Origin of the sequence: Roseixanthobacter psychrophilus, assembly GCF_043195195.1 — a bacterium.
Classification (GTDB): domain Bacteria; phylum Pseudomonadota; class Alphaproteobacteria; order Rhizobiales; family Xanthobacteraceae; genus NCEH01.
Window position 1 is genome coordinate 1 of the sequence record NZ_JBAFWT010000006.1, and the last position, 57,168, is coordinate 57,168.

Consider the following 57,168-nt stretch of genomic DNA (forward strand, 5'->3'; position numbering starts at 1 on the left):
GTATAAGGCCCACTATAATTTGCGGTCGGTGTGAAAATGATATTACCGGCCAAGTTTAAGGTGATGACCCCGCTTGCAATGACAACGCTAGATCCATCGATGCTTACGTCTGTGCTATTTATCTTTGTTATTGTGAGAACATCATTGTCAACGTCCCGGTGTGGAACGGAAATTATTTGCGACTGATCTTCAGAGAAGCTGAATGATAGCGAACTCGATGACGGGGCATCGTTGACCGCGGTCATCGTGCCGTTCACCGAAGCGATGGCGATGTGACCTTGTCCGTCGCTGACCGTGTAAGTGAAACTCGGTGCCGTGACCGAATTCACCGTTGGCTGGAATATCAGAACGCCGCTCGGATCGAGCGTGATCCTTCCACCTGCGATATTCACGAAATTGTTCGGCTGGATTGCGATCCCATTAATCGCGGTGATTGTCAGCGTGTCGCCATCGGCATCCGTGTCGTTCTTCAACACGTCGATCAGCAGCAGGGTGTCCTCAATGCCCGCATAGGTGTCGTCAACAAGTAGGAGGTTCGGGGCGACCGAAAGCGCGGTCTTGGCGACATTTCCTTCAATTCCGTTCTGCGCTACCGACACCTCGAAGGCGCGTATCCCTTCGCCCCCGCTCGCGCTGCCGTTGGAGAATGTGATGGCCTGAAGCGCTGTCTGATAGTCTGCGGCGCTTGCGGTCCCGGTCAGCTGCACCGTTACCTTGGCAGGATCGCTTGCATCGACCGTGCCGGTTATCCCGGTCGGCAGAACACCGATGGCAAGATCGTCGCCGGCTTGGCGGTTGGTAAGCACCACGGTGGCGCCGGTGAGATTGCCGGTCGATGTAATGGTGACGTCGGTATCGACGATTGCGGCGCGGGCCAGCCCTTGAACGAAGCGCGCTGCGAAGTCAGCGCCTGTGGGGCCGCTGGAATTGTCCCCGTCGAGGTCGATGCGGGGCGTGGAAGTGATCACGGCTCCGGAAATGGAGATATCAAAATCGCCGTCGTGCGTGAACAAGGCCTGCTCGGTGACACTGTTCGCGGCCAACGTGTAAGTGACGATAAATGAAGATGTGTCCGAGAAGGTAAACCCGACATACGAATTCGAGGGGGCGGGCGAAATTGTATTGTTTTCCGTCCCCGATGCGGAAACGAGATTATTTGCGGCACTAATTAAAATAGACGTACTCGATGACGTGGTAAAAGACGAGAGACTATCTTGAGATGCTGTGACTGTTTCCCGTGTACTGGCGACACCGTCGATGCCGTCGATATCACCGATCTGAACATTTACATTTCCAGATATCGGAGTCTTAGTATCAGCATCTAACACGTCCCACTTAATAACAGCGGTTGCCGCGGTGCGATTTTCCGCGGATCCATTGGTCGTCAGGAAGACTATGAAGTCGTCCCCGAGCGTATCAAATCCAACGCAATCATTCGCATCGCCGACTGACAAGATCGTCGCGCGCAGACTGATGGGTTGACCATTATATGTGCCAGAGTTCAACCAGGTTGCGGTAACGCCGACATTATCTCCGGTTGTTCCGATTGCCCCCGATCCGGTGTCCAGCCTCGTGGTGATCAGGCTTCCGTGTGCATCGTGTACGATGGGTTCGCCGGACACGGATAGATTGATGACAGCCATGGGTGCCCCCTTGAGACATCAGACGCATGACGTGGCGCAGCCGCGCCCTAAGCGCCGGATGATGAGCGGTGGGGGAGGTGCGAACGCGCGATGGGGCGAGTCCACTTTGCTCATCGCTGCACGTTTTGCGTGTCATGCCCCGAGCCCTCCTGCATCTATACTGATTGCAGTGCAGCAAGGAGGTATCAATGGCCATAAATGAGGCAAAAAAGGTATTTTACAACCGGTAATCGCACTATTTCCAGGCTAAGGAGGTAATAACGTATGTCATTTAAGTGTCCGGGAGGTGCAAGGCACACCTCCCGATCGGAATATGCGCTCTAAACGCGTAAGTTGTTCCGCCTCATATTTGATTGTCATCATAACTTCATGTCTCGGAAACCCGATGTGATGCCGTAACAATTTCTGGTTGTACACATTGGGGTGACAGTTTCCTTAGGGAAATTAATTCCTTCTACGTGTAATATTCAAACATGCATCCTCTGCTTGCGTCACCCGTCGCCCGTGGTTGCTCGAGCCTGATTGAAGGCAAAATTTATTTCTCAGTCGCGGATGAAAAGGTCATGGCGGGTGCCGACGCGAGCGATGATGTGGTGCCGCTCCTGACCCGCGGGCCTCACACGGTTCGGTTCGGCATCGCAGAAAGGGAGATGAAGCGCTTCCGAGTCATTTCGTGCGCTTTGGCCTGGGGGCGCACAGGGTATGGAGCCGGACAGCACCGAAGTGCGACTTGACCACAGCGGCTCAAAAAATGGCAGGGCCTTTGCCGTATGACCCGAGGGAAGCTTGTTCTTTCAAACCCTTGGCAGATAACGCTTCATTACAGAACATTAACCATGGCCGCAGCTGCGCCGCATTTTCGCCGTGTTCCCCAGTCCATTTCTGTCATATCGAAGCCTGCCGTGACATAGTGACGGCTACCCATGGGGCGTACGGCGAGTCGGCTTGGTCGATGGCCGGTAGGACAGGGCGCACATGAAGACAGAGCACACGATCGCATCGCGGCTCCGCATCTGGCGCGGCACCTTGAGCCTCGGCGCGGTTTGCCTTCTTCTCGCGGGTTGCAGCAGTGCGAACAAGCTCGGCTCCAACATCGACCCCAAATACGGCGTATCGGCCAGTCCACGTGTGGTCGCGGACGGCCAGCCGGTGCCCAAGGGTGGCGGCGCCTATCGCGTCGGCAAGCCTTATGTGATCGGTGGGCGCACCTATGTCCCGGCCGATAATCCCAATTATAAGGCGGAAGGCATCGCCTCTTGGTATGGCGACGATTTCCACGGTCGCCTCACCGCCAATGGCGAAGTGTTCGATCGCGAATCCATTTCCGCCGCCCATCCCACTCTTCCCATGCCGTGCTATGTGCGCGTCACCAATCTCAACAACAATCATTCGATCATCGTGCGTGTGAATGACCGCGGACCGTTCCATCGCGACCGGGTGATCGACGTTTCGCATCGCACCGCCGATCTGCTGGGCTTCAGCAGCAAGGGCGTCGCGAAGGTGAAGGTGGAATATGTGGCGCGCGCGCCGATCGACGGCTCCGACGACCGGCGTCTGTCGGCCTCGCTGAGCATCAACGAGCCCGCCCAGGTGCCCACCGGTTCCGCCGTCATGGTGGCCTCCGCCGCACCGTTCGTGCCGAACCTGCCACGGGCCGTGCCGCTGGAGACGGCGAGCGAGATTCCGACACCGCCCCAGCGACCCTTCGATCTCGGACACGAGGAAGGCGAAGACGCGCCGGCGCAGCCACACCAAGCGGCGGCTCAGCCCGCGCCTTCCGTCGTGCCGGTGCGGACCGCTTCGGCGGCCTTTGCTGCACCGGCACCCGCTCCCGTTTCGGCACAGCAACGCGTCGCCTTCCAGGCTCAGCCTGCGGCGCACAGCGTGCCATCTCCCTCTGGCTGGGCCGTGGGCGCGGCCCCTGTGAGTGGTCTTAGCTATGCAGGCGTGGGGTATGATGGATCAGGGCGTTAAATCCAGCGGCCATTGCCGCGGATCGGTTACGCGCACACGCGGCCTTCTCGCTCAGTTGAACCGCTTCCTCAAACCTGCCGCCATCGCGGCAGGTTTTGCAGTTCTGGGCGCGGCCTTGCCGGTCCAGGCGCAGTCCACGTTCCAGACCTCGGTCCCGAGCGCAATCCTTGTGGACTTCTCAACCGGGGCGATCCTGTTCGACAAGGACTCGGAAAAGTCCATGCCGCCGGGCGGCATCACCAAGATCATGACGGCTGCTGTGGTGTTCGAGGATATCCATTCCGGTCGGATCACCCAGGACACCATGTTCACCGTCAGCGAAAATGCCTGGCGGCGCGGCGGTGGCCCTTCAGGTGGCGCAGCCATGTTCGCGGCGGTGAAAAGCAGCGTACGGGTCGGCGACCTGCTGACGGGTGCCCTGGTCGTCTCCGGCAACGACGCGGCGATCGCGCTCGCGGAGGGCGTCGCGGGCACCGAAGGCGAGTTCGCGGTCAAGATGAACGCCAAGGCCGAGGAACTCGGCATGACCGGCTCATCGTTCCGCAATTCCACCGGCTTTGCCGACCCGGGCCAGGTGACCACGGCGCGCGACATGGCGCAGCTCTCGCGTTATATCATTCGCACCTTTCCCGACCTGTATCCGATCTTTGCCGTGCCCGGCATCGACTGGAACAAGATTAAGCAGCGCAACCGCAATCCGCTCCTGGAGGCGGGGGTTGGGGCAGACGGACTGCATGCGTCCTGGGTGAAGGATGCCGGCTACCATCTTGTCGGCTCGGCGGTACAAAACAACCAGCGCCTGATCGCGGTGGTCATGGGTGCGCCTTCCGAGAAAGTCCGCCTGGAAGAAATGCGCCGGCTCCTTGACTGGGGCTTCCACTCCTTTGAGCACCGCGCACTTTTCGCCGCCGACGCGGAGCTTGCGCGCGCCTCGGTCTTTGGCGGCGATGTCGGGTCGGTCGGGCTGGCGGCACGCGAGCCCATTTCCCTCCTCATGCCGCGCAACAGCCAGGACAAGCTGATGGCCCGCATCACCTATCATGGCCCGTTGCGCGCGCCGGTCATGAAGGGCACCGAGGTCGCCCAGCTCGAAATCACTCGTGGCCAGCTCAAGGTGATGCAGGTGCCTTTGGTCACCATGGCCGACGTGCCGGTGGGGACCATGTGGCAGCGCGCCGTCGACGGCGCCGGCGTGCTTGTCGGCGACACCGCACGCGACCTCGGCACGAAGCTCCTGGCCAAGATCCAGAAATGACTGCCGCCCGCGGTCGCTTCATCACGCTGGAAGGCGGGGAAGGCACCGGAAAATCGACGCAGGCTCGGCTTCTGGCCGCAGCGCTGGAAAAACGCGGCATTGCGGTCCGCATTACGCGCGAGCCCGGCGGCTCGCCGCTGGCGGAACAGGTGCGCGAAGTGCTGCTTTCGGGCGCCGCGCAGCCGCTCGGGCCGCAAGGCGAAGCCGCGTTGTTTGCCGCCGCAAGGGCCGACCATGTCCGCGGGGTGATCCAGCCGGCCCTGGATGCAGGCACCTGGGTGATCTGCGACCGCTTCACCGATTCCACCCGTGTCTATCAAGGTGCCGTGGGAAAGGCAGACCCCCGCCTCTTGCGCGCTCTCGACCGGGTCAGCGTCGGGACCACCGTCCCCGACCTCACTCTGGTCCTTGATGTGCCTCCGCAGATTGGGCTTGCCCGTGCCGCTGCACGGGGGAAGGGTGCGGCGGCCGACCGCTTCGAGCGCGAGGGTGCCGACTATCATGCAGCGGTGCGCGATGCCTTCCTCGCCTTGGCGCGCGCCGAGCCGGAGCGGTGCGTGATCATCGACGCGCAAGGTGACGTGGAGCGTGTGGCAGCGCTGGTTCTGGACGCCGTGAGCGCACGCCTGAAGCTGCCCGCCGAAAGCACGGCGGCATGACCGGCCCGGTCGAGGGCGACCGCCTCGCTGGCGCGCTGCACCCCCGCGAGCAGCCGCTCCTCTTCGGCCATGAGGCTGTGGAGGCAGACCTGCTCGGCGACTGGCGCTCGGGGCGCTTTCCCCATGCGTTGCTGATCGGTGGCGCGGAGGGCATCGGCAAGGCGACGCTCGCCTACCGTATCGCCCGCTTCGTGCTTTCCGGTGCGCCCGCAGGGCCGGACCGCCATGATTTCGCGATGGATGCCCGCGCGCCCGTCGCCAGACAGGTCGCGGCACTGACACATCCGGACCTGCTCGCGATCCGCCGTGTTCCGGAAGCAGGCGAAGACAAGATCCCCACCATGATCCCCGCCGAGATGGTACGGCGGGTGCGCGCCTTCTTCGGCGCGACGGCCTCCTCCGGCGGCTGGCGAGTATGCATCGTAGATGCGGTGGACGATCTCAACGCCGCCGGTGCGAACGCGTTACTGAAGACGCTTGAAGAGCCCCCGCCGCGCTCCCTGTTCCTCTTGGTGTCCCACGCCCCTGGCCGGGTGCTGCCGACAATCCGCTCGCGCACGCGCCTGGTGCGGCTGCGTGAACTTGCGGTCCCGGACGTGCTTGCGGCCCTCGACCATCTGCGGGCGGAAATTCCCGATCTCGATCCGGCCCGCCTGCCTCAGGCTGCGGAGGCGAGTGGCGGCAGCGTTCGACGGGCACTGATCCTGGCTCGGGGAGAGGGCATGGAGGTGCGGGCCGCCACCTTGCGCCTCCTGGATCAATTGCCGAAAGCACGGCCGGACGAGATGCACGCACTCGGCGCGCGCCTGCAAGGCGATCGCGGCGACGGGTTCGACCTGTTCGTCGAGGCGGTGAGCGACTGGATCGCGCAAACCGCGACCGAAGGCCAATGGGAGCGCGGGCGCCTTGTCCGCCTGGGTGAGGTGTGGGAGAAGGTTCGGCGCGCGGCGGGCGAGGCGGACACGTTCAATCTCGACCGCAAGGCGTTGGTCTTTCGCATTTTCACCGAGCTGGCCGAGGCCGCGCGCGCCTGAGCGCGAACCAAGGCGAGCCTCCTCGCGCATCCAAGCGGGCCGCCATGTCGTCGAAGCCGAAGTTCTACATCACCACCGCCATCGCCTATCCCAACGGCGTGCCCCACATGGGTCATGCCTATGAGGCGATCGCTACCGATTGCATCGCCCGATTCAAGCGGCTCGACGGCTATGACGTGCGCTTCCTCACCGGGACCGACGAGCACGGCATCAAGATGTTGCAGACCGCCCAGAAGGCGGGCCTCACGCCACAGGAACTCCTGGCGCGCAATGTGCCGCGCTTCGAGGCCATGGTGGAGGCGTTCGGCCTCTCCGTGGACGACTTCATCCGCACCACGGAAGAGCGCCACAAGAAGTCCTGCCAGGCGATCTGGGAAAAAATGGCGGCGAATGGGGACATCTATAAGTCCACCTATGCCGGCTGGTATTCAGTGCGCGACGAGGCCTATTACGCCGAGGATGAAACCCAGGTGAATACCGATGGCGTACGCCTCGGACCCCAGGGCACGCCGGTGGAATGGGTGGAAGAGGAAAGCTATTTCTTCCGTCTCTCGGCCTACCAACAGAAGCTGCTGGACCATTACGCCGCAAATCCCGATTTCATCGCGCCCGACGCGCGCCGCAACGAGGTGGTGAGCTTCGTTTCGGGCGGTCTCCAGGATCTCTCGATCTCGCGGACCACGTTCGACTGGGGCATTCCCGTGCCGGGAGACCCCAAGCACATCATGTATGTGTGGGTGGATGCGCTGACCAACTATATCACCGCGCTCGGCTATCCCGATACGCAGGGCGAATTGTTCGCCAAATATTGGCCGGCGGACGTGCATGTGATCGGCAAGGACATCACGCGCTTCCATGCGGTCTATTGGCCGGCCTTCCTCTGGTCGGCGGGGCTGGCGGCGCCCAGGCGGGTGTTCGGCCACGGCTTCCTGTTCAATCGCGGGGAGAAGATGTCCAAGTCGGTGGGCAACGTGGTCGATCCGTTCGACCTCGTGAAAGCCTATGGCGTGGACGCGGTGCGCTATTTCTTCCTGCGCGAAGTCTCGTTCGGCCAGGACGGCTCCTATAGCCATGAGTCCATCGTCACGCGCATGAATGCGGACCTCGCCAACGACCTCGGCAATCTGGCACAGCGCTCGCTGTCCATGATCTCCAAGAATCTTGACGGGGTCGTGCCCGAGCCTGGCCCGCTCTCGGCCGAGGATGAGGCCATTCTCGCGGAGGCCGATGGGATGATCGCCAAGGCCCGCGAGGCCATGGACGTCCAGGCGATCCACCATTATCTGGCGGCGGTGTGGGCGGTTGTGGCGGACGCCAACCGCTATTTTGCCGCCGCGGCCCCCTGGGCGCTGCGCAAGACCGATCCCGAGCGCATGAAGACTGTGCTCTGGACCACAGCGGAAGTGATCCGCCAGGTGGCGATCCTCGCCCAACCGGTGATGCCGGAAAGCGCGGGCCGCATGCTCGATCTGCTGGTCCTGCCGGCGGGCGAGCGGGATTTCTCCCGTCTCGGCGGCGCGCATCGGTTGGCTGGAGGCGTGGTGATCCCAGCCCCCGTGGGGATTTTTCCCCGTTATGTCGAGCCGGAAGGCGAGGCGGCTCCACCGGCCTGAAGGCGGCGGACCCGTCTCCCGATTGTATGCGGCGACTGCGCGGAAACGGCTCGCCTTCCGGCTCCATGCGATGAACACTGGCCGAAGGCACCGCAAGCGCGATTGCCCGAGATCCAAGCAAGGCGACCCTCCGGGATGAATATCTCGCTGACCCTCCTGAACCTCGCCGGTGCCATCGCCCTGCTGCTGTGGGGCACGCACATGGTGCAGTCTGGCATCCAGCGCACCTTCGGGCCGAAGCTGCGGACCGTGCTCGGCAATGCGTTGAAGAGCCAGCCGCGGGCTTTCATTGCCGGCCTCGGCGTGACGGCGGTGCTCCAATCCAGCACCGCTACCGGGCTCATGGTCTCCGGCTTTGCCGCCGCCGGGCTTGTGGACCTTGTACCGGCGCTCGCAGTGATGCTCGGCGCGAATGTCGGGACGACGCTGATCGTCCAGGTGCTCTCGTTCGACGGTGCGGCGTTTTCTCCGGCGCTGATCCTGGTGGGCGTGATGATGTTTCGGCGCGGCGGCGTCGAGCGCACGCGGGATATCGGCCGCGTGTTCATCGGGCTTGGGCTGATGCTGCTGGCGCTTCATCAATTGCTGGAATTGATGACGCCTTATGAAGATGCGCCGAGCCTGCGCCTGTTCCTCGGCGCAATCGCCACTATGCCGCTGATCGACGTGCTGCTGGCGGCGGTAGTGACCTGGGCGGCGCATTCCAGCGTCGCGGTGATCCTGCTGATCATGTCCTTCGCCAGCAAGGGCGTGGTGCCACCCGAAGCGGCGTTCGCCCTGGTGCTGGGCGCCAATATCGGCTCCGCCATCAATCCGGTGCTGGAGGGCGCTTCCGGTGGCGGCCCGGCCGCGCGGCGCCTGCCGGTGGGCAATCTCATCAACCGCATTCTCGGCACCGTCATCGTCCTGGCATTCCTCGGTCCCATCGGCGAGCTGATGGTGACGCTGCAGCCGGATAACGGCCGAGCCGTGGCCGACTTCCACACCTTGTTCAACCTCGTGCTAGCGCTGCTGTTCTTTCCGCTTCTCGGTCCGTTCGCCAAGCTGCTGGAAAAGCTCATGCCGGCCCATGTGGACCTCGCCGATCCCTCGCGCCCGCTCTATCTCGATCCCGCCGCGCGGGAGGTGCCTGTCGTGGCGCTGGGTGCCGCGTCGCGCGAGGCCATGCGGCTGGCCGATCTATTGGAGGCGATGCTGAAGGATTCCTTGGCGGCGGTAGTCGGCGGGGACCTCAGCCATGTCGCTCAGATCAAGCGCAACGAAGACATCATCGACAGCCTGAACAGCGCCATCCGAGGCTATCTCACCGGGCTCGACCCGAACGACCTGTCCGAGGCGGATCAGGCTCGGCTTCAGCGCATCCTCACCTTCTCTACGCAGATGGAGCAGGCGGGCGACATGGTAGAGAGCAATCTGCTGATCCATGCCGACAAGCGGGTGAAGCGCGGCCTCGCCTTCTCGCCCCAGAGCGAGACGGAGGTGCGCGCGCTGATGGAGCGGCTGGTCGCGAACCTGCGGCTTGCCAGCTCCCTGTTCATGACCGAGGATCCGCGGGCCGCGCGCCTCCTGGCCGAGGAAAAATCCGTGTTCCGGACTGCGGAGGCCGAGGGGACCAAATCCCATCTGGAGCGCATGCGCAGCGGGCAGACCGATTCCATCGAGACGTCCTCGCTGCATCTCGATCTGCTCAGCGACATGAAGCAGATAAACAGCCACATCGTGGCCGCCGCCGCCTATCCCGTGCTGGAACAGAGCGGCGACCTGCTGCCGAGCCGGATCGCCTCCGACCCGATCTGACCCGGCCTCAGACGAGGCCGGTGAGGTAATAGAAGGCGATTACGAAGAACACGGCGGCGGTCTTGGTGAGGGTGATGGCGAAGATGTCGCCATAGGACTGCTTGTGCGAGAGGCCGCACACCGCCAGCAGCGTGATGACCGCGCCGTTATGGGGCAAGGTATCCATGCCGCCCGAAGCCATGGCGGCAACGCGGTGCATCACCTCCATGGGGATGCCGGCGGCATTGGCGGCGCTGATGAATTGTTCGGACATGGCCGCGAGCGCGATCGAAAGCCCGCCCGAGGCCGATCCGGTGATGCCGGCAAGTGCCGTGATCGAGATGGCTTCGTTGATCAGTGGGTTCGGAATGGCAGCAAGCGCATTTTTGATCACCATGAAGCCGGGCAGGGCCGCGATGACAGCGCCGAAGCCGTATTCGGATGCGGTGTTGAGGCCGGCCAGAAGCGCACCGGCCACTGCCGCTTTCGAGCCGTCGGCGAACTGCAGGGCCACCGGGCGGAAGGCAAACAGAAAGACCGTCAGGATGCCGAGCAGCAAGGCCCCCTGTACCGCCCAGATGGCGACCACCGACGCGGTCGGCATGGAGATCGCATGCTCGCCGGGGGTCAGCAGGGCGGTAGCCGTGTCACCATAGGCGAGCGGGATGAGGTGGCCGAGGGCGAGATTGGCGATCCCGACCACCACCAGCGGCAGGATAGCGAGCAGCGGGCTGACGCCGGGGCCCGCGGCGGCCTGCGGGGTGGGCTCCTGCGTGTGCCCCTCGCCATAGCCTTCCCCTTTGGCTAAGGCCTGCTTGCGGCGAAAATTCAGATAGGAGAGCCCCACCAGCAGGATAAACGCGCTGCCGACAAGGCCGAGGATCGGCGCGGCATAGGCGGTGGTCTTGAAGAACGTGGTGGGGATGATGTTCTGGATCTGCGGCGTGCCGGGCATCGCGTCCATTGTGAAGGAGAAGGCGCCGAGCGCAATGGTGGCCGGGAGCAGGCGCTTGGGAATCCCCACCTGGCGGAACAGTTCCGCGCCGAAGGGATAAACCGCAAACACCACCACGAACAGCGAAACGCCGCCATAGGTGAGGATGGCGCCCACCAGCACGATCGCGAGCATCGCGCGGGACTGGCCGAGAATGCCTATTGCGGCCGAGACGATGGACCGCGAGAAGCCCGAGAGTTCGATTACTTTGCCGAACACCGCGCCGAGCAGGAAGACCGGGAAGTAGAGTTTGATGAATCCGACCATCTTGTCCATGAACAGGCCGGAATAGATGACCGGCACGGCGGCCGGATCGGTCAGCAGCACCGCGCCGAGGGCTGCAACCGGTGCAAACAGGATCACGCTGAAGCCGCGATACGCGACGAACATCAAAAACGCGAGCGCGCCCAAACAGATGAGGAAACTCATCGTCCATCCCTTCGCCCTGAGGACATCGCCGGCAAGCCGGTCCACCGGCATGCCGCGGCGAGGTGCAGATGCGAACGTTCGCACCTGCACCCGCTCTGTAGGGATGGAAACTGACGGGCATGCGACATTCGCGCAAGCCCGTGCCCGAGGCGGACGGAACATGCGTCCCGCAATCCCCAAATGGTTTGGCCAGCGGCTCTTATCGCGGGCAAGCCTTTGAGGCGGAGGGCAGCTTTGAGAGGGCGTTCTGCGTGATTGCCCGCTTCTGGTCCGGCTCGCTCCCCGCCGCGCTGCATCTGAGCTCGCCGCGAACCTGCTGCCCTGTCGCGCGACCGTTGCAATAGACCGGGAACGTCCAGGTGACGTAGGTTTGGCTTGCGCCAATGGCCCTTACGCAGTTGTGGCAATACTGAATAGTGTCTCTGGAGTTGCCTGGGTTGCGGCAGAAATAGCTGAGCCGTTCGCCGATCCTCCAGGTGTCGGCCTCCGCGAGGCCTGAACCGGCAAGAAGCAGGGCTCCGGCGCCCAGGATGGCGAGCATGCGCTTACGTCCCATAGGAAGGGTCATTTTTGGTCTCCGCAGATGAGGAAGGAGAGGAGGAAAGAAGGCGGGGTCAGCCCTCGAGCAACTCGGCCTTGAGGGTCACGGGGAAGCCTTTCGGGTCGTTCCAATAGTCGAAGGCGTGGAACAAGGATAAGGCGAGCCCGCTGAGGGGCGTCTTCGGCTCGACCGGATAGATCTCCACCTCGCGGTCGCCGACGCGCACCGCCCCGCTCACCTCTCCCGCACTCAGCATCCGCCAACCGGAAACCAAAGGATTGAACCCGGTGGTCAGGAACTCGGTTTTGCCGATGGTGTTGGACCAGACAGATCCACCATATTTGGCGGCTTCGGTATCCACTTCGCGCACGCAGCGGAAATCATCCAGCGGCGGGCGCTTCCACGATGGCGATACGATGTGTCCGAGGGCGACATAGCCATCGGGTGGGACCATCCTCCAGATGCTGAATTCGCGGAATCCGCTGCCCGCAGACGACCAGACCTGGATGCAATCGACCGGAGGCATGAGCAGCGTCCTGGTGGGGCTTGGGTCCTTCACAAGATAGGTGCGCCCCCGGGCTTGGCCGTAATGGTTCTCCACCACATGGCCCAGCAAGAAGAAATCCTTCTGTTGCGCGCTCCGCACAGGCACATAGACGGTCATGTCATTCGCCGTTCCCATGCCCTTGTCGGAAAGCAAGGTGGTGAAGGTGTCGCACTTGGCGAGCTTCAGTTTGCTTTCGATGGCATAGATGATGCCGGCATTGCGCTGTTTCAGGAACTGGCGCGCGAGCGCTTCCACCTTACGGGCGCGTTCCGGTTTGCTGCAGAGCGTCCAGATCGGCATCAGGGCGCCCTTGGTTTCGAAACCGCAAAGGGTGGGTGCCTCGTCGATTGTCGCGGCCCAGTCTGGAATTTGCTCCTGATTCAGTACCGCGCTCTTGCCCCCGACCGAGAGCCAGGAAACGGATTCGGTATTCTTCTTGAACGTTTCGCTCAGTTCCTTGTTGCGCTCGGCGCGAGCTGTGACCGATCCGGTCGGGGCCTTGGGCGCATCCTCTCCGCCGGAAGTGAGGCCGGCGCTGCTATCGAAGGATGCCTTGATGGAGGCCTCCACCTTCTCGATCCGCGACGATTCGGCAGACTTGAGAACGGTGGTGCAGTCGCAATAGCCGCCGTAGAGGCTCTCGCGGACGAAGTGCGTTCCGAATTGCTCGAAAAAGTCCGCCAGCTCTTCATCCGTGCCGTCGAGGATGGCGGCAACCTCAGGCCGGACGAAGGTCTTGTAATTGGTCGGCAGCGACACCCGCGCGATGGTCCGCATGAAGCGCAGGGTCAGGAGGCTGGAGGTGGTCTTCAGCGTGCGGGAGTCGGTCACCGCGGTGGAAATCGCGCCCGAGAAGCCGCCGTATGAGGCGTCGAGGCCCAGCTTGTCCGTAACCTCCGAAGCGTATTGATCGGCCGTGGAGCCGAAAATGCGACTATATCCCTGGGTCGGCAGAGCCATCCATTCCAACTGCGCGCGTGCCGTCACCGTGCCGTCCGCGCTGCGCTTGACGATGACGAATTCGAAATCGTCATCGCCCGTGGCTTCGACCTGCAGGTCGAACAGCAGGCCACGGAGGGCTTGGCGGATGTTGAGGCCCCGGCTGACGTCATATCCATGACCAACGCCGGCATCGTTCTTCTTGTTGGCAATCACGGACAACCGGCTTGGGCCGCTTCCACCTCCGCTGCCGCCCTTCGGCTTGGCTTTTTTGATGTCGTCCTTCTTCTCCGCCCCGATGGGTTCCAGTTCGCCATCCGACATTGTGGTCTCTCCCTGAGTGACGGCGCGGCGAGCTCCGGTCTGACATCAACGGCATGCGCCGGCCGCACCCGACGAAGGGATGCGTGGCAACAAGGCGTCGTAGGGCAAACAGCCCGTTTCCTGATGTGGCACGGGCCTGCAGCATCCGTGGAGGGACTATGAGATGCACACCAAAAACGTGCAATAAATATTTGTTACAATCAGAAGGATTTCCAGGGCCAAAAAAAAGCACGCGGTGGGCACAACACCGCGTGCACTGCAATGGCTCAGATGGCGCTCAGGTCATGAGCGTTCGCGCACGTATCGCCCGGGGGCATCCTCAATAGGGTGCAATACCCCGCCGCCGGGCTCGCGGGCCGGAGCCTCGTCTCCATGCAAGGCGGAAAACCACTGCATCCAGTCCGGCCACCAGGAACCGGCCTCCTCTTTCGCAGCAGAAAGCCAGTCCTCATAGGCGCCGCCCACCGAACCACCGATCCAATGCTGGTACTTCACCTTGGCGGGCGGATTTACAACCCCCGCGATATGTCCCGACCCGGCCAAAACGAATCGCACCGGACCGCCAAGTAGCCCGGCGCCGATGAAGGCGGACTTGGGCGGGGCGATGTGATCCTCGCGAGTGGCAAGCGAATAGACCGGGATATTCACCTTGTGCATGTCGATGGGTACGCCGGCGATGCGTGCGAGGCCCTTGGCGATGTTGTTCTCCAGGTAGCAATTGCGCAGGTAATAAGAATGGTTCGCCGCCGGCATGCGGGTCGAATCGGCATTCCAATACAACAGGTCGAACGGGAAGGGCTGCTGGCCCTTCATGTAATTGTTCACAACGTATGGCCAAATCAGATCGTTGGAGCGCAGCATATTGAAGGCCGATGCCATCTTGCGGCCTTCCAGATAGCCGGTTTCCTGCATCTTTCGCTCGATGACGCTGAGCTGCTCCTCGTCGACGAACACCTTCAGGTCGCCCGCGTGGGTGAAGTCGATTTGAGTCGTGAGAAAGGTGGCACTCGGGATGCGGTCGTCGCCCGCTGCAGCCATGTAGGCCAGGGTTACCGCCAATAGCGTACCGCCCACGCAATAGCCCATGGTATGGACTTGGTGCTCGCCGGTGGCTTTCTCGATGGCGTCGAGGGCGGCCATGATGCCCTCGCGCATGTAATCGTCGAACCCCTTGGCCGCGAGTCGTGCATCGGGATTGACCCAAGAGATGACGAACACCGTCAATCCCTGGTCCACCAGCCATTTGATGAAGGATTTCTCGGGATTGAGGTCGAGGATATAGAATTTGTTGATCCACGGCGGCACGAGCAGCACGGGGGTCTTCTTCACGTTCGGCGTCGTCGGCGTATACTGAATGAGTTGCATCAGCTCAGTCTCGAACACCACCTTGCCGGGCGTGGTGGCAAGGTTGCGCCCGACCTCGAACGCCGAGAGGTCAGTCTGGCGGATGCGCAGGTCGCCCTTGCCCTCGATCAGGTCCTCGGTGAAGTGCCTCATGCCCCGCACCAGGTTCTCGCCGTTGGAATTGAGCGTCTCGCGCAGCAGTTCCGGGTTGGTGAGGATGAAGTTGGAGGGCGAGATGGCGTTGGTGAACTGGCGCATGAGGAACTCGGCCTTGTGCTTCACATGGGGGTCGAGGCCGTCGGCCTCCTTCACCATGGAATCGGCCCAGCGTGTGGTCACGAGATAGGTCTGCTTCAGCGCGTCGAAGAACGGGTTTGAGTTCCACTCCGGGTCCTTGAAACGGGCGTCTTTCGGGTCGGGCGTCGTTACGGTTTCGGCGGGCTCGCCGGACATCTTCTTCAACGCCGCCGACCAGACCGAGATATAATTAGTCATGAGACGCGACTGCGCCTCCGCCGTGCGCTGAGGGTCGGACATCCAATATTCCGCGACCTGGCCGAACGTTTTCAGTGCGTCGGCGATGTCGTCGGCCATATCGTCTTTTTTTGTGCCCGCTTCCCGGGGCCGGATATATGCCGCCATCGCTTTGCCGCCTTCCTCGATCAATTGAGCAAGGTTGTGGGCAAAAGCGTCCATATCGAGCCGGGCAGGGCGGACGGCGGGCGTGAGGTCCTTTGGCGCGGACATGGTCAATCCTTGGACGTCGGCCCCGCATCCGCGATCTTCTCGCAAGACCGTGGCGGAGCCTGTTTCGCGTTTCCTGGTTCGGGCATATTAGCTGGCCGCATCGGCTGGGGCGAGGAGCTTCGTCTGCGGCGGATGGGTGAAATTATTCCAATGGCGCTGTCGCTTGGCTGGAGGAGTATTGATGTTAAGGCCCTCCAGTTTGGATGAGGAATGCGGGAAAACAATGAATAGCGTTCGGCGCCAGACATTTTCGGCTGTCCGCCGCCCGGCGGGCCGGTCCTTGCGCGCCGCAGCGGCCGCATCCAGCCTTTTGCTGGCCCTCACCCTCGGCGGTTGCGCGGGCGAATCCCTTTTCGGACCTAAAGTGCCGGACATTCCGAAGGTCGAGGCCGGTGACTTCCCGAACTTCTCGGTCCCTCCCACCCCGAGGCCACCGCCGCTGTCGCCCGCCGACTTGGCGCGCGTGCAGGCCGAGCTCGAGAATTCCGCGCTGGAAGCCCAGCGCCGGCTTCAACAGGCCGACATCGACGCGCAGAAAGATCAGCCGTGAGCCCCTCCGCTTCGCCCGGGGCCGCGACCGGCCGGGGCACCAATGCCTTCCTGATCGCAGGGTTCGGCGGGATCGGCGATCATATCCGCTGCTTCGCACTTGCCCGCCACGTGGCGCGCCGCCATCCCGGCGTTGCCATTGATTTCCTATGCCGCAGCCCGACCGACCGACTGGTGCGTTTTGTCCCCGAACTGCGCAAGGCCTGGGTCGACGATACGCCCCATCGCGCTCTCGGCCTGCAGGAGAAGTTCGACCTCGCCAGCCGGTTGCGCGGCGAAAAGTATCGTCGCGTCTATGTCGTGAGCCGCACATACAAGGCAGCGATCGTCCCGTTCCTGGCCGGAATCCCGCAGCGGGTGGGCTGGTTTGGGGAAGGGCGCCTGTTTGTGATCAATCAGGTCCGCTGGGGCGAGAAGGAGATCCATGGCGAGACCGAGAAGGTCTGCGCCCTGGCGCGCGAGCCCGGTGAGGTGATGGAAGCCATTCTCCCGCCGCGCCTCAAAGTGCAGCCGGCGGATCTCTACGCCTGGCAGAAGAGCAACCAGATACCAGCCGATGGCCGGCCTGTGCTGGCGATTGCGCCTGGCGCCTATAATGTGAAACGTCTGTGGCCGGCGCAGCGCTTTGCCGAAATCGCTGCGGCCTTTGCGGCACGCGGGTTTTCGGTATGGGTGCTTGGTGGTCCGGCTGAGGCAGAGGCGGCCCGCATCATTGCTGCCGCGGCCCCGGTGCGCGATTTTACCACCACCCCGCTGGAGGAAGCCGTGTTCCAGGTCGCCAGCTCCAGTGTCGTGCTGGGCAATGATTCGGGCATGCTGCACCTGACGGGGGCGCTTGAGGTTCCCTGCGTCGGCCTGTTTGGCCCGACGGTGTGTGCGATTACAGGCCCGAGCAACACCTGCGTGCGAGAAGTGCGTCCACCGCGAGGCAGTCTTGACCTAACGCAAATCCCGGTTCGGGCGGTCGAAGACGCGCTTTTGATGCAAATCTCGCACCTGCAGCATTCGATGAGCACTTTTTCCTTCACCGAACAGTGGTAGAACGCTCGTTCGCCGCGCCGGGAGAGAAGGGCGCGCGGCCTTGGAGCTTGACTGAGATGACCGATTTCCACCGCATTCGCCGGCTGCCGCCCTACGTGTTCGAGCAGGTGAATCGTGTGAAGGCCGCCGCCCGCAACAATGGCGCCGACATCGTCGACCTCGGCATGGGCAATCCGGACCTCGACGCGCCGGCCCATGTGATCGAGAAACTGAAGGAAACCATCGGCAAGCCGCGCACCGATCGGTATTCGGCCTCCAAGGGCATTCCCGGCCTGCGACGGGCGCAGGCCGCCTATTATGCGCGACGGTTTGGCGTAAAGCTGGATCCGGACCGTCAGGTGGTCGCCACCCTCGGCTCCAAGGAGGGCTTCGCCAACATGGCACAGGCCATAACGGCGCCGGGCGACGTGATCCTCACGCCCAATCCCAGCTATCCCATCCACGCCTTCGGCTTCCTCATGGCGGGCGGCGTGATCCGCTCCGTGCCTGTGGAACCGGATGCCGGCTTCTTCCATGCCATGGAGCGAGCGGTCCAGCATTCGATCCCGAAGCCCATCGCCGTCGTGCTGTGCTATCCGTCCAACCCCACCGCGACGGTGGCGAGCCTGGATTTCTACAAGGACGTGGTAGCCTTCGCGAAGAAGAACGACCTCATCATCCTCTCCGACCTCGCCTATGCGGAGCTTTATTACGGCGACACTCCGCCGCCCTCGGTGCTGCAGGTTCAAGGCGCCATGGACGTGACGGTGGAGTTCACCTCCATGTCCAAGACCTATTCCATGGCCGGCTGGCGCATGGGATTTGCGGTCGGCAACGACCGGCTGATTGCCGCACTCTCTCGGGTGAAGTCCTATCTGGATTATGGGGCCTATACGCCGATCCAGGTGGCAGCGACCGCCGCCCTGAACGGTCCGCAGGATTGCATCGTCGAGATGCGCGAGACTTACAAGCGTCGCCGCGACGCCCTGGTGGAGAGCTTCGGCCGCGCTGGCTGGACCATTCCGGCACCCGAGGCGTCCATGTTCGCCTGGGCGCCAATTCCCGAGCCTTTCCGTGCCATGGGCAGCGTAGAATTCGCCAAGCTCCTGATTGAAAAGGCGGAGGTTGCGGTCGCCCCGGGTGTCGGCTTCGGAGAGCACGGCGACGATTTCGTTCGCATTGCGGTCGTGGAGAACGAGCAGCGGATCCGACAGGCGGCGCGCAACGTCCGCCGGTTCTTCGAGACCGCCGGCACTACGCTGCACAATGTTGTACCGCTGAGCGCAGCCCGCTGATCGCATTAGGAAGTCCGATTTCCCATGAGTGACATGAATGTGGGGCTGGCTGGCCTCGGCACCGTCGGCACTGGCGTTGTGAAGATGCTGGAGCGCCAGTCGGCAGAGATCGCGGCCCGCACCGGTCGCACCGTCAAAGTGGTGGCGGTGAGCGCTCGCGATCGCACCAAGGATCGTGGCATCGATCTCTCCGGCATGCGCTGGCACGACGATCCCGTCGCGCTGGCGAATGATGCGGGGATCGACGTTCTGGTCGAGCTCATGGGAGGGGACGGCAATCCCGCTAAGGCCACGGTCGTCGCGGCGCTCTCCGCCGGCAAGCCGGTCGTGACCGCCAACAAGGCTCTGCTGGCGAAGCATGGGCTAGACCTTGCCGGCCTTGCCGAGGCCAACCGGGTCGCGCTCAATTTCGAGGCCGCCGTTGCGGGGGGCATACCGATCGTCAAGACCCTGCGCGAGGCGCTGGTGGGCAACCGCATCGCCCGCGTCTCCGGCATCTTGAACGGCACGTGCAACTACATCCTCACCCGCATGGCGGATGAGGGTCTCTCATTTGAAACCTGCCTCGCGGAGGCCCAACGGCTCGGCTATGCGGAAGCCGATCCGACCTTCGACATCGACGGCCACGACACCGCGCACAAGCTCGCGCTCCTAACCTCGCTTGCGTTCGGTACCCAGGTGGACGCCGACGCCATCTATGTCGAGGGCATCCGCTCGCTGACCCTGGCCGACCTCCAGGCAGCCGATGAACTGGGCTACAAGGTGAAGCTGCTGGGCGTCGCGGTGCGCACCGACGACGGAATCGAGCAGCGCGTGCATCCCACGATGGTGCCCAAGCACTGGCCCATCGCCCAGGTTTCCGGTGTTACCAATGCCGTGGCTGTGGACGGCGACGCCGTGGCGTTGACGCTGGTCGGTCCCGGTGCCGGCGGTGCCGCGACCGCCTCGGCCGTGGTCGCTGATCTCGTCGACCTCGCGCGCGGCGGTGCCGGCTATCCGTTCGGGCTTGCCACAACCGCGCTGCAGGTGCCGCAACGTGCCCCCATGCAATTGCACGAAGGCGGCTATTACATCCGCCTCGCGGCCGTGAACAAGCCGGGAACAGCCGCCACCATCGCCGGCCGCATGGCGGACGAAGGCATTTCGCTGGAATCCATCGTGCAGCACCGTCCCACCCGCAAGGGTGACGGCGAACAGGCGACCGTCATCCTGATTACCTACGCCACCACCGAGGAAGCTGTGCGGCGCGCCGTTGCTGCCATTGACGCGGAGGGCGTGATTGCCAATCCGCCCCAGGTGATCCGGATCGAGAAGGACTGATCCATGTCGCAGACGCGCGCCGCGCAGGTTCTGGACCGCCGCTTCGCTCTTGAGCTTGCCCGCGTGACGGAGCGCGCCGCGGTTGCGGCGGCGCGGTTGCGCGGCCGGGGCGACGAGCAGGCCGCCGATGAGGCGGCAAGCGCCGCCGCCTATCGCGAACTCTCCAAGATGCCGTTGAGTGGGCGGGTTGTGATCGGCGAGGGCGTCGAGGGCGAGGTGCCGCACCTGTTTCTAGGTGAAGAGGTAGGGGCAGGGGGGGACGCGGTCGATATTGCCGTCGACCCACTCGAAGGCACCACCTTGTGCGCCAAGAACATGCCCGGCTCCATCTCGGTGATCGTCATCGCCGAGACCGGTTCTCTGCTGGCCGCGCCGCCGGTCTACATGGAAAAGATCGCCATCGGCCCCGGCTATCCCGAAGGGATCGTCTCGCTTGCCGCGACCCCACAGGAAAACATCAAGGCTCTGGCCCAGGCGCGGGGCATTGCGCCAGCGGAAATTACGGTGCTCTTGCTCGATCGCCCGCGCCATGCGGCGCTGATAGAGGCGGTGCATGCGGTGGGCGCGTCTGTGAAGCTCATCACCGATGGCGATGTCGCCGGTATCATCCACACCACCAATCCGCAGGAGAGCGGGGTCGACATCTATCTCGGCAGCGGCGGCGCCGCTGAGGGCGTGCTTGCGGCAGCGGCACTGAGCTGCATCGGTGGGCAGATGGAAGGGCGCCTGATGCTCGACAGCGAGACCAAGCGCAAGCAGGCCAAGCTGATGGGCATTCGTGACTTTTCGCGCATCTACAAGCTTGCCGACATGGTGCGCGGGGATTGCCTGGTCTCGGCCACCGGCGTTACCAACGGCGCCCTGCTGCAGGGCGTCCGGTTCGGCCGCGAGGTGATCGAGACCGACACGGTGCTGATGCGCTCCTCCACCGGTACGGTCCGGCGGGTGAAGACCGAGCATCGGGATTTTTCCAAGTTCGTGTTCTGATTCGCCGGTCCTGAGGGACAGGACGGCACGGCGGCTAGCCGCACGGGAAGGGGCTATGCAGGACCTGCTGTTTCGGCTGGCAACAGCGCTCGCCATCGGCCTCATCGTCGGCGTCGAGCGCGGCTGGCAGACGCGCGACCAGCCGGGTGGAAGCCGCACTGCGGGCGTACGCACCTTTGCCCTGTCCGGACTCATGGGCGGTGTGTTCGCAGAATTGGCACAGCGGCTGGAAAGCCCGCTCGTGCTTGCCACCGGCTTTATCGTCTTTGCCCTGGCCTTCGGAGCATTTACCTGGAGGGAGTTGCAGCGTCGGCGGGAATTTTCCGTAACCGGCCTCGTGGCGGCGCTGCTGGTGTTCGCCCTCGGCGCTTTCGCTGTGGTGGGAGATTCGCACCTTGCCGGCGCTGCCGCCATCGCGGTGACGGGCCTGCTCGCCAGCCGGAGCATGCTGCATGGGCTTGTGCGGCGCCTCACCTGGGTAGAGCTGCGCTCCGCGCTGGTGTTGCTGGCGATGACGGTGATCGTGCTGCCGCTGCTGCCGGACCGCACTATTGACCCGCTCAATGCCATCAATCCGCGCGAGATCTGGTTGTTCACCGTGCTGACCGCCGCCATCTCCTATGCCGGCTATGTCGCGGTGAAGGTGGCAGGTCCCCAGCGGGGCATCCTATTCGGTGCCCTAGCGGGCGCCCTGGTTTCTTCTACTGCCGTCACCATCGTGTTCGCGCGCCGTGCTGCGAGCGGGGAGCCGGCTGCCCTGCTGGCCGGCGGTGCCTGCCTTGCCGCCATGATATCCATACTGCGGGTGCTCATCCTGCTGGCCCTCCTCGCACCCTCGGTTCTGGCGCAGGTGGCCGCCCCCGCTGGACTCGCCGCCATCATCTTTGCAGCCAGCGGTTTCTGGTTCATGCGCAAGGCCGGAGACCGCGTGCCGAAGGCAACCCGCCTCGGGAATCCGTTCGACCTCAAGCCGCTGCTGGTGTTCGCCGCAGGTTTTGCCGGTGTGGCGGTGCTGAGCGCATGGCTGCTTCGGGCGAGCGGTGCGGGCAGCCTCCTGCTCGTGAGCGCCCTGACCGGTCTGGCCGATGTCGATGTCTCAACGCTGAACGCAGCGCGCCTCGCCGGAAATGGCATTACCTTTGTCGAGGCGGCCCAAGCCGTGCTCGCGGGCTTGGGGGTGAACGCGCTCGCCCGTGCCGCCTACGGAGCCGGCGCGGGGCCGCCCGCTTTTGCGCTGCGGCTCGCGGTTCCGACTGCGATCGCGGTGGCCGCGGCCGGTGCGCTGGTCCTTGTCACATGAGCGCACTCGACGTCGTCCCACGGCTCTGGCTTCATGGGGCGTGAACCTGCAACTGACGAATCGCCCCTTTCTCGGTGTCACCGCTTCCGCCACCCAGCGGACGTGGCGCGACCGGCTGGACCTGCGCGCTGCCCAGAGCGCGCTTGCCATCGCCCAGCGCTACGATCTGCCCGAGTTGCTGGCACGCATCCTGGCCGGGCGCGGCGTCGCGATCGAGGATGTGCCGGCTTATCTCGATCCCGCCATCCGCACCCTGCTGCCGGACCCCAACATTCTGACCGATATGGAAGTGGCGGTGGAGCGCTTGGCGGCTGCCGTGTGCACCGGAGAAACCGTCGCGGTTTTTGGTGATTATGATGTGGACGGTGCCACCTCCACGGCCCTGTTGGTGAGCGTGCTCCGCGCCGGTGGGTTGGACCCTCTGTTCCATATTCCAGACCGCATCTTCGAGGGCTACGGGCCGAACGTGGGCGCCATCGAGCAATTGGCGGCGCGCGGCGTCACCCTGCTGGTGACAGTGGACTGCGGCACCACCAGCCTCGAACCCCTTGCCGCCGCCCGCAAACTCGGCCTCGACGTGGTGGTGATCGACCATCACCAAGCCGGAGAAACTCTCCCCGAGGCGGAAGCTATCGTGAATCCGAACCGGGAAGACGATCTTTCCGGCCTCGGCCATTTATGCGCGGTGGGGCTGGTGTTCATCACCATGGTTGGTCTCGTGCGCCGCCTGCGTGAAGAGCAGCATTGGACCACCGAGTGCCCCGCGCCGGATCTGCTCGCCGCCCTCGATCTCGTGGCGCTCGGCACGGTGGCCGACGTGGTGCCGCTCATTGGGCTCAACCGCGCCTTCGTGACCAAAGGGCTGATCGCTTTGCGTCGGCGCCAGCGTCCCGGATTGACGGCACTGATGGATGTGGCGCGGCTCGACGGGCCGCCGCGCCCCTGGCATCTTGGATTTCTGCTCGGCCCGCGCATCAATGCCGGCGGTCGCATCGGCGATGCGACCTTGGGTACCCGCCTCCTTCTGACGCAGGATCCGATGGACGCCAAGGTGATGGCGGCGGAGCTGGATCGCCTCAATACCGAGCGGCAGGAGGTGGAGCGCACCATTCTCGCCAGTGCCGAGGCCGAGGCCTTTGCGGCCCACGGCGCGGATGCCGGGGCCGCCGTGGTTGTTAGCGGCGATGGGTGGCATCCCGGTGTGGTCGGCCTCGTCGCCTCACGCCTGAAGGAGCGCTTCAATCGGCCGGCGCTGGCCATCGCCTTTCTCGGCGAGACCGGCACCGGTTCGGCGCGCTCCATTCCCGGGGTGGATCTTGGGAAGGTGGTGCGCGGGGCGGTCGCGGCGGGGTTGCTTGTGAAGGGCGGCGGCCATGCCATGGCGGCGGGTCTGACGGTCGAGCGCGGGCGCCTCGGCGACCTGCGCGCCTATCTCGAAACCGAACTTGCCCCCTTGGTGGAGCGCGCGCGTTCCGAAGGTACGTTGACCATCGACGGCGCGCTGACCGCCTCCGGTGCGACGCCGGCCTTGGTGGATCTGGTGGCGAAGGCCGGCCCTTATGGCGCCGGCAATCCAGAGCCGGTGTTCGCCTTTCCCGCGCATCGCCTCTCCTATGTGGAAACGTTTGGCGCCGGACATCTGCGCGCCCGCCTCACCGCCCGCGATGGCACGACCTTGCGCGCGGTGGCCTTCCGCTGCGCCGACGAACCGCTGGGGCGGGCGATGATGGAGCTGCGCGGCCGGACCGCGCATGTGGCGGGATCGCTGGATCTCGACCATTGGCAGGGCGAAGCCCGCGTCACCCTGCGCCTGCGCGATGTCGCGGAGGCCGGCCCGGAGGGGCAGGGCTGAGGGGCGGCACTCTGTTGTGAAGATGGCCCCGCGCTACTTGTCGTCTTCAGTCGCGGCCATGGCCTTGCTGCCAATCCCGCCGCGGCGCCGCTTAGGGGGGGCTTTCTCGGCCGCCGGGGCTTTTGGAGCGGGCGGAACCTTTTCGGCGGCGTCCTTTTCGATTGCCTTGGCGGCTTTGCCCTTCGCGGGCTTTGATGGCTTGGGCGCGGGGGGCTGCGGGACAGAACGACCAAGCGCAAGACCCAGCAAATGGACCCGAGCCGCGCCGCCATCGGTTGCTACACCAACCGGCAAATGCGGATCGACCCGCTTCTTGAGGCCGGTGAGATCGCTGTCCTTCAGGCCATCGAAAGCATGAAGGAGTGCGGTTTCGCCGACCGCATCTCCCACAGCGCGCAAGCTCTCAATGGTCAGATCCTTGGCCTTGAGCTGGGCATTCAGGATCTTGCCTGCGGCGAGGTTCACTTCCTTTTCCGCCGCTGCAAACACCTTTGCCTGGCGCGCCACGGCGGCCAATACTGCGAAACCGTCTATTTCAGCGGCCATGGAAGAGTCCCTTCACTTCAGTGACCAAACCATTGAGAATCGCGACCACCGGTGGCGACCATTTGAGGCGGTAGGTCGGATAGGCCTTCGAGAGACCATCGGCAATTGCTGCCGCCTGGGGAATTTCCGTTTCCATCATGTCAAATGCAGGATCTGGGCCGCCGGAGACGGCGCGCAGACCCACGACCGTGGCGGTCTGATGCTTGACGTTCGTCATGCGGCGCGACACCAGCACTACCGGCCGCCGCTTCGGCTTGGGCAGGCTGCTGCGTTCCGCCAGTCGCCCCCGCCAGAGACTATTGCAGAATGCTTCCAGCCCCAAGGTGGAGAGCATGTCGGGAATGGTGGGCAAGATCACCACGTCACACAGGCGAATGGCCACCTCGGTAAAGGCCGAGATGCCAGGGGCGCAATCCAGGATCACGTAATCATAATCCTGGCGCAACTCGGCGATGCAACCCGACAGGACGCTCCAGACCTGCCCCTCAGTACCGTGCAGGTTGAAGCCGCGATCCGCCAGTTCGTAAATGATTTCGCGTTCGGCCAGCCGCAGCCCCACGCTTGACGCGACAAGCGATATATTCAGCATCTGGCCAAGATGTGCGACGTCCGAAACCTGGGTTCGTACGAACTCGCTGAGCTTGCGGCGCCGTTGATGCAGAAGCCGATCGGTAAGGTAGGATGTGAGCGTCAGGCGATCCTTGATAAGTTCCGCCAGGAGATCATCGCCAGCCAGGCAGTAAGATGCATTCGCCTGCGCATCCAGATCGATCACCAGCACTTTTGCGCCGTCCGCTGCCAGTGCTTCCGCCAGCATCACCACCGTGGTGGTCTTGCCGACGCCGCCCTTCATGTTGGCGACGGCGATCACGCGTCCGGGCCGGGGCATCAGGCGTCCTCCTTCAGGGCTTTTTTGAGCGCGGCGCGGTTGTGCAGGTTGAGGCGGCTCTCCAAGAACCCATCCACCGTCTTCGGCAACGTCGCCTTGCGTTTGGGATCGAGCAGCACCTCATAGGATTCCGGGTCGTCCGGCCGCACCACGAGGATCAGTCCGATGCCATGCTCGTCGCACTGCTTCTGGACGTCGGGCAGGCGCGTGCGCGCCTTGGACTCCTCGGGCAAGTGCCAGATGAGATGGCCAAAATGGGTGAAGCGTGTCTGCGCCAGTGCCTCATGCACCGCCAGCACGGACCCGCCCGATTCGGTCTTCAGCTCGAAGGCGTGCACGTCCAGTTGCGAGCCCGGCATGTAGGTGAAGCGCATCAGGCTCACCAGCATGAAATCGGGGCGCGCCCATTGGCCGGTGCTGGGGCCGATGCTGGAAATATCCTGCAGCAGGGCCAGCCCGCCTTTGGGCAGGTCGAGATTGCGCACGAAGCTGGTGGCGAGATAGCGCTGCACGGGCTTCATCAGCGCCGCTTCCAAGGCGCTTGATGCGGGGGCAGGAGAGGGCAGGGGCACGTCCGGCTCGGCCGGGGGCGCCTTTAGCAGAAACACTTTGCCGCCCTGGCCGCGCTCGCGCCCCACCCGGCCGCGCTTCAACAGCAGGTCGCGTGCGACGAAGAAGTCTTCGGTGGAAATAGATTGCGCAAGCCGGCGGGACAGCATGGCCCGCAACACCCGATTCAAGACCGGAGCACCGTCCGCGGGCAAAAGGTCCAACATCTGCTCGGCAATACCGGCCGCCGTACGATCTGACACGCGACCTCGCCACGATCTTGACTGCACCCGTAAGTTTCAGACTTCAACAATATCTCGCGCGTAAATGCAAGTATCCCAGGACCGGCGCACTGCCCTCATTTCTTTTTGCGACAAAAGTTTGCCGGCGTTGGGGATCCGCGCGTGCAGGGAGGGGCGGCTGGTCTGCACGGCAGGCCAAGGTTGCACGGTCTGCGCTATGCATCACGGGGCAGGGCCGGCACAGCTTGAGTCTCCTCGCGCGCTGGCGCAAGGATAGGCGATCGGCCCAATCCTGTCGGGATTCGCGCCGCCCGCCGTATTCCGTTCCACTCATCCGGTTGCCATGGAAACCATTGCTTCAGCGCTACTGCCTGTCGCCTGCGTGGTTTGCCTTGGCTGGGTGCTGCGGCGATGGGTCGTACCCGACCCTTCCCATTGGGTGGGCCTCGAGCAGGTGACGTATTACGTCCTGTTTCCGGCCCTGCTTCTCACGTCGGGAATCCGCGCCGATCTCTCTCGCGTGAGCCTGATCGGCACCGTCGGCGCCATGGGATTGGCGCTGGCCGTCCTCTGCATCCTCCTGCTGGCAGTTCGACCGCTGCTCATGCGCCGTCATGGAATCGACGGGCCGGCATTCACGTCGCTCTTCCAAGGCGCGGTGCGGTGGAACACCTATGTCGCCCTCGCGCTTGCGGACGGGCTCTACGGCGCATCGGGCGTGGCCGTGGCGGCGGTGATGCTGGTGTGCCTGATCCCGGCCATCAATGTGGTGGTCGTTGCTGTTCTCGCGCGATACGCGGGCGCCGAGCCGCCGACCGTCGGCCGCATCGTCCGCCAATTGGTGCGGAACCCGCTGATCCTGTCCTGTCTTGCGGGGGCGGTCATCAATCTATCCCACGTGCCGGTGCCGCACCTGCTGCTGGAGGTCGCAGACATCCTCGGCCGCGCCTCGCTCGCCGTGGGGCTGGTGGTGGTAGGAGCCGGCGTGGGGCTCAAGCACCTGACGCGTCCGAGGGCCACGGCTTTCTACAGCATCGTTTTGTGTCTTCTGGCCCGCCCGGCGCTTGCCTTCGGCTTCGGCTGGGCGCTGGGGCTGCGGGGCATGGAACTGGTGGTGGCCACCGCCATCTGCGCCGTGCCTTCATCGCCTGCCGGTTATGTCCTCGCCCGCCAGATGGGGGGCGATGCGCCGCTATTGGCGCAAATCCTCACCCTTCAGCTTATCGCCGCTGGCGCCACCTTGCCGCTGGTGGTTGCCGTGGCGCTGTCGTTCGCAGGGTGAGCGGGGCTTTTTATTCGGAAGCCGTCCTCGTCCGCTTAAGGCAGGAAAAGACGCCCGAAGATGAAAAAGGGCGGCCGAAGCCGCCCCTTGCGCTTGAGCGCTACATGGACCTGGCGTCAGCAAGCGCCCCAATAGCCGTTGCCCCGCGTATCGGTCGGGAACCAGCAGGTGCCGCGAGGCGGGGGAGGTGGGGCATAATAGACCGGCGGCGGCGGAGCATAATAAACTGGCGGGGGAGGGGGAGGCGCGCTCGCCGCTCCGGCGATCGCCGCGGCACCGAGGATGCCGAGCGCGATACCGGCCCCGACCGCTGCCCCGTTGTTGTTATTATTGCGGTAATACCCCCGGCAGTTCCAGCAGCCAGGGCCGCGAGGTCCCCAGTACTGCACCTGGGTCACGTCGGTCGGCAGGGGCTGCGCCAAGGTCGCAGCTCCAGTGCCAATGGCGCCGGCCATGGCCGGTGTGAATGAAATCACGCCAAGGGCCGCAATGAGGCCCAGCGCCGCGACCTTCTTGGTGAGAGCTGCCATGGTAAACATCTCCTGAACGTTACGGCCCCCGAATGTCGAGTCTCAAGCCGCAAATGCCGTTTAGATAAGTATCGGCTTTGATCGAAGCCGAATTGTGTCTTTATCCTCGCATCTTATTACTGCATTGCATCCCGTGAATGCAGTGTGAATGAAAAATGGTCGGCAAATGTCAAATTTCTGTTCGCCATGCCAAACAAGAGACCGGAGAAAGGTGAAGTGGGAGAAAACGCGGCGACGAGAGTGAACCGGACGAATGCCCTGTGGCTCGCGGGCGTTCCGCCCTTGCGGGTGTGCCCCACAGTGGTTAAGCCTGCCGCTTGCCATGCATTCTTCTCCCGCCTTCACTCTTGATCGCCGCGACCTGATCGGCATCGAAGGTCTTTCCGCCGGCGAGATCGTCGGGCTGATGGATCTTGCCGAGGACTTCGTCGATCTCAACCGCCAGATCGAGAAGAAGCGCAGCACCTTACGCGGGCGCACCCAGATCAATTTGTTCTTCGAAGCGTCCACCCGCACGCAGTCGTCCTTCGAGATCGCCGGCAAGCGCCTCGGCGCCGATGTGATGAACATGTCGGTGGGCACTTCGTCGGTAAAAAAGGGCGAGAGCCTCATCGATACGGCGATGACGCTCAATGCCATGCATCCCGACATATTGGTGGTGCGGCACCATGCCTCCGGCGCCGTGGCCCTGCTGGCGCGCAAGGTGGATTGCTGTGTGGTCAATGCCGGCGATGGCGCCCACGAGCATCCCACCCAGGCGCTGCTGGATGCTCTCACCATCCGTCGCAACAAAGGGCGCATCCAGGGGCTCACGGTGGCAATCTGCGGCGATGTGCTACATTCGCGTGTCGCCCGCTCCAACATTCATCTGCTGGCAACCCTCGGCGCCCGGGTGCGGGTGATCGCGCCCTCCACCCTGCTGCCGAGCGGCATCGAGCAGTTCGGCATCGAGGTGCACCGTTCCATGGAGAGCGGGCTTGAGGGTGCCGATATCATCATGATGCTGCGCCTGCAGCGCGAGCGCATGGCCGGATCGTTCATCCCCTCGGTGAAAGAATATTTCCATTATTTCGGTCTCGATCAAGCCAAGCTGCGTCGCGCCAAGCCCGATGCTCTGGTGATGCATCCTGGCCCCATGAATCGCGGGGTCGAAATCGATTCCGCCGTCGCCGACGGACCGCAATCCTTGATCCGGGAACAGGTGGAGATGGGAGTCGCAGTCCGCATGGCGGTGCTGGACGCTCTGGCGCGGAAGCTACCCAATGCGTGACACGCCGCGCCCCTCCGAAACCCGCCCGGTTGTTCTCGCCAACGCACGGATCATCGATCCCTCTCGCGGGTCCGATTTCCACGGCGATGTGCTGATCGTCGACGGCCGTATCGAGGACACCGCGTTCGGCCTCGCCTCCGCTGGCATCCCGGATGGCGCGGAACTGGTGGATTGCCGGGGCGCCATTGTCGCGCCGGGGCTGATCGACATGCGCGCCTTTGTCGGCGAGCCGGGCGCGGAGCACCGCGAAACCCTGGCTTCCGCGAGTCGCGCGGCGGCGGCTGGAGGCGTGACCACCATCGTCTGCCAGCCGGACACGGACCCTGTGGTCGACGATCCCGCGATCGTCGACTTCATCCTGCGTCGGGCGCGCGACACCGCGATCGTGCGCGTGCATCCCATGGCGGCCCTCACCAAAGGCCTGCGTGGCGAGGAAATGACGGAGATCGGCCTGCTGAAGGCGGCCGGCGCAGTTGCCTTCACAAACGGGGTGCACTCGCTCCAGAGCGCGCAGGTGCTGCGACGCTGCCTGGCCTATGCGCGGGATTTCGATGCGCTGATCGTGCATCACACCGAGGACGCGTCCATGTCCCAGGGGGCCATGAACGAGGGGACCTTCGCAACCCGCCTCGGCCTGCCGGGTAATCCTAAATCCGCCGAAACCATCGTGCTGGAGCGTGATCTGCGGCTCGTCGACGACGCGCGCGGTCGCTATCACGCCGCGGCGCTCACCTGCGCGGAATCGCTGGACGTGCTGTCCCGCGCCAAGGAGGCCGGCCTGCCGGTGACAGCGTCCGCGAGCATCAACCACCTGAGCTTCAACGAACTCGACATCGGCCAGTATCGCACCTACTTCAAGTTGAACCCGCCCCTGCGCGGCGAAGACGACCGGCAGGCGCTGGTTCGCGCTCTGGCGTCGGGCCTGATCGACGTGGTGGTTTCCGATCATGTTCCCCAAGACGTGGAAATGAAGCGGCTTCCGTTCTCGGAGGCGGAGCCGGGTGCCATCGGTCTTGAGACCTTGTTGTCGGCCGCGTTGCGATTGGTGCATTCGGACCAGGTGGACATCGTCACGGTGCTGCGGGCGCTTTCGACCCGCCCCGCGGAACTGCTGGGGCTGCCGACCGGCACGCTGCGCCCCGGTGCGCCGGCTGATCTCGTGGTGTTCGATCCCCAGATGCCGTGGCTTGTGGACCCGGCCGATCTCAATTCACGCTCGCGCAATACTCCGTTCGACGAAGCGCGGATGAGCGGGCGAGTGCTACGTACCCTGGTTGCCGGGCGTACGGTATACGAATACGTTTGATTGGCGTCAGCCTTGCCGGCGCGGTAGGACTTTTTGCATGCAGCTTTTCTGGACCTTGGCCTTGCCGTGGACGGCCGCTGCACTGGCGCTCGGCTATCTCCTGGGCTCGATCCCTTTCGGCATCGTCATCACGCGGATGGCCGGAACTCGCGATATTCGCACCATCGGCTCCGGCAATATCGGCGCCACCAACGTGTTGCGCACCGGGCGCAAGGATCTCGCCGCGTTCACCTTGCTCGGGGATGCCCTGAAGGGGACTGCGGCGGTCCTGGTAGCCCGTGCCTGGCTTGGTGAGGATGCCGCGATCGCTGCGGGCCTCGGGGCATTCCTCGGCCATCTGTTTCCGGTGTGGCTGGGTTTCAAGGGCGGCAAGGGCGTAGCCACCTTCCTTGGCGTCGCCCTCGGCCTTTCCTGGCCGTCGGCCCTTGCCTTCGCATTGGTGTGGCTCGCTGTTGCCGGGGTGACCCGCTATTCCTCACTCTCCGCCTTGGTCGCATCCGCCGCTGCGGCAGCGTGCGCCTTTGTTGCGGGCGGGCCGAAGGTCGGCCTGCTGATGGCGGTACTGACGGTGCTGCTATGGGCCAAGCACCACGCGAATATTTCCCGTCTCATCGCCGGCACCGAAGGCCGGATCGGCGCGAAAGGCTGAACCAGCATGAGCCGACGGGGCGTCACCCTTTCGCCCCGGCAGCGCACGGACTGGCTGCGGTTGATCCGGACCGAGCAGGTGGGGCCGCGCACGTTCCGCGCCCTGATAAACCAATTTGGCGGCGCGGCAGCGGCCCTCCAGGCTCTGCCTGACCTTGCACGGAAGGGCGGGCGTCTCATTCCTCCGCGCATCCCGAGCCTCACTGAGGCGGAGGAGGAGATCGCAACCCTCGCGCGCCTCGGCGGACGCCTCGTCGCCATGGGTGAGCAGGATTATCCCCATCCGCTCCAGGAGATCGACGACGCCCCCCCGTTGCTGAGCGTGCGGGGTAAGGGAGAAACCTTGCGCGTGCCCAAGATCGCCATCGTCGGCGCCCGCAATGCCTCTGCAGCCGGGCGAACCCTTGCGGGACGCTTCGCCCGCGATCTTGGCGCGGCTGGCTATTCGGTCGTTTCCGGCCTAGCACGCGGCATCGATGCGGCGGCTCATGAGGCAAGCCTCGAGAGCGGCACAATCGGCGTGTTCGCGGGGGGCCTCTCCCGCCCCTATCCCCCGGAGAATCTTCGTCTCATAGAGCAGGTCGCCGAGCAGGGCGCTCTCGTCTCTGAAATGCCAGTCGGCTGGGAGCCTCGCGCGCGTGACTTCCCCCGCCGCAACCGACTCGTCTCGGGGATGGCGCTCGGCGTGGTCGTCGTCGAGGCTGCCGAGCGTTCGGGGTCCCTGATAACCGCGCGCCTTGCCGCCGAGCAGGGACGGGAAGTGTTTGCGATCCCCGGCTCTCCGCTGGATCCGCGCGCCGGCGGTACCAATGCCCTGCTGAAGCGCGGCGCAACCCTTGTCACCCATGCTGCCGACGTGATCGAAGCCTTGACGCCGCTGATCGCGCATCCCCCCTCGCAGGAGGTCGAGGCGCCACCGACGGTGCGAGTCGATGCCTTCCCGCCCGCGGACCAGATGCGGGCCAGGATCACGGAACTGCTGGGGCCAGTGCCAACAGCCATGGACGATCTGGTGCGATTTTCGGGTGCGAGCGTTTCAGATGTGCAGTGGGTGCTGCTGGAGTTGGACTTGGCGGGTCGGCTGGAACGCCACGGAGGCGGGTTGGTGAGCCTGCGCTGAAGCTTAGCTCGGTGTATCGGTGCCCTCGCCGGATCCTCTGAGGGACGAGGCGCGCGTGATCCCGCGCGCCTCGAGCAGCGTCATTTCCAGAAGATAGGCGAGGGTTGAAAGGTGGTGTCTCCGCGCCAGCCTCGAAAGTTCGGCGGTCAGCGACGAGACGTAAGCCGCGAATTCCGCTGCCTGTTCAAAATCGAAGTCCTTGCGACCCGCCGCCATCTCAAGATCCTTTTCCCGCCGCTTCGGCGCATCCTGCGATTTGGCAACAGTTAGACAAGCTACTCAGGGTTGTATTTACGCGAGTTCCCGGCGGCAGCCTGATCTTGGCGTGCGGATTTGACAGGCACCGCGGCGCACCCCATGTTGCCGCCGCCGCCAGGGGCCGCGGCGTTTTCAAGAGACAGCAGCCGTCATGCAGGTCGTCATCGTCGAATCGCCCGCAAAGGCGAAGACGATCAACAAATATCTGGGTCCGGATTACGAGGTCATCGCCTCCTACGGACATGTCCGCGATCTCCCGTCGAAGGACGGCTCGGTTGATCCCGAGGCCGACTTCCGCATGCTGTGGGAGGTCGATCCGAAATCACAGAAGCGTCTGAGCGACATCGCCAAGGCGGTGAAGGCTGCCGATGGCCTGATCCTCGCCACCGACCCGGATCGCGAGGGCGAGGCGATTTCCTGGCACGTGCTCGAGGTGCTGCGCGAGAAGAAGGCGCTCAAAGGCCAGAAGGTCGAGCGGGTGGTCTTCAATGCCATCACCAAACAGGCGGTGCTTGAGGCGATGAAGGCACCGCGCGCGATCGATATCGCGCTGGTGGATGCCTATCTCGCCCGCCGCGCGCTGGATTATCTCGTCGGGTTCACGCTGTCCCCGGTGCTCTGGCGCAAATTGCCGGGCGCCCGCTCGGCCGGGCGCGTGCAATCCGTGGCTCTGCGCCTGGTCTGCGACCGCGAGCGCGAGATCGAGACCTTCGTCGCACGCGAATATTGGTCCATCGTCGCCCAGCTCGCGACTCCGCGCGGCGACGCCTTTGAAGCCCGCCTGTCCGGCGCCGACGGCAAGAAGATCACCCGCCTGTCGGTCGGCACGGCCGAGGAGGCCGCCGCATTCCGCGCCGACCTGGAGAGTGCTGCGTTCTCGGTGCGCGCTATTGAGGCGAAGCCGGTCAAGCGGCATCCTCAACCGCCGTTCACCACCTCGACCTTGCAGCAAGAGGCAAGCCGCAAGCTCGGCCTCGCCCCGGCGCGCACGATGCAGATCGCCCAGCGCCTCTATGAGGGCGTGGACATCGGCGGCGAGACCGTGGGTCTCATCACTTATATGCGAACCGACGGTGTCGACATGGCGCCGGAAGCGGTGGAGGCGACGCGTAGCGCCATCGCCAAGCAGTTCGGCGATCGCTACCTGCCTGCGGCCCCGCGCAAATACATCACCAAGGCCAAGAATGCCCAGGAGGCCCATGAGGCCATCCGCCCCACCGATTCCCATCGCAGCCCCCGCGACGTCGCGCGCCACCTCGATGCGGAGCAGGCCCGCCTTTATGAACTGATCTGGACCCGCACCGTCGCGAGCCAGATGGAGTCGGCCGCCCTCGAACGCACCACGGCCGATATCGTCGCCCAGGCCGGCGCCCGCGCGTTGGATTTGACCGCCACCGGCACCGTGGTGAAGTTCGACGGCTTCCTCGCCCTCTATCGTGAAGGCAAGGACGACGACGATGAGGACGAGGAGAGCCGTCGGCTCCCCGCCATGTCGGCCGGCGAGAAACTGGACAAGCGGGAGATCGCCACCGCCCAGCATTTCACCGAACCGCCGCCGCGCTTCTCCGAAGCCTCGCTGGTGAAGCGCATGGAGGAACTCGGCATCGGCCGTCCCTCCACGTATGCCGCAGTGCTCGCGGTGTTGCAGGACCGGGAATATGTGAAGCTGGAGAAGAAGCGCCTCGTCGCCGAGGACAAGGGGCGGCTCGTGACTGCCTTCCTGGAGAGCTTCTTCAAGAAATACGTCGAATACGACTTCACCGCCGATTTGGAGGAGAAGCTTGATCGCGTCTCCGCCGACGAGGTGGACTGGAAGCAGGTGCTGCGCGAATTCTGGGCGGATTTCTCGATTGCCGTCGACGCCACCAAGGACCTGCGTGTCTCACAGGTGCTTGATGCGCTTGACGAGATGCTGACCGCGCACATCTTTCCGCCTAAGGCGGACGGCACCGATCCGCGCCTGTGTCCTACCTGCGGCAGCGGCCGGCTGTCTCTCAAGATGGGGAAGTTCGGGGCGTTTATCGGCTGCTCCAATTATCCCGAGTGCCGTCACACCCAGCCCCTGAGCGGCGAAGCGCCGCAAGAGGGTGAGGGCACGCGCAAGCTCGGCGCAGATCCCGAGAGCGGGTTGGAAGTGACCATCCGCGACGGCCGGTTCGGTACCTATCTGCAACTCGGCGAGGCCGTCGAGGGTGCCAAGCCCAAGCGCTCCAGCTTGCCCAAGGGTCTGAAGCCGGCGGATGTGGACCTTGAAACCGCGCTTGCCTTGCTGGCGCTCCCGCGACCGATCGGCACCCACCCCGAAGACGGCGAGACCATCCTTGCCGGAATCGGACGATTTGGGCCCTATGTCCAGCACGGCAAGATCTATGCGAACCTGGAAGAGGGCGACGACATCCTCGCCATCGGCCTCAACCGCGCGGTGACGTTGCTTGCGGAAAAGCAGTCGAAGGGCAGGGGGGCGCGGGGCGGTGCAACCGCCGGCCGCAATCTCGGCGACCATCCGAGCGGCGGAGCGATCACCGTGCGGCCGGGCCGGTTCGGGCCTTACGTCAATCACGGCAAGATCAACGCCACTTTGCCCAAGGCGCTGGACCCGGATCAATTGACCCTAGCGGAGGCCATCACTCTCATTGATGCCAAGGCGGCCACTGCGCCAGCTGCTAAGACGTCGCGCAAGGCGCCGGCGAAGGCCGCCGCCAAGAAGAGTGCCACGCCGAAGAGCGCAACCGAGAAGCCTGCAGCCAAACCAAAGGCCGCCGCCAAGAAGGCGCCAGCGAAGAAGCCGGCGGCAAAGGCAAAGTCCGCGGCTTCGTAGGATCCACGGCTACATCAACCGTCTAGGAACGAGAGATGCCGGCCCGGCAAGCAGGCACATCATTCCGCCAGCGCCGCGACCTCTTCCGCGTCCCGCACGCTGCGGCGGAGCGGGCGTTCCTCCATGGCGATGAGGAAGCCGAGACCGCACAGCATCGCCACTGTCGCGGCAGCGAACACAAGGTGGAAGGCGCGGCTCAGCATCGCCGGATCGGCATTGTGTGCAAGGGCGGCGATGTCACCTTGCTGCGAGATGCCCAATGCCCCGAGCAGGACCGCGCCGAGCATGGCCACGAAGACGGCGGCGCCGAGGGCGCGGAAGAAGTTGGAAGCGCCCGTGGCGGTGCCCAATTGGTGCGGCAGCACGGCATTTTGAATCGCCACGGTGGACACCGGAAGAACAGTGCCGATGCCGATGCCCATGAGCCCGAGCAGAACCAGCAAGAGGGCCGCGGGCGTGTAGTCCGGCAATAGCGCGAACGCCGCGAGGCACGCGCACGAGATGGAAAGCCCGATCATGGCCGGCAGCTTGTAATGGGTGAGGCGGGCCATCGCCCGGCCCGAGATTGTCGCGCCCAGCACCACGCCCGCCGACTGAGGGATGAGCGCAAGGCCCGACTGGCTGGGGGTGAACAGGCGCACCGTTTCGAAATAGAGCGGCACGTTGATCGACAAGGCGATCATGATGCCGGCCACGAAGAACACCGAGCTGACGCTCCTGCTCACCACGCGGTTGGCGAGAACCGACAGCGGAAGAAACGGTTCGGGCGCCATCTTCATGCGCCACACGAAGGCGACAGCCAGCGCGAGCGCGGCCGCGAACAGGCCGATGATGAGCACGGACGCCCAGGGATAACGCACCCCGCCCCAGGTTAGCGCCAGCAGCAGGCTGGTGGTCGCCGAGATCATGAGTACGCCACCCAACACGTCCACCTTGTGGCGCCGCTCGTGGCGGGGCAGGCGGCGCAGGGTCCTGTCGGTCATCAGAAAGGCAGCGAGGCCAAGTGGCAGGTTGATCCAGAAAATGATCGACCAATGGAGGTGATCGGCGATCACGCCCCCAAGGACAGGCCCCGCAATGCTGCTGGCGGCGAACACGCCGGCAATATAGCCCTGGTAGCGGCCCCGTTCCCGCGGCGAGACCACGTCGGCGATAATGGTTTGAGAAAGCGAGATCAGGCCGCCGCCGCCAAGCCCTTGCAGCCCGCGTGCGAGGATCAGCACAAGCATGGTCGGAGCGAGGGCACAGGCCAGCGACCCCAGCATGAACAGGCCGATAGCGAACAACAGCACCACGCGCCGGCCAAGAATGTCGCTCATCTTGCCATAGAGCGGCGTCACAGCCGTGGAACTCAGCAGGTAGGCCGTGACGACCCAGGAGAGATTGACGAAATCATTCAAATCCGAGCCGATGGTGGGCAGAGCGGTGGCGACGATGGTCTGGTCGAGCGCGGCCAGAAGCATGGCCAGCATGATGCCGAAAATGATCGAAAGAACATCCGCATGGGCGAGCGGAGCAGACGTCGAGGAATCGGAGGAGGCGCTCATAAAGATCTCATGGGGAAGGCGTGCCAAAGGCCACGCATCCGGCTTGTGCCGGCCGACGGACAAGCGCCGCACTTTCTGCCTTCGGCGCCCCCGGTTCAATGCCGGAGGTGGTTTCTTCATACCGAAGTTCGAAAACTCGCCGGTTCGTGAATTGACGTTGTGAGATCCGCCGACGCGGAACAGCGTTGCGCACGATCAAACCCGCAAATGCTGGTCGAAGTCGCACCCGTCAGGTAGGTTCGGCCCGATCACTGGACCCTTGCCTTGCCCAAATCAACGACTCCCGCCGGCCGTTCACCAAAACCCCGCCCAAAGGCAGGCGCCAAGACTCGCGCCGGCCGTCGCCTCGCCGCAGTCGAAGCAGAGGCGCGCGCCGCCTTTGTTCCCCCGGCTCGTCAAGGAGAGGTGCCGACGAAGGCTGAATTGACAGCCTTCATCGCCGCGCGGGGAGGCGAGGTGGACAAGCGGGAAATCGCTCGCGCCTATGGCCTCAATTCGGAGCAGAAGATCGAATTGAAGGCGCTGCTGCGCGATCTTGCCGAAGACGGCGCGGTGGAGCGGCGGCGGCGCAAGGTCCACGTGCCCGGTGCGCTCGGCGGCGTGCTGCTCGCCGACATTTCGAGCCGCGATGCCGATGGCGATCTGCTTGCCGTACCGGTGGAATGGGACGAGGAGCAGCATGGCGAACCGCCGCGCATCCGTGTCGTTACGGCGCGACGCGGGCAGGGGCCGACCCCCGGCCTTTCCGACCGTGTGCTGCTGCGAATCTTCGACGACCGCGTGCAGGAAGGCTTGCCCACCGGCCGGGTCATCAAGGTTCTGGAGAAAGCGCGCAAGCAAACCATCGGCATTTTCCGCGCAGCCCCGCACGGGGGCGGCGGCCGAATCATCCCCGTGGACAAGAAGAATCTCGGCCGTGAACTCCAGGTTCCGGCCGGTGCCGAGCAAGAGGCCCAAGACGGCGATCTCGTCTCGGTCGAGCTGATGCGACAGCGCGTATTCGGCCTGCCCATGGCCCGGGTGAAAGAGCGGCTCGGTTCGCTGGCGACGGAGAAGGCGATCTCATTGGTCGCCATCCATGCCCACGGCATCCCGCACGTTTTCCCCCCGTCAGTACTGGAGGAAGCCGCCGCCGCGCGGCCGGTGAAACTGGCTGGCCGGGAGGATTGGCGCAAGCTGCCCCTCGTCACAATCGATCCGCCCGACGCCAAGGACCATGATGACGCGGTCCATGCGGAAGCTGACGAGGATCCCGCCAACAAGGGCGGATTCATCCTTACCGTCGCCATCGCGGACGTGGCCGCCTATATTCCGCCCGGCTCGGCGCTGGACCGCGAGGCGCTGCTGCGGGGCAATTCGGTCTATTTCCCGGACCGTGTCGTCCCCATGCTGCCGGAGCGTATCTCTAACGATCTTTGCTCGCTCCGGCCGCTTGAGGATCGCCCCGCGCTTGCCGTGCGCATGGTCATCGGTGCCGATGGGCGAAAGCGCGGTCACACCTTTCATCGCGTGCTCATGCGCTCCGCCGCCAAGCTTGCCTATGCCCAGGCCCAGGCCGCCATAGACGGGCAGGCGGATGAGATTACCGACCCTTTGCTGGAGCATGTTCTGCGGCCGCTTTATGCCGCCTACGCCTGCCTGAAGATCGCCCGCGAAGCCCGCCAACCGCTGGATCTCGATTTGCCCGAGCGCAAGATCGTGCTCAAGGAAGACGGCACCGTTGACCGGGTGATTGTGCCGCAACGCTTGGATGCACATCGCCTGATCGAGGAATTCATGATCCTCGCGAACGTGGCGGCGGCCGAGACGCTTGAGGAGAAGCGTACCCCCTTAGTCTATCGCGTCCACGACGGCCCGACACTGGAGAAGCTGTCGATCCTGCGCGAGTTCCTGGCTACGCTTGAGATCAAGTTGCCCAAAAGCGATCAGGTCCGCCCGTCCAACTTCAACCATATCCTCGCGCAGGTGGTCGGCAGCGATGTTGCGCCCATGGTCAATCAGGTGGTGCTGCGCAGCCAGTCCCAGGCCGAGTATTCGCCGGAAAATTACGGGCATTTCGGCCTCAACCTGCGCCGCTACGCGCATTTCACCTCGCCCATCCGCCGCTATTCCGACCTCATCGTCCATCGTGGGCTGGTGCGCGCGCACCATTTCGGCAAGGACGGCCTGCCGGACGGTACGACGCCCGAGCAATTGGCGGAGGTTGCCACCTCCATTTCCGGCACCGAGCGCCGGGCCATGGCGGCGGAGCGCGAGACGGTGGACCGCCTGATCGCCCATCATCTCGCCGACCAGATCGGTGCGACCTTCTCAGCCCGCGTCACCGGCGCCACCAAGGCGGGACTGTTCGTCGCACTTGATGAGACCGGAGCCGACGGTTTCATCCCGGCATCGACACTCGGGGCGGATTATTACCGCTTTGACGAGGGCCGGCAGGCCCTGATCGGTGACCGGACCGGCGAAATGCACCGGATCGGCGACAAAGTCGAGGTGAAACTGGTCGAGGCGGCACCGGTCGCGGGGGCACTGCGGTTTGAGCTTCTGTCCGAGGGCGCCTATGTAAGGGGTGCCCGCTCGGGTGGCGGACGCAAGCCGGGTCCGGGACGTCCGGGATTTGGCAAGGCGCGTTCCGCCAAGACGCGTTCTGCCGAAACGGGCGGCGATACCGCCGGCCCGGTGCGCAGAGGTCCTGGCAGCCCATCTGCCGGAAGATCGGGCCACGCCAAATCCGGGCCAGGGAGATCTGGACCATCCAAGTCAGGCCCCTCGGGGGCGGGCAGGGGACGAAAGTGACCATGAGTTCCATCGACCCGTCCGGCCCCGCCTATACCTATGGGCAGACGTCCTCCGTTGCCGGTGCCGAGCGTCCGCTCGGCCGGTCCCTGGCGCGCGGCGCGCTCGGTCGCTGCCCGAATTGCGGCGCAGGACGCATGTTCAGTTCCTATCTCACGGTGCTTGAAGCCTGCCCCGTCTGCGACGAGGAGCTCCATCACCATCGCGCCGACGATGCGCCGCCTTATGCGGTGATCTTCGTCGTTGGCCACATCGTGGTCCCGCTGCTCGTGCTGGTTGAGGAAATCTTCCGCCCGGCGGTCTGGATCCACCTTGTGACGTTTCTGCCGCTCACTCTGGCCTTGAGCTTGGCGCTGCTCCCGGTATTGAAGGGGGCGTTGATCGCGCTGCAATGGTCGAGGCGCATGCATGGCTTCGACCCGAACAGCCCCGAACGCGAACCGCGCCCCTCCGCTCTCCCAACGGCCACCCAATGACTGATCTTGCTGCACGCCTTTCCGCTGTCGAACGCCAGCAGACCAGCCCCAACGTGCGGCCGCGCGATGCGGCCTCGTTGATCCTGCTGGATCGTAGCCGCAAGGAACCGCGTGTGCTTATGGGGCTGCGCCATCCCGGCCATCGCTTCATGCCCAACGTGTTCGTATTTCCTGGCGGTAGCCTGGAGGCCAGCGACCGCGCCATGCCGGTGTTCGGAATGCTCGACAATGAAAGCGAGCGCCGCCTACAGGAGCAGGTGCCACGTGGCAGCGCCCAGCGCAGCCGCGCCCTTGCCGCTGCCGCCATTCGCGAAATGTATGAGGAGACCGGCGTTCTGGTCGGGACCACCGAAGCTGGCGCCCCGGACAGCCCGGCTGAGGGGTGGAACGCCTTCCAGGAGCATGGCGTGTTCCCCAACCTCGAATCTCTGACTTTCGTGCTGCGCGCCATCACCCCGCCGCGCCGGCCCAAGCGCTTCGACACGCGCTTCTTCGCGGCCGACGTCAGCAGCATCGCGAAGACGGTGGAAGGAATGGTGGGGCCGGACTCGGAGTTGATCGAAACGCGCTGGCTCACCTTCAAGGAGACCGAGAAGGCGGAACTTCCCGCCATCACGCGCGTCATCCTCGAAGAGGTGCAGGCTCGTCTCGACGGGGGCTTCCGGCGGGAAGCGCCGGTGCCCTTCTATAGCGTGCGCTACGGCAAGTTCGTCCGCACCCTGCTCGACTAGGCCGCAGCGGCCTCCGGACACTCTGTAGGAACGTCTCAGGAATTCTCATGCATGCCCCTCAGCAGACCGGCGCTCCGATGAGCCGGGCTGCGTCAATCACAGCGGCCATCTCCGCCATATCGGTGGTCGGCATTGGCATCAGCCTGTCGATTCCACTGCTCGCGCTCGAGCTGGAAAGCCGTGGTATCTCGAACAGTTGGATCGGCATCAATACCGCCGTCGCCGGCATAGCGACCATCGCGACCGCCCCGTTCGTGCCGTTGATGGTGCGCAAGGTTGGGGTGCGGGCGCTTCTGACGCTGGCCATTGCGGTGACCGCCCTGAGCCTTCTCGCGTTCAAGTTGATACCGTCGTTCGTCATGTGGTTCCCGCTACGCTTCGCTTTCGGCGGCGCCTTGTGCGTGCTGTTCGCCGTGAGCGAGTATTGGATCAACGCCGTGGCCCCGCCGCACCGGCGCGGACTCATCATGGGCATCTACGCCACCGGCCTCTCGGTGGGGGCGGCTATCGGACCGGCGATTCTGGGCATTCTTGGTACGCGCGGCTGGCCGCCCTATGTGGCGGGCGCCATCATGCTGGCGGCAGGCGCGATTCCGATCCTGATGGCGCGCGGCATGACGCCAAAGATCGCCGACGGCGATCACCACGGCGTGCTGATGTTCGTGCGCCTCTCGCCCGTCGCCACGTTGGCAGCTTTGGTGTTCGGTGCCATCGAAACCGCCGTCATGAGCTTTCTTCCGCTTTACGGTGTGCGGCTCGGCCTGCCGGAGGGCAGCGCCTCTCTCCTGCTTACCATCGCCGTGCTTGGCAACGTGATGTTCCAGATCCCGCTCGGCCTGATCAGCGACCGAATCGATCGGCGCATCCTGCTGCTGGGCTGTGCGCTGTTCGGTACCATCGGCGCTCTGGTGATGGTTCAGATTCCGGTGGACACGCTCGCATTCAAGGTCGCGGTGTTCCTGGCCACCGGCGTCGTGGGCAGCCTCTACACGGTGGGTCTCGCGCATCTCGGAGCGCGATTCCATGGCGCGGATCTCGCGGCCGCCAACGCCGCCTTTGTGATGCTCTACTCTGTGGGGCTGATCGTCGGGCCGCCGCTGGTCGGATTCGGCATGGACATCTACAATCCCTTTGGGTTTGCCTATGTGATGGCGGGAATGCTGGGCCTGTATGTGCTGGTCGTGGCCGCCAACATGCTGGTGGAGAAGCGAGCCCACGCTTGACATTTGGGGCGCAATGGGGGAATTTCCGCGCCCACGTGCCACCAATGAGGCGGCGCGAGCGTAATTCTTTTCCGCGACCGCTTTCGGTTCGCGCGCCGTAGCGGCATCAAGGATAGACCATGGCCAAGGCTGCAACCATCAAGATCAAGCTTCTGTCCAGCGCGGACACGGGCGTGTTCTATGTCACCAAGAAGAACTCCCGCACCAAGACCGACAAGCTGGTGCTGAAGAAGTATGACCCGGTGGCGAAGAAGCACGTCGAATTCCGCGAGACGAAGATCAAGTGATCTGACGCGTTCATCGTGACTGACCAGGGCGCCTTTCGGGGCGCCCTTTTCTTTTTGGAGTTGGGGGCTGTGGGCCCTGCACGTCTAGCTTGCTCCTCTCTGCGCAACCTTCCTCGGTTCCCCCTCCTCACCCCCCAAGCGGGAGAGGGAACTTTGCTGTGTTGGTTAGGGCGGCCTTTTCCAGTCCTAAGCCCAACGCGCTCCCTCTCCCGCTTGCGGGGGAGGGCTGGGGAGGAGGTGCTGGAGAGATATGAGGCGGGTGGCCGACGGCGGGCGCGCGGGGAGGCCACCCACACAGCCCAACCGCCGGCCGAACCCCACGGACCCAGGAGATGCGGCGGACCTGAGCACTCCGTAGGGTATTTCCAAGCCGGACAGCGCAATGCGCGCGGCCTCAAGGCTTGCATTGTCCCGACAGGCCGAAGTTAGCGGAAGCGCGCGTGATGTCAAAGCACCCGATTCGCCGGGCCGCCTCTCATCCCCCGCTATAAAGGCGCACCGTCTCCAGGAATTTAGCCACCGAGATGGGCTTGGAAAGATAGGCTTCGCAGCCGCCCGCGCGGATGCGCTCCTCGTCGCCCTTCATGGCGAACGCGGTGACGGCGACCACTGGAATGCCCTTCAGCTCGGGATCGGCTTTCAGCCAGCCGGTGACCTCAAGGCCTGACACCTCGGGCAGCTGGATGTCCATCAGGATCAGGTCTGGCTTGTGTTCGCGGGCGAGCGGCACAGCCTCCACGCCGGTTCGGGTCTGTATGGTCCGATACCCATTGGCTTCGAGCAGATCGTGGAAGAGCTTCATGTTCAGCTCGTTGTCCTCCACGATCATCACCGTTTTCGGCATACCCCTGTCCCCGCCCAAGAGGCTTGCCTCCGCGCCGGTGGCGCGGCTCCAGCCTCGTGCTGCATGCCGACCGCTTCGCTTTTCGCGCACGGATCAGACATGATGGCCCAAGCTAGAGACCATTCGTTGCGGAAGCGCAAATGCCCATTAAAGATCAAACCAACACGCCGCTGCGGGTGCGGCAGGCCGCCGATGCCGTTGCGGTATCGGCCCTCGGATTTCTCGCCCAGGAGCCGGACCGCATCGGCCGTTTCCTGGCCGAGACCGGGCTCGGCCCGGCGGAACTGCGCGCGGCAGCGCGCGAGCCCCATTTCAATGCCGGGCTGCTGGCCTTCCTGCTGGCCGATGAACCGCTGTTGCTGGAATTCTCCGCCCATGCGGGCCTGAAGCCGCAGGATGTGGCGCGCGCCCACGATGTGCTCAACCCTCCGTTCGACCCCGACGGGCCGGCGGTCCGCGACCGCTGAACGCGCGTGAACGTACCGCTGCCGGGCTTCTGCCGCGACTGTCTCGCCGACGCGGGAAACGGACCGCGTTGTGTCGCCTGCGGTAGCCCGCGCCTGGTGCGCCATGCGCAGATCGATTCGCTCACCGTTGCCCATGTGGATTGCGACGCCTTCTTCGCGGCGGTCGAAAAGCGCGATGATCCGAGCCTCGCGGACGTGCCGCTGATCATCGGGGGTGGCACGCGCGGGGTGGTTTCCACCGCGTGCTATATCGCGCGCATCCATGGGGTGCGCTCCGCCATGCCCATGTTCAAGGCCAAGGCACTGTGCCCGCAGGCGGTCGTCATCAAGCCGAACATGGAAAAATACCGCATCGCCGGGCGGCAGGTGCGGGCGCTGATGCAGGCGCTCACCCCACTCGTGGAGCCGCTCTCCATCGACGAAGCCTTCCTCGACCTCTCGGGCACGGAGCGGTTGCACGGCATGTCGGCGGCCCGTGCGCTCGCACGCTTCGCCCAGCAGGTCGAGCGGGAGGTCGGGATCACCGTCTCCATCGGGCTCGCCAGCAATAAATTCCTGGCGAAGACCGCGTCCGAGCTCGACAAGCCACGCGGCTATTCGGTGCTTGGGCAGGCGGAGGCGCCGGCCTTCTTGGCGCCGCGCCCAATCACCTTCATCTGGGGCGTGGGCCCATCCTTCGGCGCGAAGCTGGGGCGCGATGGGCTGAACCGCATCGCCGACATCCAGCACCTTGGCGAGATCGACATGCTGCGCCGCTATGGCGCCGAAGGGCAGCGCCTGTGGCGCCTGTCCTTCGGCATCGACATGCGCAAAGTGGAGCCGCAGCGGGAGGCCAAGAGCGTCTCCGGCGAAACCACGTTCGACACGGACATCCGAGAGCTACGGCCCTTGGAGCAGATCCTTTACGGCCTGTGCGAGGAGGTATGCGGGCGCCTACGGCGTGCCGAGATCGCCGGCCGGACAGTGACGTTGAAGCTGAAGGGGGCCGATTTTCGCCAGCGCACCCGCTCCCGCACACTCGACACGCCCACGCGCCTTGCGGCCCGCCTCTATGAGGCGGCCCACGATCTTCTGGTGAAAGAAATCGATGGCACGCCCTTTCGCCTCATTGGAGTGGGCTTGTCCGATCTTGTGCCCGGCGCGGACGCCGACCCGGCGGACCTGGTGGATACGAGAACCCCGCGCCTCAAGGCTGCCGAGGATGCGATGGAAACACTCCGCGCCAAATTCGGAGCCGGTGCCGTAGATCGCGGGATTCTGCTGGGCGCTACTCCGCGCCATCGCCGCCCGCCACGTCCGCGTTAGCTCTAGGCTTGAGCTGTACCAATCCGAGACACCCATCTCTGGGCGAGGAGAACGCATCGAGTCTGAAACAGGTCCGAATCGGTGGCGACCCCCTGTTCCTCCTGCGTTCCATAGGCTCCATGCCTATGGGTTTGCCCGGCCTAAAGGACTATTCGGGCAATTCCTCGTCCGGCTCATTTTCCGCCGCGATACGGTCGAGGAAGTCGAGCGCCCCCTGGAGGATGAAGGCGGCGGCGTGCTGGTCGATCACCAGCGCCCGCTTGGCCCGGCTCGCATCCGCCGCGATCAGCGCGCGCTCGACGGCAGCGGTGGACAGGCGCTCATCCCACAGGCCGATGGGCCGCTGGCTGATGCGGGCAAAATTGCGGGCGAAGGTCCGGCTCGCCTGCGCGCGCGGCCCCTCGCTGCCGTCCATGTTGAGCGGAAGACCAAGAATGAAGGCGACCGCATTGCGCTCCTTCGCCAGGGCGACAAGGCGGGCGGCATCGGCGGTAAACTTGGTGCGCCAGACGGTTTCGACCACAGTGGCCAAACGCCGGTCGGGATCACAGCTCGCTACGCCGATGGTCTTGGTGCCGAGATCGAGCCCAATGAGCGTGCCGCGCGGCGGCAAGATGCCAACGAGGGCGGCGAGCGGCAGGATGGGCGCGGGTGGCGAGGGGGCAGGCTGATCCTTGCTCATGCCCTTCGCTAGCATGGGTGCGCCGTGCCCGCCACAGGCCACAGGTGCCGCGGCGATCGCGTTGCTGAAAGGCACGAGTTTGGCGATACTCACCCCAGTTCCGGAGCCTGGGCATCTGGCATTTTTGAAGTGCCGTGAGCATGTACCGGGCCTCAGCGTCCCTGCTCCACGGCTCCGGGTGCAGTATCCGTCCTAGCCGCGGACCGACTCTTTAAGGGCCATTTCATGAAAATCACCTGGTTTGGACACGCCGCCTTTCGCCTGGAATTCGCCAGTAAAGTCGTCCTGATCGATCCTTTTTTCACCGGCAATCCCGCCTTCTCGGCAGGGCGCGCAAATGCGGTACAAGGCGTCACCCACATTCTGCTGACCCACGGTCACGGCGATCACATCGGCGATACGGTCGAAATCGTGAAGGAGGCGGAGGCAAGCCATCGCTCCGTGCCGGTGGTGTGCAATCCGGAGATCGCCGGTTTCCTTGGCGCGCAGGGCCTGACCAACCTCGAAATGATGAATACCGGCGGCACTATCGACCTCGGAGGCTTCACGGTGACCATGGTGCGGGCTGATCATTCCTCGGGTGGCGGCGGTGGAAACCCCACCTATCTCGGTAATCCCACAGGACTGATCGTGAAAGCCGCAGGCCAGCCTACGGTGTGGCACCTCGGGGATACCGATATTTTCTCCGACATGGCCCTGCTGAGCGAGATCCACAAGCCGAAGATCGCCTTTGTTCCGATTGGCGACCGCTTCACCATGGGCCCCGAGACCGCTGCACTGGCGGTAAAGCGCTTCCTGAATGTCGAGAGCGTTGTGCCATGCCACTATGGCTCCTTCCCCGTTCTAGAGAAGGATGCGCATCGCTTCGTTGCGGCGCTGGAAGGGCATTCCACCAAGGTCATCGTGCCGGCCAGTGGCGGCAGCTTCGAGGCCTGAGCAATCGGGGGGCAGGGGCCGCGTTGCCCCTGCCCCCTCCCGCGCTATAAAGGGCCATGTCCGCCGCCCTGCCGCTTGAGTCGCTGAAGGTTCCGGCTTCGTCCAAGGACCCGCGAGAGATCCTGCGTCATGTCTTCGGATATGAGGCGTTTCGCGGGCCGCAGGCGGAGATCGTCGAGCATGTGTGCGCCGGGGGCGATGCCCTCGTGCTCATGCCGACCGGCGGCGGAAAATCCTTGTGCTATCAGGTTCCGGCCCTGGTGCGGCCGGGCACCGGCATCGTCATTTCCCCACTCATCGCCTTGATGCACGATCAGGTTCAGGCGCTGCGCCAATTGGGCGTGAAGGCTGCTGCGCTGAATTCGTCTCTCCCACCGGGCGAGGCGCGCAAGGTTGAACGGGCTCTCGCCATGGGTGAACTCGACCTGCTCTATGTGGCACCCGAGCGCCTCTTGACCGACAGCTTCCTGACCCTGCTGCAGGGCGCGCGTATCGCCTTGTTCGCCATCGACGAAGCCCATTGCGTCTCCCAATGGGGTCATGATTTCCGCCCGGAATATCGCCAGCTAACGCTCTTGCATGAGCGTTTTCCCGGCATTCCCCGCATCGCGCTAACTGCCACGGCGGATGGGCCCACACGGCGCGAAATCGTCGAGCGGCTGGGCCTGGAGGAAGGACGCGTCTTCCTCTCCAGCTTCGACCGCCCGAACATCCGCTATCGCATCGCCGCGAAAGCCAACCCCAAGGCGCAGCTGCGCGCCTTGCTGGATGAGCACGAGGGTGAGGCGGGCATCATCTATTGCATGAGCCGCGCCAAGGTGGAGGCGACCGCCCAGGCCCTGAGCGATGAAGGGCGGACCGCGCTCGCATATCATGCGGGCCTTGATGCCGAGAGCCGCGCGCGCCACCAGGACCGCTTCCTGAAGGAAGACGGGATCGTGATGGTGGCGACGGTGGCGTTCGGCATGGGGATCGACAAGCCCGACGTGCGCTTCGTGGTGCATCTCGATCTGCCGAAAAGCATTGAGGCCTATTACCAGGAGACGGGCCGGGCCGGGCGAGATGGCCTGCCCTCCGAGGCACTGCTGCTGTACGGCGTGGAGGATGTGGCGAAGCTGATCCAGTTCGTCGAAGCCTCCGATGCGCCCGAGGCCCGCAAACGGGTGGAGCGGCAGAAGCTCGATGCGCTGCTCGGCCTGTGCGAGACAGCCAATTGCCGACGCCAGGTTCTGCTGTCCTATTTCGAGGAGCAGCTCGACGAGCCGTGCGGCAATTGTGACACCTGTCTTGAGCCGGTGCGCACCTATGACGGCACCCAGGCGGTGCAGAAGCTCCTCTCCTGCGTCTATCGCACCGGTGAGCGCTTCGGCGCCGGCCATGTCATCGACGTGCTGGTCGGCGCGACCACTGAGAAGATCACAAAATTCGGCCATGAGGCGCTAAGCACCTTCGGCATCGGCAAGGAGACTTCGCGGGACGAGTGGCGCGCCATTGTCCGCCAAGTGGTGGCGCTCGGCCTCTTGCAGGTGGATGTGGAGGGCCATGGCGGCCTGTCATTGTCCGCCGCCTGCCGGCCGGTGCTGCGCGGGGAACGGCGCATCGAGCTGAAGGTGGAAGCTCGCACCCGGGCGGCGCGGGTCACGGGCGGCGCCCGAGCGCCGAAGGCGGCTTTGTCGGATCCGCACGACGAAAAGCTCTATCAGAAGCTGAGAGCACTGCGGCTGGAGCTTGCGCGAGCGCAGGGTGTTCCACCCTATGTTATCTTCCACGATACAACTTTGATGGAAATTGCCCGCATGCGCCCCCGGTCGCTGGCGGCTCTCGGCGACGTGTCAGGCGTCGGCGAAGCCAAGCTGGAGCGTTACGGTACGCAATTCCTGAAGGCGGTGCGGGAAGCTTAACGACACGCAGGCGCGTGAAATCGCGCCGCTTGCCATACCGCCATTGCCTCGCAATTCGCCGGCTTGCTATAGCGGCGGGGAAGCCGGGCGCGGCGATGCGGAAAATTGCAGCGTTCGCGCTCGGAACATGCTTCAACCGCTTGCGGTTGAGCCATTTGTTGGCGTCGCGCGTGGAAACGGGCGCGGTGCGTGCTGGGAGCAGTCCATGTCCGTCGATCAGGCGACCGTCCGAAGGGTTGCGCATCTGGCGCGCATCTCGGTCCGCGAGGAGGAACTCGCGCCGCTTCAGGAGGAGTTGAACGCCATCCTCGCTTTCGTCGAGCAATTATCGGAGCTTGACGTCTCCGGCATCGAGCCGATGAGCGGCGTGATCCCGCTTAATCTGCCTCTGCGCGAGGATGTGGTGACCGACGGGCATTATCCCGAAAAGATCCTGGCCAATGCCCCCGAGGCCGAGGGTGGCTTCTTTACCGTGCCGAAGGTGGTGGAATGACCGCACTCAATCAGCTCACCATCACCGAGGCGCGCGAGAAGCTTGCGCTGCGTGAGTTCACTGCGGTCGAACTGACCCAGTCCTATCTCGATGCCATGGAGAAGGCGCGGGGCCTCAACGCCTATCTGGAAGAGACGGCCGAGAAGGCGCTCGCAATGGCGGCGGCCAGCGATGCCCGCATCTCCAACAGCGAAGGCGGCGCGCTGGAAGGCATGCCCATCGGCGTAAAAGACATGTTCTGCACTGACGGCATCGCCACGACTGCCGGATCGAAAATTCTCGAAAACTTTGTCCCGCCCTATGAATCCACGGTGACCTCGCAGCTCTGGCGCGACGGGGCGGTGATGCTCGGGAAGCTCAACAACGACGAATTCGCCATGGGTTCGTCCAACGAGACCTCGGCGTATGGACCCGTCATCTCGCCGTGGCGCCGCGAGGGCGACACGACCCCCCTGGTGCCGGGCGGCTCCTCCGGCGGCTCGGCGGCGGCGGTGGCGGCGTTCCTGTGCGCCGGGGCGACAGGCACCGATACCGGCGGCTCGATCCGCCAGCCGGCCGCATTTACCGGCACTGTGGGAATCAAGCCCACCTACGGGCGTTGCTCGCGCTGGGGCATCGTTGCCTATGCCTCCTCGCTCGACCAAGCGGGTCCGTTCGCGCGCTCCGTGAACGATGCAGCCCTATTGCTGGGCTCCATGGCCGGTTACGATTCCAAGGATTCCACCAGCGTCGACCTGCGGGTTCCAAATTACGAGGATGCCGTGGGCGCCTCGGTGAAAGGGAAGCGCATCGGCATTCCCCGCGAGTACCGGGTGGAGGGCATGTCGCCGGAGATCATCGAGCTGTGGGAGCAGGGCGCAGACATGCTGCGCGATGCGGGTGCCGAGGTGGTCGATATCTCCTTGCCCCACACCCGCTACGCGTTGCCGGCCTATTATATCGTCGCCCCGGCAGAAGCCTCCTCCAACCTCGCGCGCTATGACGGCGTGCGCTACGGGCTTCGGGTTCCCGGCCGTGATATCGCTGAGATGTACGAGAACACGCGCGCCGCCGGCTTTGGGCCGGAGGTGCGCCGCCGCATCATGATCGGCACCTATGTGCTTTCCGCCGGCTATTATGACGCTTACTACCTCAGGGCGCAGAAAGTACGCAGCCTCATAAAGCGCGACTTCGACGATATCTTCGCGCAGGGAGTCGATGCTGTGCTGACCCCAACTACTCCCTCGCCCGCCTTCGGTATCGGCGAGAAGAGCAAGGCCGATCCGGTCGAGATGTATCTCAACGACGTGTTCACCGTGACGGTGAACCTGGCCGGCCTGCCGGGAATTTCCGTTCCCGCCGGATTCTCCGCCGACGGTTTGCCGCTGGGCCTGCAGATGATCGGCCGCCCGTTCGAGGAGGAGACCTTGTTCTCTCTCGCCCAGGTGATCGAGGACGCGGCAGGCCGCATCCCCGTGGAAGACCTGTGGTGGGCCAAATGAGCGGCGCGCGGCCGCGGGGGCGACCGGGCGTTCCCCTCGCCCTCGCCGACGCGCGCGACGCCATCGATGCCATCGACGACCAGATCGTCGATCTGCTGGTGCAGCGCCTCGCCGTGGTCAAAAATGTGGTGGGCATCAAGGAGCGGGAGGGAATCGCCGCCCTCCTGCCGGACCGCGTGGAAGAAGTGGTGGAGCGCGTGGGCCTGCGCGCTGCTGCCGCCGGACTGCCGCCGGATCTCACCGAACGCTTGTGGCGCGACCTTATCGAGTGGACGGTCGCCTACGAGGACAAACATCTCGGCTGAATTGTGCGGCAACCTTGCATATTTTCTCTTTACGAAACTTTTTATCCCTATAAGACATGAGCTGCACGTTTGGGCGGGTCCGTGCGGATTTGTCTTGAAGGGCGGGCGATATCTGCCCGACAAGGCACCGCATAAAGCCAGGCCGCGTTCGCAGGGGATGATCGTGATCGAGACCAAGCCTATCGATGGAAAGGCATTCGCCGCAGACCTGCGCGCCCGCATCGCCGTCGAGGTCGCGGACCTCCAGTCCCGTACTGGTTTAAAACCGGGTCTCGCCGTCGTGCTGGTGGGGGAAGATCCCGCAAGCCAAGTCTATGTGCGAAACAAGGCCGCCCAGACGGCCGAAGCCGGTATGGCCTCGTTCGAGTTCAAACTGCCGGTCGAGACCTGTGAGGCTGATCTGCTGGGCCTGGTGGCCACGCTCAACGCTGATCCGGCGGTGCACGGCATTCTCGTGCAATTGCCGCTGCCTGCTCATATCGACACCAACAAGGTGCTCTCGACCGTCGATCCTGCCAAAGATGTCGATGGCTTCCACGTGGTGAATGCCGGCCGCCTCGCGGTCGGACTTGACGCATTGGTGCCATGCACGCCTCTTGGCTGCGTCATGCTGCTGAAGCATCATCTCGGGAACCTTTCGGGCCTGAAGGCCGTCGTGGTCGGGCGTTCCAACATCGTCGGCAAGCCGGCGGCGCAATTGCTGCTGCGGGAGGATTGCACGGTCACCATCGCCCACTCCCGCACGCGTGACCTGCCCGGCGAGTGCCGTTCCGCAGATATCCTCGTCGCCGCGGTGGGCCGCCCGGAAATGGTGCGGGGCGACTGGATCAAACCGGGCGCCACGGTCATCGACGTCGGCATCAATCGCGTCCCAAAGGGAGACGGCAAGACCCGCCTCGTAGGGGATGTGGCATATCAGGAGGCGCAGGGCATTGCGGGACTGATCACGCCGGTTCCGGGCGGCGTCGGCCCCATGACTATCGCTTGCCTGCTCCAGAACACGCTGACAGCTGCCAAACGGCAGCACGGCCTGTGAAAGTGAACCGGACCGGGCTTGCGCCCGTGCCGGAAGATGTTAGCTCTATTCCCAAGAATGGACGCATGGCCCGGAACACAACCGGAGCACTGCAACGACAAGCGGGGAACCGCCGCAGCGTCTTGAACGGGATACCCCGCTGAAGGAGGCGCGCGACCATGCCTGTCGATCGCAAGACCATCTATTCTCAAGACGAAATCACGCGCCGCCTCACCGAAGAGCTGCCCCAGTGGCGGCTGGAGGAGGGCTGGATCCGCCGCACCTACCGCACCAATAGCTGGAAGGGCACGCTGATGGTTATCAATACCATCGGCCATCTCGCCGAGGCGGCCTGGCACCATCCCGATCTCACCGCCTCCTATGCCTGGGTCGAGGTACGTCTCATGTCCCACGATGCAAAGGGCATCACCGCCCGTGACTTCGCCTTGGCGAAGAAAATCGAGGACGTGGTGCTGTGGCAGCCGGGGGCCGAAGAGGGTGGGCCGCTCGCGGGCACGCCAAGGGACGACCTGCGCTTCGCTTATGTCAAATATGACTGATCCAGCCATGGAGACGGGAAAAGCGCGCACGGTGAAAGACCTCGTCTGTGGCTTCTGCGGCCTTGGTTGCGATGATCTGGTGGTGAGCGTCGAGGGCCGGGCCGTGCGGCCGCGCAGTGCCTGTCCCGAGGCTGCGGCCCTGCTTCGGCGCTCGGGCGGCATTCCGCCCGTTCCACGTGTTGGTGGCCGTGAGACGGATCTGCACGAGGCATCGGCCGTGGCCGCCGCGCTTCTGTCCGCGAGCAGGTCAGCCGTCTTCTCCGGCCTCGGCGCGGATGTTGACGGGCTGCGCGGCATTTTCAACCTCGCCATGCGCTTCGGCGCAAGCTTCGACCATGCCGCATCAGTCGGCCTGTTCCGCAATCTCGAAACCCTCCAGCGGCGTGGCTGGATCGCAACGACGCTGGCGGAAATTCGCAATCGTTGCGACCTGCTGGTGGTCGTGGGCGACGACCCGACACATGACTTCTCGCGCTTTTTCGAGCGTGCCCTCCCAGCGCGTCCCAGCGAGGCAACCTCCGCTGACGAGGCTCCCTTGTTCATCGCCGGGGCCACTTCGCGCCGTATTGTCTTCCTTGGTGAGCTGGCCGGCCCGATGGCGCGAGCGTCGCTTACGGCGCATGGGGCCTCGCACATTCCCGTACCTGCCGCTTTGCTTGCTGATGCCGTTGCAGCGCTGAACGCCTTCGTGGACGGGCGCCCTGCGACGACCCTGGCCGGTGCGTTCGACGGCGCGTTGGGCGCAGCGCTCAGTGAACTGGCCGGAGCCCTGAAGAGCGCACGCTATGGCGTGCTGACATGGAATGCAGCTCGCCTGGAGCCGGTCGAGGCTGAGCGCACCATTTTCCATGCCGCCGCAATCGTCGCACGGTTGAACCAGACCACCCGTGCCGCGGTCTTCCCGCTCGGCGGGCGGGACAATCTCATCGGGGCCCACCAAGTTGCACTGTGGCGGTTCGGCTATCCGCTGCGCACGCTGGTTGCGGCGGGCGAAGCCCAGCACGAACCAAGCCTTTACGCCACGTCTCAAGCTGCGCGCGATGGCGACCTGCTGCTGCATGTCAGCGCCTTTCGCCCCGATCCGCCAGCCGCGTTCAGCGGCGGCCCGGTGATCGCGCTTTCTCATCCCGAAACCGAGTTCGAGCGAGAACCGGACGTCTTCATCCCCGTGGGCACGCCCGGCATCGACCATGCAGGCCAAGTGTTCCGCATGGACAGCGTGGTGTGTCTGCCGCTGGAAAAGCTCCGAGAGGCCGGCTTGCCGAGCGTGGCGCAAGCGGCCCGGGCGATCCTGCAATCGGGGAGGTCGGCATGAGAGTACGCATCGCCGACGGGCGCATTTTCGACCCCGCATCCGGAAACGTGGACGCGGTTGGCAATCTGTTGATCGACGATGGCCGGATCGTTGCCGACGATCCGCATGTGCGTGCTGACGAAACCCATAATGCCTCAGGCTGCATCGTCATGGCGGGCGGCATCGACCTGCACAGCCACATCGCCGGCGGAAAGGTGAATCTCGCCCGCCTGCTGATGGGCGAGGATCGCCGCGCCAATCCCGAGCCGGTCGGCGCCTTTTGCGGCTGTGGTGGTGGCAATGCGGCGCCAACTACCCATGCCACGGGCTGCCGCTATTCACAGATGGGCTATACCGCCGTTTTCGAGCCGGCCGTGGTGGGCGCCAATGCCCGCCATGCCCATCTTGAGATGGCCGACATCCCGAACATCGACACCGGCGGCTTCCTGGTGCTCGGCAATGACGATTTCCTGCTCCGCCTGATCGCCATGGGAGAAGGCCAGACTGCGATCAACGACTATGTCGCATGGATGCTGGCGGCCACGCAGACGTGCGCAATCAAGATCGTCAACCCCGGCGGCATCTCGGCCTTCAAATTCAACGCCCGAAGCCTGGACCTGGACGAGGTCGGCCCTTTCTACAGCCTGACCCCGCGCCGGGTGCTTCAGACCTTGCAGAGGGCGGTGACGGAACTGGGCATTCCCCATCCCATCCACCTGCATGGCTGCAACCTCGGCGTGCCCGGCAATGTTGCGACCACACTCGCCACGATCGGCGCGACCGAAGGTTTTCCCCTTCACCTCACCCACGTTCAATTCCATGCCTATGGCGCGGAAGGGGATCGCCGCTTTTCCTCCGGGGCGGCGGAAATCGCGGCTGCGGTGAATGCCAATCCCCATATCTCCGTGGATGTGGGGCAGATCATGTTCGGCCAGACGGTCACGGCCTCGGCCGACCTGATGGCGCAGTATCGCAATCACGGGATTGCCGATCCGAAAAAATGGATTGGCATGGATATCGAGTGCGATGCCGCTTGCGGCGTGGTGCCGTTTGCCTATCGCGACAAATCTTTCGTCAATGCCCTGCAATGGGCCATCGGCCTGGAACTCTTCCTGCTGATCGAGGACCCCTGGCGGGTCTTCCTGACCACCGACCATCCCAACGGAGGCCCCTTCACCTCCTATCCGCATCTGATCCGCCTTCTGATGGACCGGGATTTCCGCGACGCGCAACTGGCGCGGATTCACAAGGCGGCACGGGCGCATACCAACCTTGGCCTGTTGAAGCGTGAATACACGCTGGAGGAGATCGCGATCGTCACCCGCGCCGCACCAGCGCGCACGCTCGGCCTGAGGGATCGCGGCCATCTTGCCCCAGGGGCAATCGGGGATGTGGTGCTCTACGAAGATACGGCGGACCGCGAAGCCATGTTTTCGGCGCCCCGCCTGGTGCTGAAGGACGGGCGGACCATCGTGAGGGACGGGGAGATCGTGGAGCTTGTCCAGGGCCGCACTTATGCGGTGAAACCTCAGTTTGACCCGCTCATGGACAAGCGCATGGATCGCTGGTTCGACGAGGCCGTGGGCCTCAAGGCCAAGCATTTCCGCATTTCGGATGGGGAGATTCGGGACGGGCAGGGGCCGAATATCGTGGAGTGCGGCTCGTGAACATCAATGGCGTGGACATCCGCGACGGCTTTGCGGAAGCCTTCCCGATGGCGGGCACGCGACTGGTCATCACCGCCGACACCCCACGTTGGGTGCGCACCGCGGCCGTGTCTCTCACGGGCTTTGCCACGTCCGTGATCGGCTGCGGCTGCGAGGCGGCGATAGAAGGGGAGATCGCACCCGAGGATACGCCGGACGGGCGGCCGGGCGTCTCCGTTTTGATTTTCGCCATGTCACTGAAAGATCTCAAAAAGATCGTGCCGGCTCGGGTTGGCCAATGCGTCCTGACCGCGCCCACATCAGCCTGTTACGCGGGCCTCACGGACGGTGCGCGTGTGCCGCTCGGCCGGGCGTTGCGTTATTTCGGCGATGGACACCAGATTTCCAAGAGCTTCGATGATCGCCGCTTCTGGCGCATCCCGGTCATGGAAGGGGAGTTCGTGTGTGACGATGTCGTCGGCAGCACCGAGGCGGCGGTCGGGGGCGGAAATTTCTTGATTCTCGCGCGTTCGCGCGCGGCCGCGCTCAATGCGGCGGAGCATGCGGTGGAGGCGATGGGTGCGGTCAAAGGCGCCATCCTCCCGTTTCCCGGCGGGGTGGTGCGGTCCGGGTCCAAGATCGGCGGCAAATATGCCGGCATGATCGCCTCAACAAATGATGCCTATTGCCCGACCTTGCGCGCGAGCGTTGAGAGCGCGTTGCCGCCGGATGTCCAGAGCGTGCTGGAAATCGTCATCGACGGATTGTCGTCGGCTGAGGTCGCGGCCTCCATGCGGGCGGGCATCTCTGCCGTGTGCGCGCTCGGCGAGGCGCGTGGCATTGTTGCCATCGATGCCGGAAATTATGGCGGCAATCTCGGCCCATTCCATTTCAAGCTGCGGGAGCTGATGGCATGAGCGGTTATGAGCTGCATTTGCGCGGCCCGCTCGCCGCTCGGCTCAGTCTGGCGGGGCTGACGCCGGACGCTCTGGCCGGCCTCACCTTGGCCGAGGTGGAGCGTCAGCCCCTTGCTTACGGCACGGCGCGAGTTCCGCTGGCGGAGGTGTTCACAGTGTCACCCGCGCCAGACGGCGCGCTTTCGGTTTCCGGTGACCCGCGCCTGGATTTTGTCGGTGCCGACCTGTCGTCCGGGGTGCTCCAGGTGTTTGGCCCCGTCGGAGCCTTCGCAGGGGCGCGGATGACCGGTGGACGTCTGGCAATCTCCGGCGACACGGGCGAGGGACTTGCCAGCGGCATGACTGGCGGACGGATCACGGTGAAGGGCGAAGTGGGAGCGCGTCTCGGCGGTCCCCTGCCGGGTGAGCGCAGAGGCATGACCGGCGGCATCGTTGAGATAGCCGGAGACGTTGGGCCATTGGCCGGCACCCAGATGCGCGGCGGACTGGTGCTGATTTCAGGCCATGCCGGCGACAGCGTGGCGCGCGGAATGATCGCAGGCACCATCGCAGTTTCTGGCACACTCGGCGCGCAGGCCGGTGCCGATATGAAGCGCGGCACGTTGCTGCTGGCACAGGAGCCACACTTGTTGGCGCCCGGCATTGGCGATGCACGCGAACATGAC

General features: G+C 64.4%; 50 protein-coding genes (1 of these 50 only partly in view). 37 read left to right on the forward strand and 13 right to left on the reverse strand.

The window, feature by feature from the left end; translation table 11 throughout:
- Positions 1-1,643: Ig-like domain-containing protein (locus V5F77_RS08070; protein WP_429004833.1), on the reverse strand; the 1,643-nt coding region annotated here is incomplete at its 3' end.
- A gap of 975 nt (positions 1,644-2,618) precedes the next feature.
- Here V5F77_RS08070 and V5F77_RS08075 point away from each other — a divergent pair.
- From V5F77_RS08075 to V5F77_RS08100, 6 genes are all read left to right on the forward strand, one after another.
- Positions 2,619-3,617 carry a septal ring lytic transglycosylase RlpA family protein gene (locus V5F77_RS08075; protein ID WP_429004834.1) on the forward strand — a complete coding sequence of 333 codons (999 nt, stop codon included), beginning with the start codon at positions 2,619-2,621 and terminating at the stop codon, positions 3,615-3,617.
- Entirely contained in the window at positions 3,598-4,872 is a 1,275-nt protein-coding gene (locus V5F77_RS08080; RefSeq protein ID WP_429004835.1) for a D-alanyl-D-alanine carboxypeptidase family protein, read from the forward strand. The genes V5F77_RS08075 and V5F77_RS08080 overlap by 20 nt, the downstream gene beginning before the upstream one ends.
- Complete coding sequence (gene tmk, locus V5F77_RS08085) at positions 4,869-5,531, forward strand: dTMP kinase (protein WP_429004836.1); 663 nt, start codon at positions 4,869-4,871, stop codon at positions 5,529-5,531. The genes V5F77_RS08080 and tmk overlap by 4 nt, the downstream gene beginning before the upstream one ends.
- Positions 5,528-6,565: a DNA polymerase III subunit delta' gene (locus V5F77_RS08090; protein ID WP_429004837.1), complete on the forward strand. Its 1,038-nt coding sequence runs from the start codon at positions 5,528-5,530 to the stop codon at positions 6,563-6,565. Before tmk ends, V5F77_RS08090 begins: the two co-directional genes overlap by 4 nt.
- Before the next feature lie 44 nt (positions 6,566-6,609).
- The gene (gene metG / locus V5F77_RS08095) at positions 6,610-8,178 is read left to right on the forward strand and encodes a methionine--tRNA ligase (protein ID WP_429004838.1); all 1,569 of its coding nucleotides are present in this window, start codon (positions 6,610-6,612) and stop codon (positions 8,176-8,178) included.
- Between the two features lie 135 nt (positions 8,179-8,313).
- Positions 8,314-9,975 (forward strand): Na/Pi cotransporter family protein, encoded by a 1,662-nt coding sequence (locus V5F77_RS08100; RefSeq protein ID WP_429004839.1) that lies wholly within the window; start codon positions 8,314-8,316, stop codon positions 9,973-9,975.
- Positions 9,976-9,982: 7 nt separating this feature from the next.
- Here the strand turns inward: V5F77_RS08100 and V5F77_RS08105 are convergent, their stop codons facing one another.
- The 4 genes from V5F77_RS08105 to phaC all read right to left on the reverse strand — a co-directional run bounded on the left by V5F77_RS08105 (position 9,983) and on the right by phaC (position 15,819).
- Positions 9,983-11,377, reverse strand: a complete 1,395-nt coding sequence (locus V5F77_RS08105; RefSeq protein WP_429004840.1) for a GntP family permease — start codon at positions 11,375-11,377, stop codon at positions 9,983-9,985.
- A gap of 199 nt (positions 11,378-11,576) precedes the next feature.
- On the reverse strand, positions 11,577-11,918 hold the full coding sequence (locus V5F77_RS08110) for a hypothetical protein (protein ID WP_429004841.1): 342 nt from the start codon (positions 11,916-11,918) through the stop codon (positions 11,577-11,579).
- A 73-nt stretch (positions 11,919-11,991) separates the two neighbouring features.
- Positions 11,992-13,728, reverse strand: a complete 1,737-nt coding sequence (locus tag V5F77_RS08115) for a Vps62-related protein (RefSeq protein ID WP_429004842.1) — start codon at positions 13,726-13,728, stop codon at positions 11,992-11,994.
- Positions 13,729-14,010: 282 nt separating this feature from the next.
- Positions 14,011-15,819 carry a class I poly(R)-hydroxyalkanoic acid synthase gene (gene phaC / locus V5F77_RS08120; protein ID WP_429004843.1) on the reverse strand — a complete coding sequence of 603 codons (1,809 nt, stop codon included), beginning with the start codon at positions 15,817-15,819 and terminating at the stop codon, positions 14,011-14,013.
- A gap of 280 nt (positions 15,820-16,099) precedes the next feature.
- Between phaC and V5F77_RS08125 the strand changes: the two genes are divergently transcribed.
- The 7 genes from V5F77_RS08125 (at position 16,100) to recJ (ending at position 24,142) form a co-directional block, all read left to right on the forward strand.
- Complete coding sequence (locus V5F77_RS08125; protein WP_429004844.1) at positions 16,100-16,369, forward strand: hypothetical protein; 270 nt, start codon at positions 16,100-16,102, stop codon at positions 16,367-16,369.
- A 110-nt stretch (positions 16,370-16,479) separates the two neighbouring features.
- On the forward strand, positions 16,480-17,409 hold the full coding sequence (gene waaF / locus V5F77_RS08130) for a lipopolysaccharide heptosyltransferase II (protein ID WP_429004845.1): 930 nt from the start codon (positions 16,480-16,482) through the stop codon (positions 17,407-17,409).
- A 56-nt stretch (positions 17,410-17,465) separates the two neighbouring features.
- Entirely contained in the window at positions 17,466-18,683 is a 1,218-nt protein-coding gene (locus V5F77_RS08135; RefSeq protein WP_429004846.1) for an LL-diaminopimelate aminotransferase, read from the forward strand.
- Between the two features lie 24 nt (positions 18,684-18,707).
- Positions 18,708-20,003, forward strand: coding sequence for a homoserine dehydrogenase (locus V5F77_RS08140; RefSeq protein WP_429004847.1), 1,296 nt, complete (start codon positions 18,708-18,710; stop codon positions 20,001-20,003).
- 3 nt (positions 20,004-20,006) lie between these two features.
- Positions 20,007-20,990: a class II fructose-bisphosphatase gene (glpX, locus tag V5F77_RS08145; protein ID WP_429004848.1), complete on the forward strand. Its 984-nt coding sequence runs from the start codon at positions 20,007-20,009 to the stop codon at positions 20,988-20,990.
- A 55-nt stretch (positions 20,991-21,045) separates the two neighbouring features.
- Positions 21,046-22,290 (forward strand): MgtC/SapB family protein, encoded by a 1,245-nt coding sequence (locus tag V5F77_RS08150; protein ID WP_429004849.1) that lies wholly within the window; start codon positions 21,046-21,048, stop codon positions 22,288-22,290.
- Positions 22,291-22,330: 40 nt separating this feature from the next.
- Positions 22,331-24,142 (forward strand): single-stranded-DNA-specific exonuclease RecJ, encoded by a 1,812-nt coding sequence (recJ, locus tag V5F77_RS08155; protein WP_429004850.1) that lies wholly within the window; start codon positions 22,331-22,333, stop codon positions 24,140-24,142.
- A gap of 33 nt (positions 24,143-24,175) precedes the next feature.
- On the opposite strand, the gene V5F77_RS08160 is transcribed toward recJ, so the two are convergent.
- The 3 genes from V5F77_RS08160 to V5F77_RS08170 are packed head-to-tail and all read right to left on the reverse strand — an operon-like array spanning position 24,176 to position 26,389.
- A complete protein-coding gene (locus tag V5F77_RS08160) occupies positions 24,176-24,658 on the reverse strand; it encodes a hypothetical protein (protein WP_429004851.1) in 483 nt (160 codons plus the stop codon).
- A gap of 19 nt (positions 24,659-24,677) precedes the next feature.
- Positions 24,678-25,577 carry a ParA family protein gene (locus tag V5F77_RS08165; protein ID WP_429004852.1) on the reverse strand — a complete coding sequence of 300 codons (900 nt, stop codon included), beginning with the start codon at positions 25,575-25,577 and terminating at the stop codon, positions 24,678-24,680.
- A complete protein-coding gene (locus V5F77_RS08170) occupies positions 25,577-26,389 on the reverse strand; it encodes a hypothetical protein (RefSeq protein ID WP_429004853.1) in 813 nt (270 codons plus the stop codon). The genes V5F77_RS08165 and V5F77_RS08170 overlap by 1 nt, the downstream gene beginning before the upstream one ends.
- 322 nt (positions 26,390-26,711) lie before the next feature.
- Here V5F77_RS08170 and V5F77_RS08175 point away from each other — a divergent pair, with 322 nt between their 5' ends.
- On the forward strand, positions 26,712-27,650 hold the full coding sequence (locus V5F77_RS08175) for an AEC family transporter (RefSeq protein ID WP_429004854.1): 939 nt from the start codon (positions 26,712-26,714) through the stop codon (positions 27,648-27,650).
- 116 nt (positions 27,651-27,766) lie between these two features.
- Here V5F77_RS08175 and V5F77_RS08180 read toward each other — a convergent pair whose 3' ends face one another.
- Positions 27,767-28,180 (reverse strand): hypothetical protein, encoded by a 414-nt coding sequence (locus tag V5F77_RS08180; protein ID WP_429004855.1) that lies wholly within the window; start codon positions 28,178-28,180, stop codon positions 27,767-27,769.
- A gap of 322 nt (positions 28,181-28,502) precedes the next feature.
- Here V5F77_RS08180 and V5F77_RS08185 point away from each other — a divergent pair, with 322 nt between their 5' ends.
- Genes V5F77_RS08185 through dprA form a run of 4 tightly spaced genes read left to right on the forward strand, consistent with a single transcriptional unit; the run spans position 28,503 to position 32,524 of the window.
- On the forward strand, positions 28,503-29,450 hold the full coding sequence (locus V5F77_RS08185; protein WP_429004856.1) for an aspartate carbamoyltransferase catalytic subunit: 948 nt from the start codon (positions 28,503-28,505) through the stop codon (positions 29,448-29,450).
- Positions 29,443-30,756, forward strand: coding sequence for a dihydroorotase (locus V5F77_RS08190; RefSeq protein ID WP_429004857.1), 1,314 nt, complete (start codon positions 29,443-29,445; stop codon positions 30,754-30,756). The genes V5F77_RS08185 and V5F77_RS08190 overlap by 8 nt, the downstream gene beginning before the upstream one ends.
- Positions 30,757-30,793: 37 nt before the next feature.
- Positions 30,794-31,405: a glycerol-3-phosphate 1-O-acyltransferase PlsY gene (plsY, locus tag V5F77_RS08195; protein ID WP_429004858.1), complete on the forward strand. Its 612-nt coding sequence runs from the start codon at positions 30,794-30,796 to the stop codon at positions 31,403-31,405.
- 6 nt (positions 31,406-31,411) lie between these two features.
- Positions 31,412-32,524, forward strand: coding sequence for a DNA-processing protein DprA (gene dprA, locus V5F77_RS08200; protein ID WP_429004859.1), 1,113 nt, complete (start codon positions 31,412-31,414; stop codon positions 32,522-32,524).
- A 3-nt stretch (positions 32,525-32,527) separates the two neighbouring features.
- Here the strand turns inward: dprA and V5F77_RS08205 are convergent, their stop codons facing one another.
- Positions 32,528-32,740, reverse strand: a complete 213-nt coding sequence (locus tag V5F77_RS08205) for a hypothetical protein (protein WP_429004860.1) — start codon at positions 32,738-32,740, stop codon at positions 32,528-32,530.
- A gap of 193 nt (positions 32,741-32,933) precedes the next feature.
- On the opposite strand from V5F77_RS08205, the gene topA reads away from it, so the two are divergent.
- Positions 32,934-35,600, forward strand: coding sequence for a type I DNA topoisomerase (topA, locus tag V5F77_RS08210; RefSeq protein ID WP_429004861.1), 2,667 nt, complete (start codon positions 32,934-32,936; stop codon positions 35,598-35,600).
- 59 nt (positions 35,601-35,659) lie between these two features.
- Here the strand turns inward: topA and V5F77_RS08215 are convergent, their stop codons facing one another.
- Positions 35,660-37,147, reverse strand: coding sequence for an MDR family MFS transporter (locus V5F77_RS08215; RefSeq protein WP_429004862.1), 1,488 nt, complete (start codon positions 37,145-37,147; stop codon positions 35,660-35,662).
- A 405-nt stretch (positions 37,148-37,552) separates the two neighbouring features.
- Here V5F77_RS08215 and rnr point away from each other — a divergent pair, with 405 nt between their 5' ends.
- The 5 genes from rnr to rpmG all read left to right on the forward strand — a co-directional run bounded on the left by rnr (position 37,553) and on the right by rpmG (position 42,657).
- Complete coding sequence (gene rnr / locus V5F77_RS08220; RefSeq protein WP_429004863.1) at positions 37,553-39,940, forward strand: ribonuclease R; 2,388 nt, start codon at positions 37,553-37,555, stop codon at positions 39,938-39,940.
- Positions 39,941-39,942: 2 nt separating this feature from the next.
- Positions 39,943-40,416, forward strand: coding sequence for a DUF983 domain-containing protein (locus tag V5F77_RS08225; protein WP_429004864.1), 474 nt, complete (start codon positions 39,943-39,945; stop codon positions 40,414-40,416).
- Positions 40,413-41,147, forward strand: a complete 735-nt coding sequence (locus V5F77_RS08230; RefSeq protein WP_429004865.1) for an NUDIX hydrolase — start codon at positions 40,413-40,415, stop codon at positions 41,145-41,147. The genes V5F77_RS08225 and V5F77_RS08230 overlap by 4 nt, the downstream gene beginning before the upstream one ends.
- Positions 41,148-41,194: 47 nt before the next feature.
- Positions 41,195-42,370 carry an MFS transporter gene (locus tag V5F77_RS08235; protein WP_429004866.1) on the forward strand — a complete coding sequence of 392 codons (1,176 nt, stop codon included), beginning with the start codon at positions 41,195-41,197 and terminating at the stop codon, positions 42,368-42,370.
- Positions 42,371-42,489: 119 nt separating this feature from the next.
- Complete coding sequence (rpmG, locus tag V5F77_RS08240; protein WP_132033308.1) at positions 42,490-42,657, forward strand: 50S ribosomal protein L33; 168 nt, start codon at positions 42,490-42,492, stop codon at positions 42,655-42,657.
- Between the two features lie 475 nt (positions 42,658-43,132).
- On the opposite strand, the gene V5F77_RS08245 is transcribed toward rpmG, so the two are convergent.
- Complete coding sequence (locus V5F77_RS08245) at positions 43,133-43,501, reverse strand: response regulator (protein WP_429004867.1); 369 nt, start codon at positions 43,499-43,501, stop codon at positions 43,133-43,135.
- A 140-nt stretch (positions 43,502-43,641) separates the two neighbouring features.
- Between V5F77_RS08245 and V5F77_RS08250 the strand changes: the two genes are divergently transcribed.
- Positions 43,642-43,968: a DUF3572 domain-containing protein gene (locus tag V5F77_RS08250; RefSeq protein WP_429004868.1), complete on the forward strand. Its 327-nt coding sequence runs from the start codon at positions 43,642-43,644 to the stop codon at positions 43,966-43,968.
- A gap of 6 nt (positions 43,969-43,974) precedes the next feature.
- A complete protein-coding gene (locus tag V5F77_RS08255) occupies positions 43,975-45,273 on the forward strand; it encodes a DNA polymerase IV (protein ID WP_429004869.1) in 1,299 nt (432 codons plus the stop codon).
- 148 nt (positions 45,274-45,421) lie between these two features.
- Here V5F77_RS08255 and ruvX read toward each other — a convergent pair whose 3' ends face one another.
- Positions 45,422-45,955 carry a Holliday junction resolvase RuvX gene (ruvX, locus tag V5F77_RS08260; protein WP_429004870.1) on the reverse strand — a complete coding sequence of 178 codons (534 nt, stop codon included), beginning with the start codon at positions 45,953-45,955 and terminating at the stop codon, positions 45,422-45,424.
- Between the two features lie 225 nt (positions 45,956-46,180).
- On the opposite strand from ruvX, the gene V5F77_RS08265 reads away from it, so the two are divergent.
- The 11 genes from V5F77_RS08265 to V5F77_RS08315 all read left to right on the forward strand — a co-directional run.
- Positions 46,181-46,891, forward strand: a complete 711-nt coding sequence (locus V5F77_RS08265) for a metal-dependent hydrolase (RefSeq protein ID WP_429004871.1) — start codon at positions 46,181-46,183, stop codon at positions 46,889-46,891.
- Between the two features lie 56 nt (positions 46,892-46,947).
- A complete protein-coding gene (gene recQ / locus V5F77_RS08270; RefSeq protein WP_429004872.1) occupies positions 46,948-48,792 on the forward strand; it encodes a DNA helicase RecQ in 1,845 nt (614 codons plus the stop codon).
- Between the two features lie 205 nt (positions 48,793-48,997).
- Complete coding sequence (gene gatC, locus V5F77_RS08275) at positions 48,998-49,285, forward strand: Asp-tRNA(Asn)/Glu-tRNA(Gln) amidotransferase subunit GatC (protein ID WP_429004873.1); 288 nt, start codon at positions 48,998-49,000, stop codon at positions 49,283-49,285.
- Complete coding sequence (gatA, locus tag V5F77_RS08280; RefSeq protein ID WP_429004874.1) at positions 49,282-50,766, forward strand: Asp-tRNA(Asn)/Glu-tRNA(Gln) amidotransferase subunit GatA; 1,485 nt, start codon at positions 49,282-49,284, stop codon at positions 50,764-50,766. The genes gatC and gatA overlap by 4 nt, the downstream gene beginning before the upstream one ends.
- A complete protein-coding gene (locus tag V5F77_RS08285) occupies positions 50,763-51,071 on the forward strand; it encodes a chorismate mutase (protein WP_429004875.1) in 309 nt (102 codons plus the stop codon). Before gatA ends, V5F77_RS08285 begins: the two co-directional genes overlap by 4 nt.
- A 157-nt stretch (positions 51,072-51,228) precedes the next feature.
- The gene (folD, locus tag V5F77_RS08290) at positions 51,229-52,107 is read left to right on the forward strand and encodes a bifunctional methylenetetrahydrofolate dehydrogenase/methenyltetrahydrofolate cyclohydrolase FolD (protein ID WP_429004876.1); all 879 of its coding nucleotides are present in this window, start codon (positions 51,229-51,231) and stop codon (positions 52,105-52,107) included.
- A gap of 158 nt (positions 52,108-52,265) precedes the next feature.
- Positions 52,266-52,646 carry a 4a-hydroxytetrahydrobiopterin dehydratase gene (locus V5F77_RS08295; RefSeq protein WP_429004877.1) on the forward strand — a complete coding sequence of 127 codons (381 nt, stop codon included), beginning with the start codon at positions 52,266-52,268 and terminating at the stop codon, positions 52,644-52,646.
- A 7-nt stretch (positions 52,647-52,653) separates the two neighbouring features.
- Positions 52,654-53,961 carry a formylmethanofuran dehydrogenase gene (locus tag V5F77_RS08300; protein ID WP_429004878.1) on the forward strand — a complete coding sequence of 436 codons (1,308 nt, stop codon included), beginning with the start codon at positions 52,654-52,656 and terminating at the stop codon, positions 53,959-53,961.
- Entirely contained in the window at positions 53,958-55,607 is a 1,650-nt protein-coding gene (locus V5F77_RS08305; protein WP_429004879.1) for a formylmethanofuran dehydrogenase subunit A, read from the forward strand. The genes V5F77_RS08300 and V5F77_RS08305 overlap by 4 nt, the downstream gene beginning before the upstream one ends.
- A complete protein-coding gene (gene fhcD, locus V5F77_RS08310) occupies positions 55,604-56,503 on the forward strand; it encodes a formylmethanofuran--tetrahydromethanopterin N-formyltransferase (RefSeq protein WP_429004880.1) in 900 nt (299 codons plus the stop codon). Before V5F77_RS08305 ends, fhcD begins: the two co-directional genes overlap by 4 nt.
- Positions 56,500-57,168 carry the 5' portion of a formylmethanofuran dehydrogenase subunit C gene (locus V5F77_RS08315; RefSeq protein WP_429004881.1) on the forward strand. 138 nt of this gene lie beyond the right edge of the window, so only the first 669 of its 807 coding nucleotides appear in the window; the start codon lies at positions 56,500-56,502; its stop codon lies off the right edge, out of view. Before fhcD ends, V5F77_RS08315 begins: the two co-directional genes overlap by 4 nt.

What these genes read in the sequence shown, in the direction of transcription:
- V5F77_RS08075 (WP_429004834.1), top strand. Translation starts at nt 2,619, where the DNA reads ATGAAGACAGAGCACACGATCGCATCGCGGCTCCGCATCTGGCGCGGC.
- V5F77_RS08080 (WP_429004835.1), top strand. Translation starts at nt 3,598, where the DNA reads ATGATGGATCAGGGCGTTAAATCCAGCGGCCATTGCCGCGGATCGGTT.
- tmk (WP_429004836.1), top strand. Translation starts at nt 4,869, where the DNA reads ATGACTGCCGCCCGCGGTCGCTTCATCACGCTGGAAGGCGGGGAAGGC.
- V5F77_RS08090 (WP_429004837.1), top strand. Translation starts at nt 5,528, where the DNA reads ATGACCGGCCCGGTCGAGGGCGACCGCCTCGCTGGCGCGCTGCACCCC.
- metG (WP_429004838.1), top strand. Translation starts at nt 6,610, where the DNA reads ATGTCGTCGAAGCCGAAGTTCTACATCACCACCGCCATCGCCTATCCC.
- V5F77_RS08100 (WP_429004839.1), top strand. Translation starts at nt 8,314, where the DNA reads ATGAATATCTCGCTGACCCTCCTGAACCTCGCCGGTGCCATCGCCCTG.
- V5F77_RS08105 (WP_429004840.1), bottom strand. Translation starts at nt 11,377, where the DNA reads ATGAGTTTCCTCATCTGTTTGGGCGCGCTCGCGTTTTTGATGTTCGTC.
- V5F77_RS08110 (WP_429004841.1), bottom strand. Translation starts at nt 11,918, where the DNA reads ATGCTCGCCATCCTGGGCGCCGGAGCCCTGCTTCTTGCCGGTTCAGGC.
- V5F77_RS08115 (WP_429004842.1), bottom strand. Translation starts at nt 13,728, where the DNA reads ATGTCGGATGGCGAACTGGAACCCATCGGGGCGGAGAAGAAGGACGAC.
- phaC (WP_429004843.1), bottom strand. Translation starts at nt 15,819, where the DNA reads ATGTCCGCGCCAAAGGACCTCACGCCCGCCGTCCGCCCTGCCCGGCTC.
- V5F77_RS08135 (WP_429004846.1), top strand. Translation starts at nt 17,466, where the DNA reads ATGACCGATTTCCACCGCATTCGCCGGCTGCCGCCCTACGTGTTCGAG.
- V5F77_RS08140 (WP_429004847.1), top strand. Translation starts at nt 18,708, where the DNA reads ATGAGTGACATGAATGTGGGGCTGGCTGGCCTCGGCACCGTCGGCACT.
- glpX (WP_429004848.1), top strand. Translation starts at nt 20,007, where the DNA reads ATGTCGCAGACGCGCGCCGCGCAGGTTCTGGACCGCCGCTTCGCTCTT.
- V5F77_RS08150 (WP_429004849.1), top strand. Translation starts at nt 21,046, where the DNA reads ATGCAGGACCTGCTGTTTCGGCTGGCAACAGCGCTCGCCATCGGCCTC.
- V5F77_RS08165 (WP_429004852.1), bottom strand. Translation starts at nt 25,577, where the DNA reads ATGCCCCGGCCCGGACGCGTGATCGCCGTCGCCAACATGAAGGGCGGC.
- V5F77_RS08175 (WP_429004854.1), top strand. Translation starts at nt 26,712, where the DNA reads ATGGAAACCATTGCTTCAGCGCTACTGCCTGTCGCCTGCGTGGTTTGC.
- V5F77_RS08180 (WP_429004855.1), bottom strand. Translation starts at nt 28,180, where the DNA reads ATGGCAGCTCTCACCAAGAAGGTCGCGGCGCTGGGCCTCATTGCGGCC.
- V5F77_RS08185 (WP_429004856.1), top strand. Translation starts at nt 28,503, where the DNA reads ATGCATTCTTCTCCCGCCTTCACTCTTGATCGCCGCGACCTGATCGGC.
- V5F77_RS08190 (WP_429004857.1), top strand. Translation starts at nt 29,443, where the DNA reads ATGCGTGACACGCCGCGCCCCTCCGAAACCCGCCCGGTTGTTCTCGCC.
- plsY (WP_429004858.1), top strand. Translation starts at nt 30,794, where the DNA reads ATGCAGCTTTTCTGGACCTTGGCCTTGCCGTGGACGGCCGCTGCACTG.
- dprA (WP_429004859.1), top strand. Translation starts at nt 31,412, where the DNA reads ATGAGCCGACGGGGCGTCACCCTTTCGCCCCGGCAGCGCACGGACTGG.
- V5F77_RS08205 (WP_429004860.1), bottom strand. Translation starts at nt 32,740, where the DNA reads ATGGCGGCGGGTCGCAAGGACTTCGATTTTGAACAGGCAGCGGAATTC.
- topA (WP_429004861.1), top strand. Translation starts at nt 32,934, where the DNA reads ATGCAGGTCGTCATCGTCGAATCGCCCGCAAAGGCGAAGACGATCAAC.
- V5F77_RS08215 (WP_429004862.1), bottom strand. Translation starts at nt 37,147, where the DNA reads ATGAGCGCCTCCTCCGATTCCTCGACGTCTGCTCCGCTCGCCCATGCG.
- V5F77_RS08225 (WP_429004864.1), top strand. Translation starts at nt 39,943, where the DNA reads ATGAGTTCCATCGACCCGTCCGGCCCCGCCTATACCTATGGGCAGACG.
- V5F77_RS08230 (WP_429004865.1), top strand. Translation starts at nt 40,413, where the DNA reads ATGACTGATCTTGCTGCACGCCTTTCCGCTGTCGAACGCCAGCAGACC.
- V5F77_RS08235 (WP_429004866.1), top strand. Translation starts at nt 41,195, where the DNA reads ATGCATGCCCCTCAGCAGACCGGCGCTCCGATGAGCCGGGCTGCGTCA.
- rpmG (WP_132033308.1), top strand. Translation starts at nt 42,490, where the DNA reads ATGGCCAAGGCTGCAACCATCAAGATCAAGCTTCTGTCCAGCGCGGAC.
- V5F77_RS08245 (WP_429004867.1), bottom strand. Translation starts at nt 43,501, where the DNA reads ATGCCGAAAACGGTGATGATCGTGGAGGACAACGAGCTGAACATGAAG.
- V5F77_RS08250 (WP_429004868.1), top strand. Translation starts at nt 43,642, where the DNA reads ATGCCCATTAAAGATCAAACCAACACGCCGCTGCGGGTGCGGCAGGCC.
- ruvX (WP_429004870.1), bottom strand. Translation starts at nt 45,955, where the DNA reads ATGAGCAAGGATCAGCCTGCCCCCTCGCCACCCGCGCCCATCCTGCCG.
- V5F77_RS08265 (WP_429004871.1), top strand. Translation starts at nt 46,181, where the DNA reads ATGAAAATCACCTGGTTTGGACACGCCGCCTTTCGCCTGGAATTCGCC.
- recQ (WP_429004872.1), top strand. Translation starts at nt 46,948, where the DNA reads ATGTCCGCCGCCCTGCCGCTTGAGTCGCTGAAGGTTCCGGCTTCGTCC.
- gatC (WP_429004873.1), top strand. Translation starts at nt 48,998, where the DNA reads ATGTCCGTCGATCAGGCGACCGTCCGAAGGGTTGCGCATCTGGCGCGC.
- gatA (WP_429004874.1), top strand. Translation starts at nt 49,282, where the DNA reads ATGACCGCACTCAATCAGCTCACCATCACCGAGGCGCGCGAGAAGCTT.
- V5F77_RS08285 (WP_429004875.1), top strand. Translation starts at nt 50,763, where the DNA reads ATGAGCGGCGCGCGGCCGCGGGGGCGACCGGGCGTTCCCCTCGCCCTC.
- folD (WP_429004876.1), top strand. Translation starts at nt 51,229, where the DNA reads ATGATCGTGATCGAGACCAAGCCTATCGATGGAAAGGCATTCGCCGCA.
- V5F77_RS08295 (WP_429004877.1), top strand. Translation starts at nt 52,266, where the DNA reads ATGCCTGTCGATCGCAAGACCATCTATTCTCAAGACGAAATCACGCGC.
- V5F77_RS08300 (WP_429004878.1), top strand. Translation starts at nt 52,654, where the DNA reads ATGGAGACGGGAAAAGCGCGCACGGTGAAAGACCTCGTCTGTGGCTTC.
- V5F77_RS08305 (WP_429004879.1), top strand. Translation starts at nt 53,958, where the DNA reads ATGAGAGTACGCATCGCCGACGGGCGCATTTTCGACCCCGCATCCGGA.